This window comes from Pseudomonas palleroniana (genome assembly GCF_022836895.1).
In the GTDB taxonomy this organism is placed as follows: domain Bacteria; phylum Pseudomonadota; class Gammaproteobacteria; order Pseudomonadales; family Pseudomonadaceae; genus Aquipseudomonas; species Aquipseudomonas palleroniana.
The window spans coordinates 2,028,069-2,084,469 of sequence record NZ_CP092411.1 but is presented as its reverse complement, the minus strand read 5'-3'; the positions used below and the strand labels follow the sequence as shown (position 1 = coordinate 2,084,469).

The 56,401-nt window shown below is 61.1% G+C and carries 56 protein-coding genes (1 of these 56 running past the window's edge); 10 read left to right on the top strand and 46 right to left on the bottom strand.

Translation table 11 applies throughout. The annotated features are described in order from the left end of the window. The 3 genes from MJP36_RS09540 to MJP36_RS09530 all read right to left on the bottom strand — a co-directional run. Positions 1–309, bottom strand: the beginning of a protein-coding gene (locus MJP36_RS09540) for a substrate-binding periplasmic protein (RefSeq protein WP_104996182.1). The gene continues 507 nt to the left of window position 1, outside the view; only the first 309 of its 816 coding nucleotides appear in the window; its start codon is at positions 307–309; the stop codon falls past the left edge of the window. Positions 310–382: 73 nt separating this feature from the next. After that, a complete protein-coding gene (locus MJP36_RS09535; protein ID WP_161549541.1) occupies positions 383–1,312 on the bottom strand; it encodes an electron transfer flavoprotein subunit alpha/FixB family protein in 930 nt (309 codons plus the stop codon). Positions 1,313–1,314: 2 nt separating this feature from the next. Beyond that, a complete protein-coding gene (locus tag MJP36_RS09530) occupies positions 1,315–2,064 on the bottom strand; it encodes an electron transfer flavoprotein subunit beta/FixA family protein (protein WP_014719538.1) in 750 nt (249 codons plus the stop codon). Positions 2,065–2,570: 506 nt separating this feature from the next. On the opposite strand from MJP36_RS09530, the gene MJP36_RS09525 reads away from it, so the two are divergent. Further along, entirely contained in the window at positions 2,571–4,235 is a 1,665-nt protein-coding gene (locus MJP36_RS09525) for an electron transfer flavoprotein-ubiquinone oxidoreductase (protein ID WP_060756274.1), read from the top strand. 48 nt (positions 4,236–4,283) lie between these two features. Here the strand turns inward: MJP36_RS09525 and glyA are convergent, their stop codons facing one another. The 5 genes from glyA to MJP36_RS09500 all read right to left on the bottom strand — a co-directional run bounded on the left by glyA (position 4,284) and on the right by MJP36_RS09500 (position 9,711). Then, positions 4,284–5,522 carry a serine hydroxymethyltransferase gene (gene glyA / locus MJP36_RS09520; RefSeq protein ID WP_244385231.1) on the bottom strand — a complete coding sequence of 413 codons (1,239 nt, stop codon included), beginning with the start codon at positions 5,520–5,522 and terminating at the stop codon, positions 4,284–4,286. A gap of 11 nt (positions 5,523–5,533) precedes the next feature. After that, positions 5,534–6,787 carry a threonine synthase gene (gene thrC, locus MJP36_RS09515; RefSeq protein WP_244385230.1) on the bottom strand — a complete coding sequence of 418 codons (1,254 nt, stop codon included), beginning with the start codon at positions 6,785–6,787 and terminating at the stop codon, positions 5,534–5,536. 88 nt (positions 6,788–6,875) lie between these two features. Continuing rightward, entirely contained in the window at positions 6,876–7,307 is a 432-nt protein-coding gene (locus MJP36_RS09510) for a Rid family detoxifying hydrolase (protein WP_123714259.1), read from the bottom strand. Between the two features lie 29 nt (positions 7,308–7,336). After that, a complete protein-coding gene (locus MJP36_RS09505; RefSeq protein ID WP_244385229.1) occupies positions 7,337–8,509 on the bottom strand; it encodes an NAD(P)/FAD-dependent oxidoreductase in 1,173 nt (390 codons plus the stop codon). Continuing rightward, a complete protein-coding gene (locus MJP36_RS09500) occupies positions 8,506–9,711 on the bottom strand; it encodes a benzoate/H(+) symporter BenE family transporter (protein ID WP_090369137.1) in 1,206 nt (401 codons plus the stop codon). The genes MJP36_RS09505 and MJP36_RS09500 overlap by 4 nt, the downstream gene beginning before the upstream one ends. Positions 9,712–10,061: 350 nt before the next feature. On the opposite strand from MJP36_RS09500, the gene MJP36_RS09495 reads away from it, so the two are divergent. Then, the gene (locus MJP36_RS09495; protein ID WP_244385228.1) at positions 10,062–11,450 is read left to right on the top strand and encodes an aminotransferase-like domain-containing protein; all 1,389 of its coding nucleotides are present in this window, start codon (positions 10,062–10,064) and stop codon (positions 11,448–11,450) included. On the opposite strand, the gene MJP36_RS09490 is transcribed toward MJP36_RS09495, so the two are convergent. Then, positions 11,447–12,340 carry an AraC family transcriptional regulator gene (locus MJP36_RS09490; protein WP_060756281.1) on the bottom strand — a complete coding sequence of 298 codons (894 nt, stop codon included), beginning with the start codon at positions 12,338–12,340 and terminating at the stop codon, positions 11,447–11,449. The genes MJP36_RS09495 and MJP36_RS09490 overlap by 4 nt on opposite strands. Positions 12,341–12,520: 180 nt before the next feature. Between MJP36_RS09490 and MJP36_RS09485 the strand changes: the two genes are divergently transcribed. Next, positions 12,521–13,573 carry an NAD(P)-dependent alcohol dehydrogenase gene (locus MJP36_RS09485; RefSeq protein WP_090369133.1) on the top strand — a complete coding sequence of 351 codons (1,053 nt, stop codon included), beginning with the start codon at positions 12,521–12,523 and terminating at the stop codon, positions 13,571–13,573. On the opposite strand, the gene MJP36_RS09480 is transcribed toward MJP36_RS09485, so the two are convergent. From MJP36_RS09480 to MJP36_RS09455, 6 genes are all read right to left on the bottom strand, one after another. After that, the gene (locus MJP36_RS09480; RefSeq protein WP_060756283.1) at positions 13,574–14,377 is read right to left on the bottom strand and encodes an IclR family transcriptional regulator; all 804 of its coding nucleotides are present in this window, start codon (positions 14,375–14,377) and stop codon (positions 13,574–13,576) included. An 81-nt stretch (positions 14,378–14,458) separates the two neighbouring features. After that, positions 14,459–15,424, bottom strand: a complete 966-nt coding sequence (araH, locus tag MJP36_RS09475; RefSeq protein ID WP_060756340.1) for an L-arabinose ABC transporter permease AraH — start codon at positions 15,422–15,424, stop codon at positions 14,459–14,461. A 17-nt stretch (positions 15,425–15,441) separates the two neighbouring features. Then, entirely contained in the window at positions 15,442–16,941 is a 1,500-nt protein-coding gene (gene araG, locus MJP36_RS09470; RefSeq protein ID WP_244385614.1) for an L-arabinose ABC transporter ATP-binding protein AraG, read from the bottom strand. After that, entirely contained in the window at positions 16,938–17,918 is a 981-nt protein-coding gene (locus MJP36_RS09465; protein WP_244385227.1) for a substrate-binding domain-containing protein, read from the bottom strand. The genes araG and MJP36_RS09465 overlap by 4 nt, the downstream gene beginning before the upstream one ends. 32 nt (positions 17,919–17,950) lie before the next feature. Continuing rightward, a complete protein-coding gene (locus MJP36_RS09460; RefSeq protein ID WP_161549535.1) occupies positions 17,951–18,772 on the bottom strand; it encodes an SDR family oxidoreductase in 822 nt (273 codons plus the stop codon). A gap of 344 nt (positions 18,773–19,116) precedes the next feature. Then, positions 19,117–19,596 (bottom strand): GNAT family N-acetyltransferase, encoded by a 480-nt coding sequence (locus MJP36_RS09455; protein ID WP_060756287.1) that lies wholly within the window; start codon positions 19,594–19,596, stop codon positions 19,117–19,119. Positions 19,597–19,784: 188 nt separating this feature from the next. Here MJP36_RS09455 and MJP36_RS09450 point away from each other — a divergent pair, with 188 nt between their 5' ends. From MJP36_RS09450 to MJP36_RS09440, 3 genes are read left to right on the top strand one after another with little or no spacing between them, the layout of a single operon-like run. Beyond that, positions 19,785–20,117, top strand: coding sequence for a hypothetical protein (locus tag MJP36_RS09450; protein WP_060756288.1), 333 nt, complete (start codon positions 19,785–19,787; stop codon positions 20,115–20,117). A 49-nt stretch (positions 20,118–20,166) separates the two neighbouring features. Then, the gene (locus MJP36_RS09445) at positions 20,167–20,433 is read left to right on the top strand and encodes a hypothetical protein (RefSeq protein WP_161549534.1); all 267 of its coding nucleotides are present in this window, start codon (positions 20,167–20,169) and stop codon (positions 20,431–20,433) included. A 50-nt stretch (positions 20,434–20,483) separates the two neighbouring features. Further along, positions 20,484–20,864 carry a Rho termination factor N-terminal domain-containing protein gene (locus tag MJP36_RS09440; protein WP_161549533.1) on the top strand — a complete coding sequence of 127 codons (381 nt, stop codon included), beginning with the start codon at positions 20,484–20,486 and terminating at the stop codon, positions 20,862–20,864. 52 nt (positions 20,865–20,916) lie between these two features. Here the strand turns inward: MJP36_RS09440 and MJP36_RS09435 are convergent, their stop codons facing one another. The 20 genes from MJP36_RS09435 to MJP36_RS09340 all read right to left on the bottom strand — a co-directional run bounded on the left by MJP36_RS09435 (position 20,917) and on the right by MJP36_RS09340 (position 38,528). Next, the gene (locus tag MJP36_RS09435; protein ID WP_244385226.1) at positions 20,917–21,834 is read right to left on the bottom strand and encodes a PfkB family carbohydrate kinase; all 918 of its coding nucleotides are present in this window, start codon (positions 21,832–21,834) and stop codon (positions 20,917–20,919) included. Then, the gene (locus MJP36_RS09430) at positions 21,827–23,296 is read right to left on the bottom strand and encodes a purine-cytosine permease family protein (protein WP_060756292.1); all 1,470 of its coding nucleotides are present in this window, start codon (positions 23,294–23,296) and stop codon (positions 21,827–21,829) included. The genes MJP36_RS09435 and MJP36_RS09430 overlap by 8 nt, the downstream gene beginning before the upstream one ends. A gap of 82 nt (positions 23,297–23,378) precedes the next feature. After that, positions 23,379–24,380 (bottom strand): ADP-ribosylglycohydrolase family protein, encoded by a 1,002-nt coding sequence (locus MJP36_RS09425; protein WP_244385225.1) that lies wholly within the window; start codon positions 24,378–24,380, stop codon positions 23,379–23,381. Continuing rightward, a complete protein-coding gene (locus tag MJP36_RS09420) occupies positions 24,377–25,090 on the bottom strand; it encodes a GntR family transcriptional regulator (RefSeq protein ID WP_090369118.1) in 714 nt (237 codons plus the stop codon). The genes MJP36_RS09425 and MJP36_RS09420 overlap by 4 nt, the downstream gene beginning before the upstream one ends. A 70-nt stretch (positions 25,091–25,160) precedes the next feature. Further along, entirely contained in the window at positions 25,161–25,721 is a 561-nt protein-coding gene (locus MJP36_RS09415; RefSeq protein ID WP_104994590.1) for a DUF1285 domain-containing protein, read from the bottom strand. 15 nt (positions 25,722–25,736) lie between these two features. Beyond that, entirely contained in the window at positions 25,737–26,342 is a 606-nt protein-coding gene (locus MJP36_RS09410; RefSeq protein WP_060756296.1) for a DUF4823 domain-containing protein, read from the bottom strand. Between the two features lie 220 nt (positions 26,343–26,562). Continuing rightward, positions 26,563–27,531 (bottom strand): GTP 3',8-cyclase MoaA, encoded by a 969-nt coding sequence (locus MJP36_RS09405; protein WP_090369113.1) that lies wholly within the window; start codon positions 27,529–27,531, stop codon positions 26,563–26,565. Positions 27,532–27,645: 114 nt separating this feature from the next. Then, positions 27,646–28,287, bottom strand: coding sequence for a TetR/AcrR family transcriptional regulator (locus tag MJP36_RS09400; RefSeq protein WP_090369111.1), 642 nt, complete (start codon positions 28,285–28,287; stop codon positions 27,646–27,648). A 443-nt stretch (positions 28,288–28,730) separates the two neighbouring features. After that, on the bottom strand, positions 28,731–29,516 hold the full coding sequence (locus MJP36_RS09395) for a TatD family hydrolase (RefSeq protein ID WP_244385224.1): 786 nt from the start codon (positions 29,514–29,516) through the stop codon (positions 28,731–28,733). 63 nt (positions 29,517–29,579) lie between these two features. Further along, entirely contained in the window at positions 29,580–30,569 is a 990-nt protein-coding gene (locus tag MJP36_RS09390; RefSeq protein ID WP_104994591.1) for a DNA polymerase III subunit delta', read from the bottom strand. Continuing rightward, positions 30,562–31,194, bottom strand: a complete 633-nt coding sequence (tmk, locus tag MJP36_RS09385; RefSeq protein WP_244385223.1) for a dTMP kinase — start codon at positions 31,192–31,194, stop codon at positions 30,562–30,564. Before tmk ends, MJP36_RS09390 begins: the two co-directional genes overlap by 8 nt. Before the next feature lie 19 nt (positions 31,195–31,213). Then, positions 31,214–32,335 carry an endolytic transglycosylase MltG gene (gene mltG, locus MJP36_RS09380; protein WP_060756302.1) on the bottom strand — a complete coding sequence of 374 codons (1,122 nt, stop codon included), beginning with the start codon at positions 32,333–32,335 and terminating at the stop codon, positions 31,214–31,216. A gap of 1 nt (position 32,336) precedes the next feature. After that, complete coding sequence (gene pabC / locus MJP36_RS09375; protein ID WP_244385222.1) at positions 32,337–33,152, bottom strand: aminodeoxychorismate lyase; 816 nt, start codon at positions 33,150–33,152, stop codon at positions 32,337–32,339. Beyond that, positions 33,152–34,396, bottom strand: coding sequence for a beta-ketoacyl-ACP synthase II (gene fabF / locus MJP36_RS09370; RefSeq protein ID WP_060756304.1), 1,245 nt, complete (start codon positions 34,394–34,396; stop codon positions 33,152–33,154). Before fabF ends, pabC begins: the two co-directional genes overlap by 1 nt. Before the next feature lie 128 nt (positions 34,397–34,524). Then, complete coding sequence (acpP, locus tag MJP36_RS09365) at positions 34,525–34,761, bottom strand: acyl carrier protein (RefSeq protein WP_007987170.1); 237 nt, start codon at positions 34,759–34,761, stop codon at positions 34,525–34,527. Between the two features lie 191 nt (positions 34,762–34,952). After that, on the bottom strand, positions 34,953–35,696 hold the full coding sequence (gene fabG, locus MJP36_RS09360; RefSeq protein WP_060756305.1) for a 3-oxoacyl-ACP reductase FabG: 744 nt from the start codon (positions 35,694–35,696) through the stop codon (positions 34,953–34,955). A 24-nt stretch (positions 35,697–35,720) separates the two neighbouring features. After that, entirely contained in the window at positions 35,721–36,659 is a 939-nt protein-coding gene (gene fabD, locus MJP36_RS09355; RefSeq protein ID WP_060756306.1) for an ACP S-malonyltransferase, read from the bottom strand. Between the two features lie 127 nt (positions 36,660–36,786). After that, positions 36,787–37,797, bottom strand: coding sequence for a phosphate acyltransferase PlsX (plsX, locus tag MJP36_RS09350; protein ID WP_090369099.1), 1,011 nt, complete (start codon positions 37,795–37,797; stop codon positions 36,787–36,789). Between the two features lie 4 nt (positions 37,798–37,801). Then, positions 37,802–37,984: a 50S ribosomal protein L32 gene (gene rpmF, locus MJP36_RS09345; protein ID WP_003179396.1), complete on the bottom strand. Its 183-nt coding sequence runs from the start codon at positions 37,982–37,984 to the stop codon at positions 37,802–37,804. A 13-nt stretch (positions 37,985–37,997) separates the two neighbouring features. Further along, entirely contained in the window at positions 37,998–38,528 is a 531-nt protein-coding gene (locus MJP36_RS09340) for a YceD family protein (RefSeq protein WP_060756308.1), read from the bottom strand. Between the two features lie 105 nt (positions 38,529–38,633). Here MJP36_RS09340 and MJP36_RS09335 point away from each other — a divergent pair, with 105 nt between their 5' ends. Further along, entirely contained in the window at positions 38,634–39,212 is a 579-nt protein-coding gene (locus tag MJP36_RS09335) for a Maf family protein (RefSeq protein WP_244385221.1), read from the top strand. 132 nt (positions 39,213–39,344) lie between these two features. Here the strand turns inward: MJP36_RS09335 and MJP36_RS09330 are convergent, their stop codons facing one another. Genes MJP36_RS09330 through rluC form a run of 3 tightly spaced genes read right to left on the bottom strand, consistent with a single transcriptional unit; the run spans position 39,345 to position 41,958 of the window. Beyond that, on the bottom strand, positions 39,345–40,328 hold the full coding sequence (locus MJP36_RS09330; RefSeq protein WP_244385220.1) for a S49 family peptidase: 984 nt from the start codon (positions 40,326–40,328) through the stop codon (positions 39,345–39,347). Positions 40,329–40,349: 21 nt separating this feature from the next. Then, the gene (locus MJP36_RS09325; RefSeq protein WP_244385219.1) at positions 40,350–41,012 is read right to left on the bottom strand and encodes an HAD-IA family hydrolase; all 663 of its coding nucleotides are present in this window, start codon (positions 41,010–41,012) and stop codon (positions 40,350–40,352) included. After that, the gene (rluC, locus tag MJP36_RS09320) at positions 40,999–41,958 is read right to left on the bottom strand and encodes a 23S rRNA pseudouridine(955/2504/2580) synthase RluC (protein WP_060756312.1); all 960 of its coding nucleotides are present in this window, start codon (positions 41,956–41,958) and stop codon (positions 40,999–41,001) included. Before rluC ends, MJP36_RS09325 begins: the two co-directional genes overlap by 14 nt. A 759-nt stretch (positions 41,959–42,717) precedes the next feature. On the opposite strand from rluC, the gene rne reads away from it, so the two are divergent. Next, positions 42,718–45,894, top strand: a complete 3,177-nt coding sequence (rne, locus tag MJP36_RS09315) for a ribonuclease E (RefSeq protein WP_482082804.1) — start codon at positions 42,718–42,720, stop codon at positions 45,892–45,894. Positions 45,895–46,153: 259 nt separating this feature from the next. Here the strand turns inward: rne and MJP36_RS09310 are convergent, their stop codons facing one another. The 3 genes from MJP36_RS09310 to MJP36_RS09300 all read right to left on the bottom strand — a co-directional run bounded on the left by MJP36_RS09310 (position 46,154) and on the right by MJP36_RS09300 (position 49,204). After that, positions 46,154–46,744, bottom strand: coding sequence for a nucleotidyltransferase family protein (locus tag MJP36_RS09310; protein WP_090369090.1), 591 nt, complete (start codon positions 46,742–46,744; stop codon positions 46,154–46,156). Then, on the bottom strand, positions 46,741–47,727 hold the full coding sequence (locus tag MJP36_RS09305; RefSeq protein ID WP_244385217.1) for an XdhC family protein: 987 nt from the start codon (positions 47,725–47,727) through the stop codon (positions 46,741–46,743). Before MJP36_RS09305 ends, MJP36_RS09310 begins: the two co-directional genes overlap by 4 nt. Positions 47,728–47,872: 145 nt before the next feature. After that, a complete protein-coding gene (locus MJP36_RS09300) occupies positions 47,873–49,204 on the bottom strand; it encodes a dicarboxylate/amino acid:cation symporter (protein ID WP_244385216.1) in 1,332 nt (443 codons plus the stop codon). Positions 49,205–49,544: 340 nt separating this feature from the next. Between MJP36_RS09300 and MJP36_RS09295 the strand changes: the two genes are divergently transcribed. Further along, positions 49,545–50,543, top strand: a complete 999-nt coding sequence (locus MJP36_RS09295; protein WP_060756318.1) for an AraC family transcriptional regulator — start codon at positions 49,545–49,547, stop codon at positions 50,541–50,543. A gap of 117 nt (positions 50,544–50,660) precedes the next feature. Here MJP36_RS09295 and MJP36_RS09290 read toward each other — a convergent pair whose 3' ends face one another. Genes MJP36_RS09290 through MJP36_RS09280 form a run of 3 tightly spaced genes read right to left on the bottom strand, consistent with a single transcriptional unit; the run spans position 50,661 to position 53,008 of the window. Then, positions 50,661–52,007, bottom strand: coding sequence for an ATP-binding protein (locus MJP36_RS09290; protein WP_060756319.1), 1,347 nt, complete (start codon positions 52,005–52,007; stop codon positions 50,661–50,663). Beyond that, complete coding sequence (locus MJP36_RS09285; RefSeq protein WP_060756320.1) at positions 52,004–52,681, bottom strand: response regulator transcription factor; 678 nt, start codon at positions 52,679–52,681, stop codon at positions 52,004–52,006. The genes MJP36_RS09290 and MJP36_RS09285 overlap by 4 nt, the downstream gene beginning before the upstream one ends. 18 nt (positions 52,682–52,699) lie before the next feature. Further along, complete coding sequence (locus MJP36_RS09280) at positions 52,700–53,008, bottom strand: hypothetical protein (RefSeq protein ID WP_060756321.1); 309 nt, start codon at positions 53,006–53,008, stop codon at positions 52,700–52,702. Positions 53,009–53,144: 136 nt separating this feature from the next. On the opposite strand from MJP36_RS09280, the gene MJP36_RS09275 reads away from it, so the two are divergent. Beyond that, a complete protein-coding gene (locus MJP36_RS09275) occupies positions 53,145–53,861 on the top strand; it encodes a 4'-phosphopantetheinyl transferase family protein (protein WP_090369083.1) in 717 nt (238 codons plus the stop codon). Between the two features lie 46 nt (positions 53,862–53,907). Here MJP36_RS09275 and MJP36_RS09270 read toward each other — a convergent pair whose 3' ends face one another. Then, positions 53,908–55,518 carry an ATP-binding protein gene (locus MJP36_RS09270; RefSeq protein ID WP_244385215.1) on the bottom strand — a complete coding sequence of 537 codons (1,611 nt, stop codon included), beginning with the start codon at positions 55,516–55,518 and terminating at the stop codon, positions 53,908–53,910. After that, positions 55,515–56,240, bottom strand: coding sequence for a response regulator (locus MJP36_RS09265; RefSeq protein WP_244385214.1), 726 nt, complete (start codon positions 56,238–56,240; stop codon positions 55,515–55,517). Before MJP36_RS09265 ends, MJP36_RS09270 begins: the two co-directional genes overlap by 4 nt. Between the last annotated feature and the right edge of the window lie 161 nt (positions 56,241–56,401).

Genomic DNA, 56,401 nt, shown 5'->3' with positions numbered 1-56,401 from the left:
TTCCAACTCACCCAGGTTCAGCGGCGCATCGGCAAGCAGGTCCATGCGCCCGCTGCGCACCTCATCCAGGGCCAGGGAGCGTTTGCCGCCGTAGAGCAGGTCGATTTTCAGGCCAAGGTCCTTGCCGACTTGTTGCAGCACGTCGGCGGTGGCGCCGATCAGATGCGTCGGGTCCTGGGGATCGCGCCACAACAAGGGCGGTGCGTCCGGGCTGCCGGTAATCACCAGGCGCTCACACTTGCCGGCGGCCAGCGCCAGGCTTGGCAGCAGCGTGAGGCCCAGCAGTACCACCCAGGGGCGCAGTTGCATGGCGAAGCTCTCCGAATAGTCAAAAAAAAGCCCGGTCACAAGGACCGGGCTCTTTATAAGTGAAGCCGCTGGATTAGACCAGCTTCTCCAGCTCAGGCACTGCTTCGAACAAGTCCGCCACTAGGCCGTAATCAGCCACCTGGAAGATCGGGGCTTCTTCGTCCTTGTTGATCGCAACGATCACTTTGGAGTCTTTCATACCCGCCAAGTGCTGGATCGCACCGGAGATACCGACGGCGATGTACAGCTGCGGCGCAACGATCTTGCCGGTCTGGCCGACCTGCATGTCGTTGGGTACGAAACCTGCGTCGACAGCAGCGCGGGAAGCGCCGACCGCCGCGCCCAGCTTGTCGGCCAGGGCGTACAGGTGCTTGAAGTTGTCACCGTTCTGCATGCCACGGCCGCCCGAAACGACGATCTTGGCAGCGGTCAGCTCAGGACGGTCCGACTTGGCCAGCTCTTCGCCAACAAAGCCGGAAGTACCGGCGTCGTGGGCAGCGGCAACGGCTTCAATGGCAGCCGAGCCGCCTTCTGCGGCAACCGGGTCGAAACCGGTGGCACGCACGGTGATGACTTTGACCGAGGCGTTGGACTGTACGGTCGCGATAGCGTTACCGGCGTAGATCGGGCGCTTGAACGTGTCAGCGCTTTCTACCGAGATGATCTCGGAGATCTGGTCAACGTCCAGCTGCGCGGCAACGCGTGGCAGGATGTTTTTGCCGTTGGAGGTCGCGGCAGCCAGGATGTGGCTGTAGCCCTTGCCCAGTTCTGCAACCAGCGGAGCAACGTTTTCCGGCAGCTGATGCGCGTAGGCGGCATTGTCAGCGTTCAGGACTTTGCTCACGCCCGCGATTTTCGCGGCGGCTTCAGCTACGGCACCAGCGCCCTGGCCTGCAACCAGTACGTGGATATCACCACCGATTTTCGCAGCGGCAGCCACGGTGTTCAGAGTGGCCGGGGCCAGCACTTTGTTGTCGTGTTCAGCGATTACCAAGATAGTCATGATTAGATTACCTTCGCTTCGTTTTTCAGTTTCTCGACCAGTTCAGCCACCGACTTGACCTTGATGCCCGCGCTGCGTGCAGCCGGTGCTTCGACTTTGACAGTCTTGTTGGTGGAGGCGGTGGAAACGCCCAAAGCATCCGGAGTCAGCGTTTCAAGCGGCTTCTTCTTGGCTTTCATGATGTTTGGCAGCGACGCGTAGCGCGGCTCGTTCAAACGCAGGTCGGTAGTGACGATGGCCGGCAGTTTCAGGGAAACCGTCTGTGCACCGCCGTCGATCTCACGGGTGACCGCTACGCTGTCGCCGCTCACTTCGACTTTGGAGGCGAAGGTGCCCTGGCCGTAACCGGTCAGTGCAGCCAGCATCTGGCCAGTCTGGTTGTTGTCGCTGTCGATGGCCTGTTTGCCAAGGATCACCAGCTGAGGCTGTTCCTTGTCGACAACGGCTTTGAGCAACTTGGCAACGGCCAGGGAAGTCAGCTCTTCAGCGGACTCGACCAGGATGGCGCGGTCGGCGCCCAGTGCCAGGGCAGTACGCAACTGCTCTTGAGCAGTGGTCGGGCCGATGGAAACCACCACGATTTCAGTCGCCACGCCTTTCTCTTTCAGGCGCACGGCTTCTTCCACGGCGATTTCGCAGAAAGGGTTCATCGACATTTTGACGTTAGCGAGGTCGACGCCGGAATTGTCCGCCTTGACGCGAACTTTCACGTTGTAATCGACAACGCGTTTGACAGCTACAAGAACCTTCATGGATTCCTCGTTACTCTCCGGTGAAAAGAAAGTCGCCTAGGCGAACCTGGCGGTTGATGCTCATCGGCACACAAGGGCACCTCCAAAGACGGCAGAGATGGCACGACAATGGGATAGCGATGACCGTTCGTCAGTGGTGACCGGGAGGTCATTCTTTATCGCAGCGTGTAAACTGCGCGCCATCGCTGAGGCACGCTTCACCTTTCCTGCCTTTGGACGTGCTCTTGAAACCTGCAGTCTGCCTACGGTAAGCGCAAAACCGACCGTATATTGACCGGAACGCCTATTCTGGTCAATACGCCAAAGTAGCCTGTCATAAGCCGCGTTGCTTTGATTTACCTAGCTTCCAAGCAATTCAAACAAACGTTTGTATTGGACGCTGACAGTGGTCTATATATAATGCGCCACCTAGAGAGCAAGGTGGGTCAGGCCTAGGCGCCAGACGTCACCGAAACCTCCACCCATTAGAAAAAAAAGCCTGTTGAGCCTTGAGTAGGAGATAGCCTGTGGAACGCGAATACATGGAATTCGACGTGGTCATCGTCGGCGCCGGCCCGGCGGGCCTGTCTGCCGCCTGCCGACTGAAGCAGAAGGCCACCGAAGCCGGTAAAGAAATCAGCGTCTGCGTGGTCGAGAAAGGCTCCGAAGTCGGCGCCCACATCCTCTCCGGTGCCGTGTTCGAACCACGTGCCCTGAACGAACTGTTCCCGGACTGGAAGGAACTCGGTGCCCCGCTCAACACCCCCGTGGTGCGCGATGACATCTATGTACTGCGCAGCCCCGAAACCTCCACCAAGGTGCCCGACTTCTTTGTGCCCAAGACCATGCACAACGAAGGCAACTACATCATCTCCCTGGGCAACCTGTGCCGCTGGCTGGCCCAGCAGGCCGAGAACCTGGGCGTTGAAGTCTACCCAGGCTTCGCCGCCCAGGAAGCGCTGTTCGACGAAAATGGCGTGGTCCGCGGGATCATCACCGGCGACCTCGGCGTCGACCGCGAAGGCCATCCGAAAGAAGGCGTCTACACCCCAGGCATGGAACTGCGCGGCAAGTACACGCTGTTCGCCGAGGGTTGCCGTGGCCACATCGGCAAGCAACTGATCAAGCGCTTCAACCTGGACAGCGATGCCGACGCGCAGCACTACGGCATCGGCCTGAAGGAAATCTGGGAAATCGACCCAGCCAAGCATCAACCTGGCCTGGTGGTGCACACCGCCGGTTGGCCGCTGGACATCATGAGCGCCGAAAACACTGGCGGCTCGTTCCTCTATCACCTGGAGAACAACCAGGTGGTTGTCGGCCTTATTGTCGACCTGTCCTACAGCAACACCTTCCTGTCGCCCTTCGATGAATTCCAGCGCCTCAAGCACCACCCGGTGCTGGCCCAGTACCTCGAAGGCGGCAAGCGCATCAGCTACGGCGCCCGTGCCATCTGCAAAGGCGGCCTGAACTCGCTGCCGAAGATGGTCTTCAAAGGTGGCGCGCTGATCGGTTGCGACCTCGGCACCCTGAACTTCGCCAAGATCAAAGGCAGCCACACCGCGATGAAGTCCGGCATGCTCGCCGCCGACGCCGTGGCCGACCGTCTGTTCGCCGAATCCGAAGGCGGCGATGAACTGACCGCTTACGTCGACAGCTTCAAGTCCAGCTGGCTCTACGAAGAATTGTTCGCCAGCCGCAACTTCGGCCCGGCGATGCACAAGTTCGGCCCGATCCTCGGTGCCGGCTTCAACTGGTTCGACCAGAATATCCTCGGCGGCAAAATGCCGTTCACCCTGCACGACACCAAGCCGGACTACGCCTGCCTGAAGCTCGCCAAGGACAGCAAGAAGATCGACTACCCGAAACCCGACGGCAAACTGAGCTTCGACAAGCTGAGCTCGGTGTTCATCTCCGGTACCAACCACGAAGAAGAGCAACCGTGCCACTTGAAGCTCAAGGACCCGAGCATCCCGATCGGCACCAACCTGCCGCTCTACGATGAACCGGCGCAACGCTACTGCCCGGCGGGCGTGTATGAAGTGATCACCCAGGAAGACGGCGAGAAGCGCTTCCAGATCAACGCCCAGAACTGCGTGCACTGCAAGACCTGTGACATCAAGGACCCTTCGCAGAACATCACGTGGGTCACGCCGGAAGGCGCGGGTGGGCCGACTTACCCGAATATGTAAGCCAGCCGTATAAAAAAGCCAACGCCCTTCGGCGTTGGCTTTTTTGTATCAGCGCAACAAATACACCGGAAAACATTCACACAAATGCATCACCCGGCGCCGAGTCTTATCCAGCAGCGCCGCGTTATTGGGCTGCTCCAGCAAGTCAGCGATAAGGTTCGCCGCTTCGGCGCACTCCGCTTCGCCAAAACCACGAGTGGTCAGCGCCGGCGTGCCGATGCGAATGCCGCTGGTGACCGCCGGTTTCTGCGGGTCATCAGGGATCGCATTCTTGTTCAGTGTGATGTGGGCGCTCTCCAGCAACGCCTCGGCATCTTTGCCGGTGATGTTCATCGAGCGCAGATCGAGCAGGAACATATGGCAATCGGTGCCACCGGACACCACGCGCAAACCACGGCGCGTGAGAATGCCGGCCATGGTGCGGGCGTTGTCGATCACCCGTTGCTGGTAGTGCCTGAACCCATCGCTTAACGCCTCATTGAACGCCACGGCTTTGGCGGCGATGACATGCATCAGCGGCCCGCCCTGATAAACGGGAAAAATGGTCTTGTCGAGCAGCGCCGCGTATTGCGCCTTTGCCAGGATCAAGCCGCCGCGCGGACCACGCAAGGTCTTGTGGGTGGTGGAGGTGATGAAATCGGCGATACCGACGGGCGATGGGTACACCCCTGCCGCGATCAACCCGGCGTAGTGCGCCATATCCACCATCAAGTAGGCGCCGACTTCGTCGCAGATCTTGCGAAAACGCTGGAAATCGATGGTTCGCGAATAGGCAGAAGCCCCGGCGATGATCAACTTCGGTTTGTGTTCTCGGGCCAGCGCTTCCATCTCGGCGTAGTCGAGAGTCTCGGTTTCACGCTCCAGGCCGTAGGAAAACGCCCGGTAGAACTTGCCCGAAAAATTCACCGAGGCGCCGTGCGTCAAGTGACCGCCATGGGCCAGGGACATCCCCAGGATAGCGTCGCCCGGTTCAAGCACCGCCAGAAACACGGCCTGGTTCGCCTGGGACCCGGAGTGCGGCTGGACGTTGACGTACTCGCAATTGAACAGTTTGCGGGCGCGCTCTATGGCCAGGTTTTCGATCTCGTCGACAACGCCGCACCCGCCGTAATAGCGCCTGCCCGGATAGCCCTCGGCATACTTGTTGGTGAGCACCGAGCCCTGGGCCTGGAGCACTTCGTCGCTGACGTAGTTTTCTGACGCAATCAGTTCCAGGTGGGTTTCCTGACGGTTGCGCTCACGCTCGATCAAGCGGGCTACGGCGGGGTCAAAATTTTGCAGGCTCATGCTGTGATTCCTCAGGTGAACTCGTCGGCCAGTGCCGCAGGCACGGAATGCGACTGCACCCGTGACAGGTTTCTGGCCGAGTCGGATAGAAAAATGGAAGTGTCTTTCAAGCCGCTGCCGGTGATCAGGATCACGGCAGTTTGCGCAGTGCCGGGATTCTCCTCGGCATATTTGAGCAACCCGGCGAACGCGCTGGCGGCGCCCGCTTCGGGAAACACCCCGGTACTGGCGGCTAGCCGGGAAGCGGCGGCAACAATGCTCGGGTCACTGACGCAAATGAACTCACCCTCGCTGGCGGTTACCGCACGCAGGGCTTTGAGACGGTCGCGCGGCAGGGCTACGTTGATGCTGCTGGCCAGGCTGGTGGGGGGAATGCGTTCTACCTGCTGCATGGGCTGGCCACTGCGCCAGGCGCGGTACATGAAATTACTGTGCTCGGCCTGCACGCCGATCAGGCGTGGAATACGCTCAATCCAGCCCAACTGCAGCAAGTCGAAAAAACCCTTGTAGACCGAGCCGAGAATGCAGCCATTACCCACCGGCACGAACACCAGGTCCGGGACTTGCCAGTTGAGCTGTTCGCACAGCTCGAACGCTACGGTTTTCTTGCCTTCGCTCATGTACGAATTGATTCCGGTGGTGCGGTTGTACCAGCCGTGGGTTTCGCAGGCGTCAAGGCATTGCTCGAAGGCTTCGTCGTATTGGCCGTCCACCAGCACAATCTCGGCGCCGTAGCCTTGCATCTGCGCGAGCTTTTCCCGGGGTGCAGTCTTGGGCAGGTAAATCACATTGCGCAGGCCCAGGCTGGCGCTCATTCCGGCCAGGGCCGAAGCGGCGTTGCCGGTGCTTGCCACCGCGATGGTGCGTGCGCCGGATTGCATGGCGTGGGCCACAGCCAGGGCACTGGCGCGATCCTTCAGCGACCCGGTGGGCTGGCGGGATTCATCCTTGATAAAGACTTTGATTCGCGACCCCTTGCCGAGAAGTTCCGGGCGCGAATACAGCGGCGTGTTCCCCACCAGTAACGGCGGAATGAATTGCGTCGAACTCAACGGCATCAACCGGTCATAGCGCCACATGCCACGGGCATGATCGTGGGCCAGACGGCCCCTGGACCATTCGCGTTTGAGCGTCGGGTAGTCGTAAAGCGCATCGAGCGCCCCTTCAGTCTTGCAATGAGGGCAGTAATAGCTGACCTCATGCGGCTGGTAGCTGCGATCACACACCAGGCACTGCAACACATACTCTCTACACGAATGATTCATAGCCCCCTCCTGAAAGTATGACGTGCGGGTGGTTCCCGCCGAAGCCGGCCCCTTTGGGCCGGCGGGCACTTCACGGACGCAAGGTGTTTCAGACCACCATGATCGCGTCGATGGCAACCAGGGTGTTGCGTGCCAGGGCACTGGCGCCGGCAGTCGTACGGGCTGGATACGGTTTGGTGAAGTACTCCTCCATCACCCGGTTGAGCGTGGGAAATTCGCTCAGGTCAGTGATGAACGCCGTGACCTTGACCACATTCGCCAAGGTGCCACCCGCCGCTTCGGCCATTTGCTGCAAGTTGTCCAGGGTCTGGCGCAACTGGCCTTCGAAGTCCTTGGCCAGCACCTCATTGCTCAACGCCGAGACCGGGGTCTGCGCCGAGAGGTAAATGGTTTGCCCGTGGCTGACCTTGATACCCTGGGAATACGTCCCCAGTGGCAGCGGCGCCTTGTCAGTGAAAATCACGTTGTCTTCGCCCAGGAAAGGCTTGGCGACAGGCTGGAGCTGAGCATTTGTCTGCATGGTGACGTTCCTTGTTAAGCGGGTTGGGGTTAGTGCAAATCGGCAACCTGTGTGACGGCCAGGCCTGAAAAATCCTCGTCACGGCAACGGGACGGGGAAAAATGCTGGTAGTTGAGTTTCAGCGCCGCGAGGTCCGCCGGCATGGCGATGCCCAGCGCTGCGTGGCTGCACAACCGGGCAATGGCCGGCGCAGCCTGAATGCCGTAGCCACCCAGCGCGGCCAGCCAGATAAAGCTTTCTTGCTGCGGGTCTTGGCCGAGTACCGGGGAGCGGTCAGCGACAAAAGTGCGCAGGCCCGCCCACTTGTTGATGATCGAGCGTGGACGCAAACGCGTTGTGCTTTGCAGGCGGTCCATCGTGATGGCCAGATCCAGTTCTTCCGGCAACGCATCGCAGGGCAGCGAGGGGCTTTCATCACAGGGCGAAACGATCAGACGCCCGGCTTCGGGCTTGATGAAAATATCTTCGTCAATGGTGCCCAGGTAAGGCGTGTGGTGCACGTCACAGTGCGGGTCAACGGCCAGCACCGTGCGACGCAGCGGCCGCACACCGACCTTTTCCATACCGCAGCGCTCGGCGAGCTCATCGGCCCAGGCGCCGGCGGCGTTGACCACGACGGCCGCTTCCAACCGTTGGCCGTCAGCGGTATGCAGGGCCCAATGACCGTTACGATGTTCGCCGCGCACCACCTCGGCCTCACGCTTGATCACACCGCCGCGAGCTCGAAAGCCACCGAGGTAGGCGCCGTGAATGCCATGCACATCCAGATCGAAAGCGCTGGGTTCGTAGATACCGGCGCTCCAGACGCCTTCGGCCAGGTACGGCGCCAGCTCCAGCACCTGCTTATCGTCAAGGAGCCTGGCGCTCGGCACCTGCTCGAGCACGGCACGCAAACGCGCCGTCAGTGCCTCCACTCGCGTGGCCTGCGCCACGATCAACGCGCCGCGTGGCGACCATAACGGGTGTTCGGCCAGGCCTTCGGGCGGGCTCTCGAAAAAACGCCGGGAAGCACAGGTCAGCGAGCGGATCTGCTGGTTGCCATAGCTTTCCATGGAAATGGCCGCCGAGCGGCCGGTGGTGTGATAGGCCAACTGCTGTTCGCGCTCGAGCAGGCAGACACTGCCATGGGCCGCCAGCTCATACGCCGCAGACACCCCGGCGATGCCACCGCCCACCACAATAAAGTCATAACAGGCGCTCATGGTCGGCTGCCCTCGGCCAATGCGGCAGCTTTGCTTTCCCGGGTGTACGTCAACACGAAGTGCGCCACCAGGCCAAAAATCAGGCCCCAGAACGCTGCGGCCAGACCGAGGAAACTCATGCCCGACGCCGTCACCAAAAAGGTAATCAATGCCGCCTCCCGTTGTTTCTCGTCCGCCATGGCACCGGTGAGCCCGGCACTGATTGCACCGAACAGCGCCAGGCCGGCCAGCGACGCAATCAATTCTTTGGGCAGTGCGGAAAACACGGAGGCCAGGGTCGCGCCAAAGGTCCCCATCAGGATGTAGAACACCCCGCATGCGATCCCCGCGATGTAGCGTTTATCGCGGTTTTCATGGGCTTCGCGGCCGGTGCAGATAGCGGCGGTAATCGCAGCGAGGTTGAAGCCGTGGGAGCCGAACGGTGCCATCAGGACCGAACCGATGGCCGTGACCGAGATGATCGAACGCGCCGGGGTGTTGTAGCCCGAAGTGCGCAACACGGCCATGCCCGGCACGTATTGGCCGGTCAGTGTCACCAGCGCCAGCGGCAGGCCGATGTTGATGATCGCGTGCCAGTTCCACTCCGGCGCAATAAACACCGGATGTGCCACGGCGATGGTGATTGCACCGCTGTTGAGCTCGCCAAACGAGGCGGCTACGGCACACCCGATAATCAACACCGACAGAATGGCGTAGCGCGGCGAAAAGCGTTTGAACATCAAGTAGGCCGCGATCATCGACAGCACCAGCGCCGGCTGCAGCTTGATCGAGGTAAACAGTTCAGCGCCAAAGCGAAACAGAATGCCCGCCAGCATGGCGGCGGCGATCGCTTTGGGCAGTCGACTCATCAGCTTGTCGAACGCGCCGGACAAACCGACGAGCGCAATGATCACCGACGCCACCACGTACGCACCGATAGCCTGCGGCAGGGTCACAGTGGGCAGCATCGACACCAGCAGCGCCGCCCCCGGTGTTGACCATGCCGTAATGACCGGTACCCGCAGGCGCCAGCTCAGGAACAGACCGGTGATGCCGCTACCGATGGAAATCGCCCAGATCCATGAAGACACCACGTCATTGGGCAGGTGCGCTTCCTTGGCCGCCTGAAACACGATGATCAAGGGGCCGGCATACGAAATGATCACGGCGATGAAGCCCGCGATGACGGCTGACAGGGATAGATCCTTTCTGAGTGTGTCCATGATGTCTCGACTTGGCGCGGCGGAGTCGCGCAGTGATCAGTGGATTGATTGAGTCGATTGATTCGATTCGAGACGAGTGTATTTGAATGAATTGAATTGATTCAATAGGCAGCGAGGTTGTTACGAGATGTTTTTTTGCCGGCGGTCTTGATTTTCGCCCAATAAACATAATAACAAGTTGATTTAATTAGCTATTTTATTAAAAAAAAATATCACCCTTGCTGAATCCCCTGCGACTCAATCACGATATCAATCGACTCAATCCACAAATTAGCTCGATTTATCAGTTGTCTAACCTCCATGTGATATGCTCGGATATTCATCATTTCTACGATGGGCAGTGATCATTCATGTGGGTTCCCCAGCTAAGCGAGTTCAACCAGCCGATGTATTTGTCGATTGCCGATGCGTTGGCGCGCGATATCAATAACGGCGTGTTGAGCGAGGGTGACCGTCTTCCGACCTTGCGGGAGCTGGCCACGACGCTGAATGTCACACCGGGCACCATCAGCCGGGCCTATAGCGAAGCTCATCGGCGTAAGCTGGTGCAGGGGGAAGTGGGGCGCGGCACGTATGTGCTCAATCAAAAACAGCTGGAGCTGCCCGCCAGTAACAGCGCTGCAACACTGAACCTGGGTCAGTCCGAACTGCTCGATCTTTCGATCATCAAGCCCTCCAGCGAAACCCTGGAATACTGGCTGCGCGATGCACTCGTGGGTTTGGCCAAGAGCACCGATTTCGCCCGAGCCCTGGATTACGCGCCAGACGGCGGGCACCCGGCACACCGTGAGGCGGGGGCGCAGTGGCTGCGGCATTCGTTGCCCGACGCACAATGGCAGCAGGTGATCATCACCGCCGGCGCCCAGCACGGCTTGATGGTCGCAATGAGTGCCCTGACCAACGCCGGCGACTTGGTGCTGTGCGAAGAACTCTGCTATCCCGGCATCATTTCCCTGGCCCACGGCCTTGAACGCCGCCTGCGTGGCGTGCCGATGGACGATGAAGGGATCATTCCCGAGGCGTTGCGCGAGCTGTGCCAGCGCGAAAAACCCGCCATGCTGGTGTGCGTGGCGACCTGTCAGAACCCGACGGCGGCGATCATGTCGCAACGACGCCGGGCACAAATCGCGGCGCTGGCGGAGGAGTTCGACTTCATCATTCTCGACGATGACATCTATGGTTTCCTCGCCACCGACCCGTCAATCAAACCCCTGTCGGCGTTTGCCCCGGATCGCTCGGTGTACCTCACCAGCCTGTCGAAGTCAGTGATGCCCGCGCTGCGCATCGGCTATCTCTATAGCCCGCCAAAACTACTTTCACGCCTCACGTCGATGGTGCGCAGCAGCGTATGGATGCCATCGCCGCTGACCGCGCAACTGGCCAGCAATGTCATCACCGAAGGCCTGGACAAAAAACTGATGCGCATCCAGCGCAACGAAGCCGCCGGCAGGCAGGCGATTGCCCAGGAGATCTTCGCCAACTTCGAACTCAAGACCCAGCCGTACTCCTACCATGTCTGGCTGACACTGCCGGAGCCTTGGACCAGCGACGAATTCACCATGCTGGCGCGCGCCAATGGCGTGCTGGTACTCAGTGGTACGCAGTTCCAGGCCGAACGTTCCGGGGTCACGCGCAGCGTGCGACTGGTGCTGATGTCATCCACCAGCCAGGACGAACTGCGCTTTGCCCTGACCAAATTGGCCAGCCTGATCGAGTCCGACCCGCGACGTTATTACTAGGCCGCTCGCTCTTCGCCCGGATTGCGCAAAAAGTAGCGTTTGTATTCCCGGCTGAACTGCGACGTGCTCTGGTACCCCACACTGTGCGCCGCCTGCGCCACGCCCATGCCCTCCACCAACAGTAACTGCTGGGCCTTGAGCAAACGCAGACGCTTCAGATACTGCACCGGCGACAACAAGGTGCAGCGCTTGAAGTGCTCATGAAACGTCGACGCACTCATGTGCGCATAGCCCGCCAGGGTCTCGATATTCAGCGGCTCGGCGTAATGGGCATGCAGGTGATTGAGCGAGGTGGCAATCCGTGAAAACTGCCCCTGCTGTTCCACCAGTGCGCGCAGTACATCGGCCTGCGGCCCGCGCAACGCAGTGAACAATAACTCGCGCACCCGCGCCGGCCCCAGGATCCGGCTTTCCAGCGGATCGTGCAGGCACTCCAGCAGCCGCTCGACACATCCGCGCATGGCATCATCCAACACCACCGAACTCATCGACTCCAGCGTCTGCGCCGTCGGCGGCGGCCCGGCCTGAATGCCCATGGCCATGACCAACTCGCCCAGCACGACGCGGTCAATGCCCACCGTCACACCCAGCAGCGGCGCATCCGCAGCCATGGCGAACGTCTCGCACTCGAACGGCACCGGCATCGCCTGGATCAAGTAGTGCCCGGCGCCGTACTCCAACGTGCGCGGCCCAAGGTAGGCGACCTTGCTGCCTTGGGCGACGAACATCAGGCTCGGTTCATAGATCTGCGGCCCACGCGCCACATCACAACTGGCGCGCAGAAGCTGCACGCCAGGCAAATGAGTGGGCGAAAAACCGTCGCGGGGCGCCAGCCCCTCAATCAAGGCAACCAACGTCGCGTTGGCATCGAGATGGCGAGTCAACAACATGGCAAAAAACTTCGTGAACAAGGGATGAGAACATCATCGCAGGTCTGGCGGCCAATGAATCCAAACCGGGGGCACTCCCGGACGAATAGGCATGAGACTCGGAGCATTTGCCATGTTCGCTCCCAGGGTCGGCGCGCAGAATGCGCCACCTCCCTGTTCATTCCTTTTGCGAGGTTCACCATGTACACCGCCATCGGTTATGCCGCCCAGTCGGCCACCACTCCCCTCGCCCCCATGTCGTTCCAGCGCCGCAGCCCGCGCGCCGATGACGTGGCCATCGAGATTCTCTACTGCGGCGTCTGCCACTCCGACATCCACCAGGCCCGCAACGAATGGGGCATCGCCGTGTACCCGCTGATGCCGGGCCACGAGATCGTCGGCAAGGTCACCGCCATCGGCGCCAACGTCACCGCGCATAAAGTCGGCGACCTGGTCGGCGTGGGCTGCATGGTCGACTCGTGCCGCCACTGCGAGGCGTGCAAATCCGACCTGGAGCAATACTGCCTGGAAGGTCCGACCATGACCTATGCCACCCCGGACCGCGTAGACGGCAGCAACACCATGGGCGGCTACTCGGACAGCATCGTGGTCAGCGAGCACTTTGTGGTGAAGATCCCGGCCACGCTCGACCTGGCCAGCGCCGCGCCGATCCTCTGCGCCGGCATCACCACCTACTCGCCGCTCAAGCATTACGGCGTGAAGGCCGGCGATAAAGTCGGCGTGCTCGGCATGGGTGGCCTGGGCCATATGGGCATCAAGTTCGCCAAGGCCATGGGCGCTGAAGTGACCCTGTTTACCCGCTCGGCGAGCAAGGCCGAAGAAGGCCGTCGCCAGGGCGCCGATCACGTGATCGTGTCCACCGATGCCGAGCAGATGAAAGCCGCCGCCGGCAGCTTCGACTTCCTGCTCGACACCATCCCCGTGCAGCACGACCTGAACCCCTACCTCGACGTACTGCGCTTTGACGGCGTGCACATCCTGGTCGGCCTGATCGAGCCGGTGGACCCGCCAGTGAATGCGGCCAAGTTGGTGCTGGGGCGCAAGGTGCTGGCCGGTTCGTTGATCGGCGGCATTGCCGAAACCCAGGAAGTGCTGGATTTCTGCGCAGAGCACAACATCACGTGCGATATCGAAATGCTCGACATCCGCCAGATCAACGAGGCTTACACCCGCATGATCGCCGGTGATGTGAAGTACCGCTTTGTCATCGACATGGCGACCCTGAAAGCCTGATCAGGCTTTCGCGCCCAACTCCGCCGACAGCCGGGCTGCGACCTGTTTGACCACAGGGATCAGCTCGGCCATTTTTTCCAGCGGCATATAGGGCACGGTACTGGCGATGCTGATGCCGGCGACGATTCGCCGGCTGGCGTCGCGCACCGGGGCCGCCACACAACGGATCGACGGTTCGTTGTCTTCCAGATCGAACGCATACCCTCCCACCACATATTCCCGCATGCGCTGCTCGAACTGCGCCCAGGATTGCTCCGGATGTTGCGGCCATGCCTGGCTTTTACCACTGGCCGGCAAGCTGACTTCGTACAGGCGCTGCCACTCTTCTACGCTGTCATCCAACAGCAGCGCCTTGCCGATACCGGTACGCGCCAACGGCATGCGATGGCCGACCCGCGAGCGCATTTCCGGGCCATTGCGGCCGGGGTTCTTATGCAGGTAGAGCACGTCGTCGTATTCACGAATCGCCAGGTGGATGGTGTCTCCGGTCAGGGCCGACAGCTCGTCCAGATACGGCACGGCCAAGGTCACCAACGGCAACTCTTCGCGGGCCTGGAACCCCAGTTCAATCAACTTCGGCCCCAGCAGATAACCGACTTGCGGCACCACGCGCAGGTAACGCTCCTCCACCAGGCAACTGGCCAGGCGGTGGGTGGTACTGCGGGTGGTGCCAATGCGCTTGGCGATTTCCTTCAAGTCGCGCGCACCGGCCGCCACCGCCTGCACCACGCCCAGGCCACGCAGCAGGGTCTGGGTGCCGGTGGGGGCGGCGTCTTTGACGGGGGTGTGGGCGTTTTCCTGCATATCGGGCCTATGTGGTGGTACGAAAACGAGCGGCATTATGGCAAATACCGGGCGTCAATACAGTGCAGATCCAATGTGGGGTCAGCGTTGTTTCAGGCGGTCAATGATCACCGCCAGCAACAGGATCGAACCGCGGATCACGTATTGGTAGAACGTGTCGATGTTTTTCAGGTTCATCGCATTCTCGATGATCGCCAGAATCAACACCCCGGCAATCACATGCCGGATCATGCCGATACCGCCACTCAACGACACCCCGCCCAGCACGCAGGCGGAGATCACCGTCAGCTCGAACCCCTGGCCGATCATCGGTTGGCCCGAGGTCATGCGCGAGGCCAGGATCACCCCGGCCAGGGCGCCGATCAGACCGTGCACGGCAAAGATGATGATCTTGGTACGATCGACGTTCACCCCAGCCAGCAACGCCGCTTCCTGGTTGCCACCGATGGCCATGGTGTTGCGCCCGTAAGTGGTGTAGTTGAGCAGCCAGCCGAAGAACACAAAACACACCACGGTGATGATGATCGGCACCGGCACGCCCATCAATTGGCCGTTGCCGAACACGAAGAAGCCTTCATCCATCACCCCCACCGCCTTGCCGTTGGAGAAGATGTAGGCCAGGCCGCGCACGATCTGCATGGTCGCCAGCGTCGTGATCAACGCGTTGATGCGCAACTTGGCAATGACGATGCCATTGATCAGCCCGACGATCAGCCCCATCAACAAGGCCGCGCCGATGCCCAGCATCACGCTGTCGGTATCGCGCATGACGATGGCCGCGACCACTCCGGCGCAGGCGATCACTGAACCCACCGACAAGTCGAAGTGCCCCGACGCCAGGCAGAACAGCATGGTGCACGCCGCAATGCCCACGGTGGAAATCGCCAGGCCCAGGCCACGCATATTCAGGGGCGAGAGGAAGTTGTCGATAAACAGCGCACTGAGCACAAAGATGCCCAGCGCCGCCAACAGCATCACCCAGTCATCGAGGAACTTGCGCTGGTTGAAGCCCGGCCAGAAGCCTTTTGCAGTTTTTACTTCGGACATCATTCACCTCGCATTCTTCAAGCCCGCGAGCGCGGGAGAGCCAGTTGCAACAGCCGTGCTTCATCCGCCTGCTCGCGGGGCAATGCGCCGGTCAGGGCGCCTTCGCTCATCACCAGGATGCGGTCGCTGATGCCCATCACTTCCATCAAGTCGCTGGACACCACGATCACCGCAATACCGCTCGCCGCCAGGTTATGGATGATCTGGTAAATCTCCGACTTGGCGCCGATATCGATGCCGCGCGTGGGCTCATCCAGCAGCAGCACTTTCATCGGCATCGACAGCCAGCGGCCGAGAATGGCCTTCTGCTGGTTGCCGCCGGAGAGGTACAGGATTTTCTGCTCGGCATTCGGCGTCTTGACCTTCATCGCCTTGATCTGTTGGTCGGCGTTGCCTTTTTCCCAACCTTCGCGCAGTAACCAGCCAAACCTCGAATGCGCACCCCGGGCACTGATGTTGATGTTCTCGGCCACGCTGGACAGCGGGATGATGCCTTCCTTCTTGCGATCCTCCGGGCACAGCAACACCCCGGCGGTGATCGCGTCGCGAGGTGAATGCAATTGCAGTGTTTCCCCGCACAGCGCCAGGCGCCCGGCGCTACTGCGGGTCAAACCGCTGAGCAAGCGCAGCAGCTCGGTGCGCCCTGCCCCGACCAGCCCGAACAGGCCGAGGATCTCGCCCTGATGCACCTGGAAACTGACCGGCTCACGCAAGCCGGGGCCAAGCAGCTCATCGACCTTGAGCGCCACCTGGCCCTGCTCACGCGGGCGATAATCGTAGATGTCCTGGATGTCCCGCCCGACCATGCAGGTCACCAACTGGTCATGGGTCAGCGCCCGCATGTCATCAAACGTGCGCACGAAGCGGCCGTCCTTGAACACCGTCACCGCGTCGCAAATACGGAACACCTCTTCCATGCGGTGCGACACGTACAGCACCACTTTGCCCTCATCACGCAGGCGCGTGATGATCGCCATCAAGCGGTCGATCTCCCGCGCCGACAGGCTGCTGGTCGGCTCGTCGAAGGCAATCACATGGGCGCCACGGGACAATGCCTTGGCGATTTCCACCAGTTGGCGCTGGCCGAGCGACAGGCGTCCCAGCTTTTCGTCCGGGTCGATCTCATCGGCCAGACCCTTGAGGCACGCCAGCGCCTGCTTGCGCAGCTGGCCTCGATTGACCACGCCAAAGCGCGTCGGCAAATGCCCGAGGAACAGGTTCTCGGCCACGCTCATTTCCGGCACCAGGTGCAACTCCTGGTGGATCACCGCGACACCACTGGCAATGCTGTCGGCGGCGCATTTGAAGGCCATGGTCTGCTCGCCGATCTGCACCGTGCCGCTGCTGGGGATGTAGGCACCGCCCAATATTTTCAGCAGCGTCGACTTGCCTGCGCCGTTCTCGCCCATCAGCGCGTGGACCGTGTGCGGCCGTGCTTCAAAGCTGATCTGCGCCAGAGCCTTGACCCCGGGAAACTCCTTGCCGATGCCATTGAAGCGCAAGGCCGCGCCGGTCATTTCCACAGACCGATCTTGGTCAGTTCCTGCTGGAAGTTGGCGCGGGTGATCAGCGTCACTTCATCCATGGCCGTGTACTTTGCCGGTTCTTTACCCGTCGTGACCCACTCGTACATCGCCAGCGCCGTGTTGTAGCCCTCGATATGCGGGCTGGGCAGCATGGAACCGAAGAAGCCGCTGTCGGGCTTTTTCAACTCGCCAATGGCATCGGTGCCATTGATACCGATGCCGATCACGTTGGCCGCCTTGAAGCCGGCGCTTTCGGTGGCGCGCACGCCGCCGAGCACGGTGTTGTCGTTCATGCCGCCGATGATCAGGTTCTTCGCGCCGCTGGGCAGCTTGACCAGGGCCGAGTTGGTGGCGTCCATGCTGCCGGGAACGTCGAGCGTCTTGAGCGCGGCGGTGAGGATGTGGTCCTTGGGAATGCCCGCCTCTTCCAGGGATTTGATCGAACCGTCAGTGCGTTTCTTGCCGGTATCGAGTTCGTTATAGGTGTTGATGATCGCGTACGTCTCCTTCCAGTCCCAGCCGCGTTTTTTCGCTTCGGCGGCCATCGCGGCGCCCTGCTTCTGGCCCACTTCGAAGGCCGCCATGCCCAGGTACGGCACGTCTTCCATGAAGTTGCCCTTTGCATCGACAAAGCGATCATCCACGGCCATCACTTTCAAGCCATTGACCTTGGCCTTGCTGACGATAGCCGGGCCAAGCGACACATCCGGCGGGCAAATCACAAAGCCCTTGGCGCCGTTGGCGGCCAGGCTGTCGATGGCCGAGAGGGTTTTCTCGCCGTCCGGCACGGCAATCTTGATCACGGTAAAACCGTGCTCCTTGCCGGCCTTCTCGGCAAACGCCCATTCGGTCTGGAACCAGGGCTCTTCGGCCTGCTTGACCAAGAAGCCGATCTTCACTTCTTCGGCCGATACAAAGCCGCTGAAAGCGACGGCGAGCGCCAGCGTGCCGAGTGTTTTCTTAAGCATGAACCACCTCCTTCTTATTCTTGGGAAACGCTTTAGTCGTGGTACATCACAGAACGCCCGCCATCGATCATCAGGCAGGTCGCATTGATAAAGGGCGCTTCGTCAGTCGCCAGGAACAGCGCGGTCATCGCCACCTCGATGGGCTGGCCGATGCGCTTGGGCGGGTGCAGGTCGAAGGCGCGCTGGCGTTCGGCCTGGGGGTCGGGGAAACCGTTCCAGTAGTCGACGTTGAGTTGGGTTTCGATATAGCCCGGGGCGATGGCATTGACGCGGATGCCCTTGGGCGCATATTCGATGCCCAGCGCACGGGTCAGGCCGAGCAGGCCGTGTTTGGCCACAGGATAAGGAAAGCAACCGGGAATAATGTGGCTGGAATGGGTGGAGGCGATATTGATGATGTTGCCGATGCCCTGCTCGATCATGTGCGGCAACACGGCGCGACAACCGAACCAGGCACCGTCGAGGTCGATGGCGAAGCAGCGGCGCCAGTCCTCGTCGGTCATCTGCAGTGGGTCACGGAACACATTGACCCCGGCGCAGTTGACCAGCACATCGACGCGACCGAAACGCTCGATGGCCACATTGACCAGTGCCTGCCACTGCTCTTTGGAAGTGATATCGACCGGCTGCGCGACGATTTGCGCGCCACGCTCACGCCAGTGGGCGGCGACTTGCTCGACCTTTTCCGCCTGCACATCGGCAATGACCAACCGCGCCTGCTGGGCCTGGAAGCAGGCCACGATCGCCTCGCCAATGCCTTGGGCGGCCCCGGTGACGATCACCACTTTGTTGTTCAGGCGCTCGCCATAGGTAGGCTCGGGCACCGCAGGCAATGACAACGGTTGGGACTGCATCGCTTCACCTGTTTTATTTTTGGTAGTGAGTGCTGATGCAGGCGACTATAAACCCATCTTTCGAGACATCTCAATATATAAATTTACATCCCATATAGTGAGAAAAAATAAAAATAATGTGAGAGGAGGCAAGCCCTAATGCCAGTCAGTTAAAGCTTAACGCTGTCACTGTGGGAGGGGGCTTGCTCCCGATAGCGGTGTGTCAGTCACGGTTTCTGAACCTGACACACCGCTATCGGGAGCAAGTCGAATCGTCGCACCGCCCCTCCCACAATTTATCCATCGCTCGCTTTATCGCTTAACTGACAGGCATTAGGGCAAGCCCCCTCTCACATTAGGGCGGGTCAGCCCTGGGCGAAGTCGCGCAGAGCGTCGCCTTCCATGCGGTAGCGCACCCATTCTTCCTGCGGTTGGGCGCCGATGGATTTATAGAAGGCGATGGCCGGTTCGTTCCAGTCCAACACGCTCCACTCGAAACGCCCGCAACCGTTGTCGCAGGCGATCTTTGCCAGGTGGCGCAACAACTTCTTGCCGGCTCCGCCTCCGCGCTGTTCGGGATTGATGTACAGGTCTTCGAGGTACAGGCAGTTGCTGCCAAGCCAGGTGGAGTAGCTGAAGAAGAACACCGCAAAGCCGATCGGCAAGCCGTCGCGCAGGCACATCAAGCCATGGGCCGTGGCGCCCTCGCTGAACAGGCTGCGCTCGATATCCGCCACGCTGGCGATGACTTCATGCCGGGCCTTTTCGTATTCGGCAAGCTCGGTGATAAACGTCAGGATCTGCGCAGCATCGCTGGGCACGGCGGGGCGAATCTCGATGGTCATGGGCAGGCCTTGGACAATTTCAAAGCACACATACTAAGGGGCTTTGATGACTGATTGCAGGGCAATTGGCGGCCTGCCACACAAAATTTTACAGGTGCCCCGCTACCGCTCGTCGTCAGCAAGGCACGATCCACAAACCGGGGCGGACCAATAAGAGGTAAGGACATTAACTCTATGGAGACATCCCCATGAAGCATTCCAAGTTTGCCGCCCTTGCCCTCACCGGCCTGCTGTCTGCCACTGCGCTGAGCGCGTTTGCCGCGACCTCCTCCACAGGGCCGACCAACCCGGCCACCAGCGAATCGCAAAAATCCATGGGCACCGGCATGGACACCAACGGCGGCGCGATCATCGATAACGGCGCCGGTGCCGACCCACGTACCCAGGGCAACGATACCCAGCGCCAGGCGCCGCCTGCCGTGGGCAATGGCAAGATGGGCCCGGGTGTGAATGCCGAACCCAAAGTGAACAAAGGCGACGACAGCAATATTCCTGGCGCACCGAAACAGCCTGCGCCTTGACCCCGCGAGCATGACGAACACCCGATCATTCCCCAGTGAAGAGGTACACATGAACGTCGATAGAAACCTTGAGAAAGAAGTCCTCACCCGCCTGCTGCACGCTCACCCGAACGGTCTGGGCAAGGAGGTGCTGGATAACTACCGCGGCGAAAAGGAGGTGGCCAGTGTCCTGGCCTTCCTGCAGGAGCGCGGGTTTATCAAGGATGGGCATGTGACCACCGACGATGCCGGTGAATATTCGTTGAACCTGCCGATCAAGCTGACCGCTTCTGGCGTTGATGAAGCGCGCAAGCTCGACGGTAACCGCCCGCAGTAATTCATTTTGTCTGGTCTGGCCCCGCTGCCGGGGCCAGGAGGAGTATCGCAATGCCTCTTGGAAGCAAAGCCAAATACACCGCCGCACAAAAGCGTAAAGCCACGCGTATCGAGGAGAGTTATGAGCACAAGGGCCTGTCCAAGGAAGAGGCTGAAGCCCGCGCCTGGGCCACTGTGAACAAGCAGTCCGGCGGTGGCGAAAAGGCGGGCGGGTCGGGCCGGCGCAAGCCCTCTGCCCAGAAAGCCGAGGACCGGCATGAGTCGGCCAAGCGCGCCGCCGCCTCGCGTCAGGGGCACCCGCGCAGCAGCCGTGCTTCGCTGGAAACCCAGACCAAGGAGAGCTTGTTGAAGGAAGCGCGGGCCAAGGATATTCCTGGTCGGTCGAGCATGCGCAAGGATCAATTGATCGAAGCGCTGCGTAAAGCGGGCTGAGCGCAGTTCTAAAGCCGTTCCAAATAAGGGAGGGGCATGCCCCCTCCCCCATTTATTGCGCGACTAACGCGTCGACTTCAGCGGTGCCGGGAGACGTCGCCGGCCCCCAGCGCGTTACCGCCAATGCCGCCGCCGCATTCGCCCGTCGTGCCGCCGAAACAGGATTCAGGCCATTGGCCAAGCCGGCAATCAACACGCCCGCATGCGCATCCCCGGCGCCGTTACTGTCCACGGCCTGCACTTTAAAACCGGGCACCTGCTCCACTGCTCCCGAGCGCCCGACCCAGCATCCATTCGGCCCATCGCGTACCACCAGCAATGCTCCGGCAGGCAGGAGTCGGCTCAGCTGTGGCAATGCGCCTGCAATCTGCGGCGCACCGGTAAATGCCAGGGCTTCGGGACCATTGCTGGTCCAGATATCGATACGCGGCAACAGTGCACGCATCGGGGCCGAGTCTCGCGTCTTTACCAGCGGGCCAGGGTCAAACACCACCGTGATCGCCCGGGGCAGCGCCAGCAACCAGTCCACCAGCGGCTGCGCCTTGCCCTCCAGCAACAAGCTGTAGCCGCTGACGTACACGTAGTCGTCCAGCTGCGGTTGAACCCTGGCCAAGTCCTCGGCGCTCAATTCGCCCTCGACGCCGATATGGGAGATGAAGGTGCGCTCGGTGGTGGCTTCGGTCAGGCACACGCACAAACCGGTGTCCTTGCCCGCACTGGCCGCAAGGGCCATCTCAATGCCCTCGGCCTGCATCGCCGCACGGGCCAAGTCGCCAAAACGTCCGTCACCGTGTCGGCCCAGATAGACCGCCGCCATCCCATTACGTCGAGCGGCGGCCATGACATTGAAGCCACCACCGGTTTCAAAGCTGGCCGATTGCGCCAAGACATCGCCGCCCGTGGCCGGCAAGGTATCCAACGCCATGACCAGATCGACGATGACCTGGCCGGTGTGCAGCAATCTAGACATTGTGGTTCTCGACAAGTAACGCGGGGCGACGGTCGGCCGCGCCGCCCAGTACCGCATAGATCCCGCCGGCCACCAGGAAGGTGACGATCCAGCCCAGGCCGTTATGGCCCAGCCAGGAGTCGGACAACGGCCCGGCGAACCAGATGTTTTCGGCGGTGGTACCGATAGTGGTGAAGCTGAAGCCCAGCACAATCGCCACGGCCCAGGCGCCGAATGCACGCCACTCCACGCCACCGCGATACCAGTAGGCACTGCTTGGGCTCACGTCCAGCAAGTCTTTGGCGCTGTAGTAGTGACGATGGATCAAGTCCACCACGAAAATCCCGACCCACGCGGTAATCGGCACCGCCAGCAGCGAGATGAAGGTGATGAACGGGCCATAGAAACTGTCGGCGATCAGCATGAAGTAAATCGAGCCGGCGAAGATCGCCACGATGTCGACGATCACCGCATGCACGCGCTTGACCTTGAGGCCGAGGGTCAAGGTGGTGAGCCCGGCCGAGTACACCGAGAGGTTGTTCGACAGCAGCAGCCCGCCAAAGGCGGTGATCAGGTAGGGCACGGCCATCCAGGTCGGCAACATGTCGCGGATCGCAATGATCGGGTCGGTGGCCGAGGCCAGGTCATGATTACCCACCGACAACAGCCCCCCGAGAGTGATCAACAGCACCAGCGGAATCCCCGCGCCAAACGCGGCGGACGCCACCAGGCGCGCGGCCTTGACGCTGCGATGCTGGTAGCGCGACATGTCGGCCCCCGCGTTGGCCCAACCGATCCCGGTACCGGCGGCCATGGTGCCGACGCCGATGATCATCGCGCTCAGCGGTGCCGGCGTGGCATTGAATACCGCGCTCCAGTCGATGGTGGCACAGAGGAAGCCACCCACCAGAATGTTCAAGGCGCCAAACACGTAGGTGGCCCACTTCTGGATCACCAGCAACGTCGCATGCCCGAGGCCGGAAACCGACAAGGTCAGCAACACGAAAATCGCGATGAAGATCAAGGTCAGCACGGGTGCGCTTTTCGCTTCGACCGGCGACTGGAACAGGATCGAACACAACGACAGCAACACAAAGGCCGCCGTGGTGGTGTTGACGGTTTCCCAGCCCAGGCGCGACATCAGCGACACCACCGTAGGGCCGATATTGCCGCGCACGCCGAAGATGGCGCGGGACAAGGTCAGGCTGGGCGCCCGGCCACGACGCCCGGCGATCGAGATAATGCCCACGACCGCAAAGGAGCCGGCAGCGCCGAGGATGGCGACAATGATCGCCTGCCAGATGGACAAGCCACGGAACGCCACCAGGGTCGCCCCAAGCGGCAAGCCGAGGATGCTGATATTGGCCGCGAACCAGACCCAGAACAGTTGCAGCGGATGGCCGTTGCACTCGCTCTCAGGGACGGGCTCGATGCCGCGTGTTTCCAGTTGCCCGGCGCTCTGGCCGGAAGAAGTGCTGCTCATGGGGAGCTCCTGGTGCCGGTATTGTTATGGTTGTTTTATTCATGTGGGAGCAAGCCCCCTCCCACAGGTTTGCCTGCGGCGCTTAGCGCATGGCGAGCAAGGCTGTGACCAACGGCTGTAGATCCAGACGATTGACGACCTTCACCTGTTCGATCATCGCCTCAGGCCAACACTGCAGCCCCAGGCACGCGCCGAGCATGGCGCCGAGCATCGCGGCGATGGTGTCAGTGTCGCCGCCGAGGCTGGCGGCCAGGCACAGCGCTTCGAATGCGCTCATATCACCCACCGCCACTTGCTGGGCCAGGGCGAACGACACCACTACCGATTCCTGGGACGCCACGGAGGTGCCGATCAACTCATAAAGCAGGTCGGCGAACAGCGCCTTGTCGCCGCTGCCCACGCTCAAGGTGCGCGCCCAACTGATCCGCGTGGAAATGCGTCCGCCAGCCACCCAATAGCCATGGTCCTGCGCTTGTTGGGCGATCTGGACGCCGATGTTCAAGGCTTCACCCAGGTCCACGCCGTTGATGCCGGCCGACACCACCGCCGCCACCGACGCCGCACTGGAGATACCCAGCGTGGTGTTATGGGTGACCTGGCACGCCTGGATCACCGCCTGGATAAACTGCGCCGGGTCGCGGATGTCGGCGGCAATGCCCACCGGCGTAATACGCATGGCCGCACCATTGGTGGTGCCGTAGCGTCCGGACTCTTGCGGCGTGTGGCCGGCGAGGATCATCTCGATCGCGCGCTTGGTCGACGGGCCGAGCAAATCCTGGGAGCCCTTGGCGCGCATGGCTGCTTCCCAGTCGATCAGGCGTTGGGCGAGCACCTGGGGGTCGATCTTGCCCTGGCCTTCGACCAGTAACTCACCGACCAGGATCGCTTGCTCGGTGTCATCCGTAATCGAACCGGCCGGCATGTTCGGGGCGATAGGCTGGTCGGCGTGAGCGTCTTGCAGAGCGGTGATGGCACCAAATTGCATGCGCACTTGCTCTCGACTCAGGGACTGGGTGGGCATCCCCAAGGCATCGCCCAGGGCCAAGCCGTAGAAAGCGCCAAGCGCGCGGTCTTGCGGGCTCATTTCGACGCTCCAAACTGCAGGTGCAGACGAAAATGCAGAGGGTCCAGCCAGCTTTCGACATATTCCATGAAACGCTCGCGACGGTCGTAGGTAGTGCGTGCGGCTTTGAGAAACACGCAGCCGGCGGGTCGCCCGAGCAACTCGGCATCGTCGTCACTCAAGGCTTCGGCGCCGATCCATTGGTCTCCGTTGGCGCCTATGTAGCCAAAGGCTGCCAAGGTGATGGTCAGTGAGTTATCGATCAGGCCGACACTGGGCAAGCTTTCCAAACCACCGCAAGCGGGCATCAGCGAGCGCTCCAGGGACACCGCGACACCATCGGGGGTGCGGCGCAGGCGGTCGAGCGCAATGAACTGGTCGCTGCCGAAACGGCTGAGCAGGTCAGGACGGGTTACGGCTTCCAGGCGCAGGATATCGGTGGTCACCTGCGCGCCCGTATCGGCCAGGGCCTGGGCCCACCCGCTGCGTTGGTCGAGCGCCATGCCGTCAAAGGTGACGATGGAGCCGACACCGCTCTGAGTGGCGATGTAGTTGCGCCGCTTGAGTTCGGCCAGCGCTTCGCGCAGGGTGCCGCGGCTGACCGCGAACTCTTCGGCCAACTGGTGCTCGCCGGGGAGCAGGAAACCGTCGGCCATCACTCCAGCCTCGATCCGGCGGATGAGTTCGTCGACGACGCGTTTTTTCTTATCAAATCGAACATGTTTAATCATGTACAAATTGATAGCCGAAAGCGCCGGTTTCCCGCAAGCAAATTATTTCAGGGAGATGAAAAAACGCGCCTCAGGGTTCCAGGCCAATGGGGAAAAACTCCCCGCCGCTCCAGACTCCCAGCCAGTTCTGACCGTTGATCGGGCGGCTGACCGCCAGCTCGACCAATTGATAGAACGCGTTGCGATGCACGAGGGCCTCCAGGTTGGTACGTACCCGCAGATAGGGGGCCGGTTCCTGGGTGACCGGATCGATCACCACCCGCAACGGGTGGTCGAGGCCGGCGTCGATCTGCTCGTCGACATTGGTCGTAAAGCGCAGCACCTGGTCTTCGCCCTGCCCTTGCACCTCCAGGGTCAACGCGACAAACGGCGCGTCATCGACGCGGATGCCGACCTTTTCCACGGGCGTGACCAGAAAGTACTCGTCACCGTCACGGCGGATGATGTTGGAGAACAACTTGACCATCGGCTTACGCCCAATCGGCGTGCCCTGATAAAACCAGGTGCCGTCGCGGGCGATGCGCATGTCGATGTGGCCGCAGAAATCCGGATTCCACAGGTGCACTGGCGCCGGTCCCTTACCCTTGGGCAGTTGGGCCAACAGATCATTGGCCTTGGCGGAATCGGTCATCGGGTTCTCCTGCTCTTACTGATTGCTCATACCCAGCAAGCCTCGGGCGTACTGCGCCAGCGGGCGGGCAATCAGATCTTCTGGCTTGTTGTCGTGGAACGTCAGTAAACCGCCACGACTGCGAATGCGTGCAGTATCAATCAAATACTGGGTGCTGGTCTCGATCAACATGATCTGGATCACCCCGCTGTCCAGGCCCAGCCGGTCCAGGGCCTGCTGATCGGTCCACTCATCGGCGTTGCCGATACGGTCATCGGCTGCCGCAAAGCGGCAATACAACAGGTAATGCGCCCCTGCGGCCCGCGCCTCAGCCATGGCTTGTTCGAGCCCTTCCGGCTTGCGGGCGCGGCGCACCATGGGGAAATACTCGACGAAGCCATTGAAGGCTTCCTCGGCCACCACGTTGGGGCGCGGGTAGGCGCTGCCCGGCGGCACAAAGGCGCCCTGGGCGATAAAGACAAAGGAGTCCGGCTGTATGCGAACCGAGGCCGTACGGCGTGTATCACTGTGGTCCAGCAACCCGGCGTCGCTCATCTGATAACGGGTGCCTTCGGCCATATCGCTGACGGTCATGCAACCACTCAGCGTCAACGACGCCAGCAACAAAACCAGACTACGCATCCTAATCCTCCAGAAGCCGGTGACGGAAAACCGGCGAATGGGGGTCAGATGCAGGTTTTGCGCCATTTGGTAGCAACACATAACAAATGTGGGAGGGGGCTTGCTCCCGATGGACTGCGTAGCAGGCCCATTTTTGAGGCCGCTGCGCGGCCTATCGGGAGCAAGTCGAATCGTCGCACCGCCCCTCCCACATCGGGTGTTGGGTTGCCCTGGGGGTGGGTTAGCCGCCAATGATCTTCATGATTGTCGCGCCGCCGGAGAAGGCGACTTCCTGCTTGTCGCCCAGGGCTTTCATCAACAAGCCTTGCAGGGCCGGCAAAGCCTGGTGGCGCGGCTTGTCCAGCAGGTCACCGATGTAATGCCGGTTACTCGACGACAGGCAACCATGCAACCAACCGGTAGAGGACAGCCGCAGTCGCGAACACGTGCGGCAAAACGGTACGCTTTCATTGGCGATCACACCGAAGAAGCCTTTGCCCGGCACCTCATAACGCACCGCCGTAGCATCCACGGGGGCATCGGCCTGCAGATAGTCGTGATGTTCGCCGATCAGGCTGAGCAGTTGCTGCAGGCTGACAAATTGCTGCAGGAACGCGTTGGAGTCCTTGGCCAGGTGGCCCATGCGCATCAGCTCGATAAAGCGCAGCTCGTAGCCACGCTCCAGGCAGTAGTCGAGCAGCGGCATGACCTGGTCCAGGTTCTGCCCGCGCAGTGGCACCATGTTGACCTTGATCTTGATCCCGGCCGCACGGGCCTGGTCCATACCGGCGAGCACGCTGGCCAGGTCGCCGCCACGGGCAATGCCGCGAAAGGCGTCGGCGTCCAGGGTATCGAGGGAGACGTTGATGCGCCGGATACCGGCATCCAGCAACAGCGGCAGTTTGCGCGCGAGCAACTGGCCGTTGGTGGTCAGGCTGATGTCACTCAGGCCCATCTGCCCTACCGCGCCCATGAAGGCTTCCAGCTTGGGGCTGACCAACGGCTCGCCGCCGGTGATACGCAGGCGGTCGATGCCCGCCGCTTCGATCAGGTAGGCTACGCCACGCGCCATCGCCTCAGCCGAGAGTTCATCCTGGGCAGCCACCAATCGCTTGCCATTGGGCACGCAATAGGTACACGCATAATTGCAGGCTGAAGTCAGGCTGATCCGCAAATTGCGAAACCGCCTGCCTTGACGATCAACGATCATGGATCACTCCGGCAGAGGATAATGTGGGCGCGCTAGAAGCTGACTCAATAATCAGCTTTTAGCAAGATCCCTGCCTGAGTATATTCCCGGGATACCGCGCCAGGCAGAAAATCATCAGGGTGCGGGCGGCAGGTCCGTCGAGTGTTTGCGCTTGTTGCCCATGCGCACGCCGATGTCCATCAGGAACTGGAAAAAGCCTTCCTGATCTTCCAGCACATTACTCCAGAACGGCGAGTGGTACAGCGCCACGGCGCCGTGCACCAACGCCCAGGCGGCGCAGTAGTGGAAATAGGGCGGCACATCTTCAAGCTTGCCTTCGCTGATGCGGCCCTTGATCAGCAAGGTCAGGCGTTCGAAGTTCGAGGCACGGATCTTGTGCAGCTCCTCGACCATTTCCGGCACCTGATGCCCCTTGACCACCTTTTCTTCCAGGCGATCGAACAGGCGATAACGCTGCGGGTCGCGCATGCGGAACTCGAAGTAGGCCCGGGACAGGGCTTCCTTGTCCTTGTCCACGTCGGCCGAGTGCAACAGCTCGTTCAAGTCGCGCTCGTAGTCGAGCATCAGGCGCAGGTAAATCTCGGCCTTGGACTTGAAGTGCTTGTAGATGGTGCCTTTGCCGATACCCACGGCATCCGCAATCATCTCGACGGTGACGCTGTCTTCACCTTGTTCGAGGAACAGCTTGAGTGCGGTGTCGAGAATTTCCTGCTCGCGGCGGCGAAACTCACGGACCTTACGGGGTTCTTTTTGCATGAGGAAAAGGTCTGCAGAGTGAATAGGTGAAGGGTTGCGCAGGGCCAGGGATACCTGGCGATACGATTTACCCGGTTCGAGGGATTATCCCGACTGAACGGTCGTTGGGCAACGCCTATGTGAACCCGCTCCGCACTTAACTTTCAGCACGCCAACGTTTTTACCGATATCAGTCAGAAATAATACGCAACACCTGCACCTGCCCATCAACCCAATGAGAACTCAAGGGAAGCGCGTGTATTCCAAATCTGTTTAAAAAACGATCAGATCCGACTGGACTGAATAGGATAGTGATCAATACTTCAACTGTCGGCGTGGCATCTCCCCCAAGTGGCGCGTCGACCCGGGTACCGACGGACTGCGTACCCTTGTTTACTCCTAATGGTCTTAGCCCGGATTCACCCCCCAGAACCCGGGTTTTTTTTGCCTGCCGTTTAAGCCTCTTACACAGCGACGTGAGCCAACGGAAACAGGCGCCGGAAATTCTCGGTGGTCTGTTCGGCAAAATGCTCGTAGGACTCGCCCCGCAGCATCGCCAGATAATCCGCCACGTCGCGCACATATTCCGGCAGGTTCGGTTTGCCACGATGAGGAATCGGCGCCAGGTACGGCGAATCGGTCTCCACCAGCAAGCGGTCGGCCGGCACTTGGCGCGCCACGTCACGCAAAGCGTCAGCATTGCGGAAGGTGACGATGCCTGACAGGGAGATGTAGAAACCCAGGTCCAGAGCGGCCTTGGCCATGTCCCAGTCTTCAGTGAAGCAATGCAGCACACCCGCCTGGGGCAGTGCGGCTTCGCGCAGCAAGGCCAGGGTGTCGGCGCGGGCGCCACGGGTATGGACAATCACCGGCTTGGCGGTTTGCCGGGCGGCTTGCAGGTGCAGGCGGAACGACGCTTGCTGCAATTCGGCCGCTTCAGGCTCGTAGTGGTAATCCAGCCCGGTCTCGCCGATGGCCACCACGCGCGGGTGGTTGAGTTCACTCAGCAACCAATCGAGGGCCGGCGCTTCGCCGGGCTTGAGGTCGAGCGGGTGAATACCCACCGAGCAATCCACATCGGCGTAACGCTCGGCCAGGGCCTTGACGTCGGCGGCGTTCTCGGCGCTGACGCCAATACACAGGAAGTGCCCTACCCCGCGCTGGCGCGCCGCTTCAAGGGCAGCGTCAAGGGAGCCGCCGTGCTGGGCAAGGTCGAGTCGATCAAGATGGCAATGGGAGTCTACGAGCATAGGAAGTTACAACTTGAGTCACGATAAGTGTCTGGCCAACGATACACCCGTCAGCCACGGAAATTAACGACGGCCGAGCAGACCGGCCCATTGCACCAGCAGTGCTTCGAGCAACAGCACACGGTTGAGGTTGGCCTTGCCGAGGACCTTCTGGCGCTGAGCGAGAATCCAGTCCTGGATATTCAGTACCTTGTCCTGTGCACTTTTCTGCGCGAGGTACTGCACAACTTTGCGCATATCGGGCAGCCCCAGGCCGCTTTCATCCTGGGTCAACTGGTAGCGCAGGATCAGGCTCGACCAGTCGCAGAACCAGTCGAACAGCAGCAGCAGGGGAACATCCTTCCAGGCGCTTTCAGCCAGCTGGGTGGCCGAGAGTTCCTGCTTGAGCAGTTTCTTCACCCCATCGACCACCAGCGCCCGCTGCTCACGCACGCCCTGGGCCTGCAGCTTGACGGCGGCCAAAGGGGAACCGGCGGCCAGGGTCAACAGCTCGACTCGCTCATCCGCGGAACAGTCCGGCAGTGCCTGCGCCAGCCACTCAAGGCTCATCGCCTCACTCGGCAATGGGCATGCCTGCTGCACGCAACGACTACGAATGGTCGGCAACAAGCGGCTGGACTGATGGCTGACCAACAGAAGTACCGTATCGCCGGACGGTTCTTCCAGGCTCTTGAGCAAGGCGTTGGCAGCATTGATGTTCATGGCCTCCACCGGCTCGATCAAGACCACCTTGCGCCCGCCCATCTGTGCGGTCTGCACCACGAAGCTGACGAGGTCGCGCACCTGGTCGACCTTGATCGCCTTGTCGGCCTCCTCGGGTTCCAGCAGGTAGTTATCCGGGTGGCTGCCTGCCTTGAGCAACAGGCAGGACTTGCATACGCCGCAGGCGTCCAGGTTGACCGGTTGCTGGCACAACAGGCTCGCCATCAAACGCTCGGCCAGATCACGCTTGCCGATACCTGCCGGCCCGTGCAGCAGGTAGGCGTGGGCGTGCTGGGCACGACCGGCCAATTGCTGCCAGAGGCTATCCTGCCAGGGGTAGGCTTCAGCCACGGGTGCGCTCCAGCAATGCAGGCAACAGCGCATCGATGGCGTGTTGCACTTGAGTCAGGGGCTGCGCCGCGTCCAGCAAATAGTAACGCGCAGGCTCGGCGGCGGCGCGCTTGAGGAACGCCGTGCGCACGGCATCAAAAAAGGTGCGGCCTTCCAGTTCGAAACGGTCCAGGCGACCACGGGCACTGGCCCGCGCCAGGCCGACTTCAACCGGCAGGTCGAACACCAGGGTCAGGTCAGGGCGCAAATCGCCTTGCACGAACGTTTCCAACGTGGCGATACGCTCCACCGACAAACCCCGGCCGCCGCCCTGATAGGCATAGGTGGAGTCGGTGAAACGGTCGCAGATCACCACGGCACCGCGTGCCAGCGCCGGGCGAATCACTTCGGCCAGGTGCTGGGCACGGGCGGCGAATACCAGCAATAGCTCGGTGTCCGGGTTCATCTGTTCTTCACCCGGCACCAACAACACTTCACGAATGCGCTCGGCCAGCGGCGTGCCCCCTGGCTCACGGGTCAGCACAACCTCGATGCCCTCTGCGCGCAGCCGTTCGGCCAGGTAATCGCGATTGGTGCTTTTGCCGGCACCTTCCGGGCCTTCCAGGGTAATAAACAAGCCAGTCACAGGCAGTCCTTAGTCAGAGTCATTGCAGGCTTTGCGGCGCGGCAGTGTCCGGCGCGGGCTCAGTGGGCGCATCGGCCGGTGGCGTTGTGTCTTGCGGCGGCTTGACCACCGGCGCCGGGCTGGAGCGATAGTCGGCACGGCGCTTGAGTTGAAACTCACGCACGGCCGCATTATGCGCATCCAGGTCATCGGAAAAAATATGGCTGCCATCGCCACGCGCAACAAAATACAGGCTGCTACCCGGCACCGGGTTCAACGCCGCGTGGATGGCCTCGCGGCCGACCATGGCGATCGGCGTCGGCGGCAGGCCGGCGACCATGTAGGTGTTGTACGGGTTGGCCTCCTTGAGATGCGCCCGCGTCAGCTTGCCGGTGTAGCGTTCGCCCAGGCCATAGATCACCGTCGGGTCGGTCTGCAGCAGCATGCCCATCTTCATGCGCCGCACGAACACCCCGGCAATCTGCCCCCGCTCCTCCGGCACCCCGGTCTCTTTCTCCACCAGCGAGGCCATGATCAGCGCTTGATAGGGATCGGTGTAAGGTGCATCGGCAGCCCGCTTGCTCCACTCCTGGGCGAGTACATCGTCCAGGCGGTTGTAGGCTTTTTTCAGGAATTCGACGTCGGTCATGCCGCGCACGAAGCGATAGGTGTCCGGGAAGAAGCGCCCTTCTGGAAACACGTCCGGGTGGCCGAGTTTTTCCATCACTTCCTTGTCGCTCAGGCCGGACAGGGTCTGCACAATTTTTTCGTGCTTGGCCAACGCCGCACGCACCTGGCGGAAATTCCAGCCTTCGACCAGCGTCAGGCTGTATTGCACCACTTCGCCACGCTGCCATAGACCGATCAAGCCTTCAGCAGTCAGGCCAGGGGTCATGCGGTATTCGCCGCTGTGCAGTGGCTGGCCGTCAAGGTTGAAACGCCAGTACAGGCGCAGCCAGAAGGCACCGTCAAGCACACCCTCGGCCTCCAGGCGATTGAAGGTGCCCGTCGGGGTTGCCCCGGCCGGTACATCCAGCAATTGCTCCTGGCTCAGCTTCAGGGGTTGTTTCAGGGCAGAATCGAGCTTCCAGGCCGAAAAGCCCAGCACAATGCCTGCCGAGACCAAGCCTATCAGCAGCAATAAAAGCAGTTTTCGTATCAACTCAAATATCCAATAGTGCGCGAACAATGCCCTGCAGTTTACGGGTGAGCGGCCCAACCGACCAGCTCATCGCAGCGCAGCCACGCACCGGCCAAATGCCATAAACGCTGTTGCACACAAACACTTCGTCAGCCTGCCGCAACTGCTCCAGGCTGATGTCGGCCACGGTAACAGGGAGGCCCAGTACCTGCGCCTGGGCCAAAACCTCAGCACGCATGACCCCGGCAACCCCGCAACGATTCAGATCAGCGGTCAGCAACCCGCCGTCGCATACCAGGAACAGGTTGCTGAACACGCCTTCGATCACGCGACCGGACATATCCAGCATCAAACCTTCGGCATGCTCGGCGTCCTGCCACTCGGCGCGAGCGATCACCTGCTCCAGGCGATTGAGGTGCTTGAGCCCTGCCAGTAATGGCTGTTCGGCCAAGCGGGTGGCGCACGGAAACAGGCGGACACCTTCAAGTCCATGGGCCGGGGGATAGGATGCGGGCGGACTGCCCTGCAAGATACGGCGCACGGGAGCGCCAGGGTTGATGCCGTAACCGCGCAGGCTGTCGCCGCGGGTAAGGATCAACTTGAGAACGCCGTCGCCGAGGGCGGCGGCATACGCCAGCACTTCGCTGCGGATCAGTGACTGATCCGCAACCAGCGCCAACCGCCTGCACCCCTCATCCAGGCGTTGCAGGTGGCGGTCGAGCAACACAGGCTGCCCGGCCCTGACGGCGATGGTCTCGAACAGCCCGTCGCCATACGCCAGGCCGCGATCTTTCAGAGGCACGCTGCCCGCTGGCTGACCGTCGACCCAGCTGTGCATCACTCGGCGAACCGGCGGAACACCAGGGAACCGTTGGTACCACCAAAACCGAACGAGTTGGAGATCGCCACATCGATCGGCATGGGCTGCGCTTCGTGGGGCACGAAGTTCAGGTCGCAACCTTCGTCCGGCTCATCGAGGTTGATGGTCGGCGGCGCGACCTGATCCTTGATGGCCATTACGCTGAAGATCGCCTCAACCGCGCCCGCCGCACCCAACAGGTGGCCGGTCATGGACTTGGTCGAGCTGACTGCCAGCTTGTAGGCGTGTTCGCCAAACACCGACTTGATCGCCTCGGCTTCCGCCAGGTCACCCGTCGGAGTCGAAGTGCCATGGGCATTGATGTACTGCACCTGGTTGGCATTGACCTTCGCGTCACGCAGGGCATTGGCGATGCAGCGGGCAGCACCGGCACCGTCGGACGGTGGCGAGGTCATGTGGTAGGCGTCACCGCTCATGCCGAAGCCGATCAGCTCGGCATAGATGGTGGCACCGCGCGCCTTGGCGTGCTCCAGCTCTTCCAGTACCAGGGCACCGGCGCCGTCGGACAGTACGAAACCGTCACGGCCCTTGTCCCACGGACGGCTGGCACGGGTCGGTTCGTCATTGCGGGTCGACAGTGCGCGAGACGCGCCAAAGCCGCCCATGCCCAGGCCGCAGGCCGCCATTTCGGCGCCGCCGGCGATCATCACGTCGGCTTCGTCATAGGCGATGTTGCGCGCCGCCATGCCGATGCAGTGCGTGCCGGTGGTGCACGCCGTGGCGATGGCGTAGTTAGGCCCCTGTGCCCCCAGATGGATGGACAGGAAACCGGAAATCATATTGATGATCGAGCCCGGCACGAAGAACGGTGAAATTCGACGAGGGCCGGAATCGTGCAATGTGCGGCTGGTTTCTTCGATATTGGTCAAACCGCCAATACCCGACCCCATGGCCACGCCGATGCGGTCACGGTTGGCGTCGGTGACTTCCAGGCCGGCGTTACGCACTGCCTGAAAACCGGCTGCCAGGCCGTATTGAATGAACAGGTCGAGCTTGCGGGATTCCTTGACCGAGAGGTACTCCTCGACATTGAAACCCTTTACCGAGCCGCCAAAACGGGTGGAATAGGCAGAAAGGTCCGTGTGTTCGATCAGACCAATACCACTGCGGCCAGCCAGAATGCCCTGCCAACTGCTCGGCACATCCGTGCCCAGTGGCGACAACATACCCATACCGGTGACTACGACGCGTCTACGCGACACAGCACTCTCCTTTTTCTAATGACGACACTTTTGCTTCATCGCTTACTTTTCATCAGAGCTAAAGAAAAAACCGCACGCCGTTACAGCAGTGCGGTTTTTCCCTGACAGCAAGCGACGACTACAAACTATTACGCCTGGTGGGCAGTAACGTAGTCGATAGCAGCTTGAACAGTAGTGATTTTTTCAGCTTCTTCGTCCGGGATTTCGGTCTCGAATTCCTCTTCCAGAGCCATCACCAGCTCAACGGTGTCAAGGGAATCGGCACCCAGGTCTTCTACGAAGGAAGCAGTGTTGACCACTTCTTCTTCCTTAACGCCCAGTTGCTCGGCGACGATTTTCTTGACGCGCTCTTCGATGGTGCTCATACCTTGTTTAACTCCTAATGGACAAATTCAGGCAGCTGGCCAGTGGGTAAGTGTATAGAAAGCCATTTCAGCTTTTCAACTGAAAGCTTCACCCTGTACCCAGTCGGCCACCTGCCTATAAATTAAGTTGCAGCTTTATAACGGATTTTAGACAGCTCGTATGACATTTTTTTGAAGCGATCCGTCACAATTTAACTCATGTACATCCCGCCGTTCACCGGGATTGTAGCCCCAGTCACGTATGCCGCACCGTCGGATGCCAGGAAAGAGACCACATTCGCGATCTCTTGAGCCTGGCCCAGACGGCCCAGCGGAATCTGCGTCAGCAAGGCTTCACGCTGCGCCTCAGGCAGTTCACGGGTCATATCGGTGTCGATGAACCCAGGGGCCACCGAGTTGACCGTAATCGACCGCGAACCGACCTCACGCGCCAGTGCACGGCTGAAACCTTCCAGGCCGGCCTTGGCGGAGGCATAGTTTACTTGGCCTGCGTTGCCCATGGCACCCACTACGGAGCCAATATTGATAATTCGGCCCCAACGCGCCTTGGTCATGCCGCGCAAAACGCCCTTGGACAAGCGAAACAGACTGTTCAAGTTGGTGTCGACCACGTCGTACCACTCGTCGTCTTTCATGCGCATCATCAGGTTGTCGCGGGTGATGCCGGCGTTGTTTACCAGGATCGACGGAGCGCCGAACTGTGCAGTGATTTCAGCCAGTACGGCAGCCACGGACTCATCGCTGGTCACGTTCAGCTCAAGGCCAGTGCCCTGAACGCCGTTTTCCTTCAGGGTCGCGGCGATACGCTCGGCGCCCGAAGCGGAAGTGGCGGTGCCGATCACGACCGCGCCCTGACGGCCCAATTCCAGGGCGATCGCCTGGCCAATGCCACGGCTTGCGCCGGTGACCAGTGCAACTTTACCTTGCAGACTCATGCAGGCTTCTCCTAAGTGTGGGGATCAGGCCAGTGCCGCGCGCGCGGCAGCGAAGGCATCCGGGGTATTCAGGTTGGCAGTCGACACGCCGTCGGCACAGCGCTTGTTGAGGCCGGCCAGGACTTTGCCCGGGCCACACTCGACCAACTCGGTGGCGCCGTTGGCAGCCAGAGCCTGGACCGATTCAACCCAACGCACAGGCTTATAGAGCTGCTCCAGCAGGTCGCGCTTGAGGGTGCCGAGGTCGGCAGCCACGGCGGCGCTGACGTTCTGTACCAACGGAATCTGCGGCGCCTGCCAGTCGATCGCATTGATGGACTCGGCAAAACGCTCGGCGGCCGGGCGCATCAGCTCGCAGTGGGACGGCACGCTCACCGGCAAGGGTAGCGCACGCTTGGCGCCACGGGCCTTGCAACCTTCGATGGCGCGCTCAACGGCAGCCTTGGCGCCGGCGATCACCACCTGGCCCGGGGAGTTGAAGTTGACCGCACTGACCACTTCGCCCTGGGCGGCTTCGGCGCAAGCCTCGATCACCACAGCATCGTCCAGGCCCAGGATCGCGGCCATGCCGCCCTGCCCGGCCGGAACGGCTTCTTGCATCAACTGCCCCCGACGCTCGACCAACTTGACCGCTTCGGCCAGGGTCAAGCTGCCCGCGGCAACCAATGCACTGTATTCACCCAGGCTGTGGCCGGCAACGAATGCCGGGCGCGCGCCACCTTCTGCCAACCACAAGCGCCACAGGGCGATCGAAGCGGTCAGGATGGCCGGCTGGGTTTTGTCGGTTTGATTGAGTTGCTCTTCCGGCCCTTGCTGGGTCAGTGCCCACAGGTCGTAACCCAGGGCATCGGAAGCTTCCTTGAAGGTTTCCAGAACCAGCGGATATTGCGCGCCCAGCTCGGCCAACATGCCGAGGGACTGCGAACCCTGCCCTGGAAAGACGAATGCGAGGGATGTAGACATGTAACAAGCCCCTAATGATCTGGTCGTCAAAAAATGGTCGCTCCTACGGTGGGAGCGAACGAAACTGACAGATTGGATGGTCAATTGAACTGGCCGGTCACATTTAAGCATTCCCGGGCCGATTCGCCTAAGACAACAAATCCTCAAGCCGGCCGTGCAAACGCTGCGGCAGGTTTTCCTGGATTTCGATCACCGCACGCGCAATCGCACTTTGAAAGCCTTCCACCCCCGCCGAGCCATGGCTTTTCACCACGATGCCCTGCAAACCGAGAAAGCTGGCGCCATTGTGCCGTGCCGGGGCCAGGTCAGCCTGCAAGCGGCGCATCAACGGCAATGCCAGGGCGCCGACCACACGCGACGCCAGGTTTCGCCTGAACAACGCTTCAATACGCGCGGCGATCATGGTCGCCAGGCCTTCGCTGGATTTAAGCAGGATATTGCCAACAAACCCATCGCATACCACCACATCCGCTTCGCCCCGGTACAAACCATCACCTTCGACAAAGCCGATGTAATTCAAGCCCCGCGCGCCCTGCAGCAACGTAGCCGCCAACTTGACCTGCTGGTTGCCCTTGATGTCTTCGGTGCCAATGTTCAGCAGGGCCACCCGCGGCCGGGCCACGCCCAGCGCTTCGGCGGCCACCGCGCCCATCACGGCGAACTGGAACAGGTGCTCGGCGCTGCAATCGACGTTCGCGCCCAGGTCCAGCAACTGGCAATAGCCCTTCTGCGTCGGAATTGCCGCCACCATCGCCGGCCGATCAATACCGGGCAGCGTCTTGAGCACATACCGCGACAACGCCATCAAGGCCCCGGTGTTCCCCGCACTGACACAGGCTTGCACCTTGCCATCGCGTAACAGCTCCAGGGCCACCCGCATCGAGGAATCAGGTTTGCCACGCAAGGCGGTCGCAGGCTTTTCATCCATTCCGATGGTTTCGCTGGCCGGCGTAATCGTCAGGCGCGCGCGATCCACTGCCGGATGGCCAGCAATCAGTTCTTCAAGTAAGGAGGGTTGACCGACGAGGGTCAGGTGCAGCGAGGGCGTAGCAGACAGGCTGGCAATGCAAGCCTGAACAATGCTGCGGGGACCGAAGTCCCCGCCCATTGCGTCAATCGCGATGACTTGAGCAGACAAGTGATTACTCGTCAGCGCCCTTGTCGATCACTTTACGGCCACGGTAAACGCCTTCTGGCGATACGTGGTGACGCAGGTGAACTTCACCGGTGGTCTTTTCTACGGACAGGGTGCTTGCCTCGAGAGCGTCGTGCGAACGGCGCATGTCACGGGCGGAGCGGGATTTTTTGTTCTGCTGAACAGCCATAATTGATTAACTCCTAAACGTTTGGGTCACGCTTTAACTGCGCCAATACACTGAACGGGTTGGACCGCGTTACCTCGTCCTCGCTCGGTTCGGGCTCGTCATCGAGGCCCGCCGGCTGCTGGCATTCTTCCGGATGATGAGCAGGCACAATGGGCAAGGCGAGCAAAAGCTCCTCCTCGATCAGTGCATGCAGATCCAAAGGATCTTCGCCCAGTTCCAGCACGTCATAACCTTTCGGCAACGACTGGGTATTCGCACCCTCCTTCACCACAGCATAACTGCACTCGCTGTGGATCGGCAGGGTGACCAGCTCAAGACAACGCTGGCAAACCATTTTGACTTCGGTGTCGATAAAACTGTGGATTACCACAGCCTTACGCTCATCTCGTTCAAAAACGAATTTGGCCTGCACCGTACCGACACTGTCGGAAAGCGGGTCGCAGAGTCTCTCCAAATCGGCCAGCGGCAATTCACCTTGAAGGGAAGTGCCACGATCTGCCAATTTGCGCGGGTCAACGTGAGGTGGAATCGGGTCATTCAACATAGGCGCAGCATTATAGGGATGCACCCAGCCATGTCAAAGGAAATTCAGCCCTGTGCGTCAGCCGGTCGCCCCGCTAGAATCGGCGACTGCCTTGAGGAGACGTCCATGCTGCCTTTATTACTCGCATCCAGCTCGGTTTATCGCCGGGAATTGCTGAGCCGACTGCACCTGCCGTTCATCTGCAGCTCGCCGGATATCGACGAAACCCCTCACGCAAATGAGTCCGCCGTGGCGCTGGTCAAGCGCCTGGCCGAAGACAAGGCCCGCGCCCTCGCCACTACCCACACAGGGCACCTGATCATCGGTTCGGACCAGGTAGCCGCGCTTGACGGCCAGATCATCGGCAAACCGCACACCTTCGAGAAGGCTCGCGAACAGTTGCTGGCGGCCAGCGGCAAGCGCGTCAGCTTCCTCACCGGCCTGGCGCTGCTCAACAGCCAAACCGGGCAGTGCCAGGTGGATTGCGTGCCGTTTACCGTGCACATGCGTGTCCTGGACGCGGAGCGCATCGAACGCTACCTGCGGATCGAGCAGCCGTATGATTGCGCAGGCAGCTTCAAAGCCGAGGGTTTGGGCGTGAGTTTGTTTCAGAGCACAGAAGGGCCGGATGCGACGAGCTTAGTGGGCCTGCCGCTGATCCGACTGGTGGACATGCTGCTGGCCGAAGGCGTACAGACCCCCTGACAACACCACAAAACCACTGTGGGAGGGGGCTTGCTCCCGATTGCAGTGGGTCAGCTACAAATAAAGTGACTGATACACCGCTATCGGGAGCAAGCCCCCTCCCACATTTTAAGCTGCATACACCTGGAGGTATCAGCGCAAAGTCGGGCCCTGGAAGCCCATATACAAGGCCAGCTTCTCCGCCACACTGGCACCGAGCTTCTTGGAGAACCGATCGAACGGCGATTCTTCAACCGTGAAATCTACCAACTCCTTCTCGCCGACCACATCCCGCGCCACCGAACTGGCACTGCCCAACCCATCGATCAAGCCCAGCGGCAATGCCTGCTCGCCAGACCACACCAACCCGGAGAACAGCTCCGGATGGTCTTTATCCTTCAGGCGATCACCACGCCCCTGCTTCACACTGGCAATGAACTGACGATGAGTGGTGTCGAGCACGCCCTGCCAGAACTGGGTTTCGTCAGCTTTTTGCGGTTGAAATGGGTCCAGAAACGCTTTGTGCTCGCCCGAGGTATAGGTGCGACGCTCCACCCCCAGCTTCTCCATGGTGCCGACAAAGCCGTAACCGGCAGCCGTCACACCAATGGAGCCGACCAGACTGGCCTTATCGGCGTAGATCTGATCAGCGGCGCTGGCGATGTAATAAGCACCCGAGGCACCCAGGTCGGCGATCACTGCGTACAGCTTGGTATCCGGATGCAGCGTGCGCAGGCGGCGAATCTCGTCATACACGTAGCCTGATTGCACAGGGCTGCCACCTGGGCTGTTGATGCGCAGGATCACGGCCTTGACCTTGGGATCTTCGAACGCAGCGCGCAGGCTGCTGACAATGTTGTCGGCGCTGGCCGACTCCTTGTCGGCTATTACCCCGCGCACTTCGATCAGCGCAGTGTAGTGACCGCCACGGGTAGCGCTCTTTTCCACGTCCATCAAAGGACTGAACAGCGCCAGCATGGCGAGTAGGTAAACAAAGGTCAGCAATTTGAAGAAAATCCCCCAACGTCTTGAACGACGCTGCTCCTGGACACTGGCCAGCAGCGTCTTCTCCAACAGCTTCCAGCTTTTATCGTCGCTGCTTTCGGCCTTTTCGGGCGCTTTCCACTCGTCACTCATGCCATCAACCCCAGCAAAGACTTATCGGGCCTGACCGAGCCAGGCCTGCAATTCAGAAAAATGATCAATCATCAGCCTCGGCTCGTAGGGCTGCAAGGCCTCGGCCGACTGGGCACCATAGCTGACGGCCACACTGTCCATCCCGGCATTGCGCGCCATCATCAAGTCGAAGGAAGCATCCCCCACCATCAACGCCTGGCGCGGCGCCACACCACAGTGAGCCAGGATCTGCTCCAGCATCAGAGGGTGAGGCTTGCTGGCAGTTTCATCCGCAGCGCGGGTGATATCGAAATAATCCTCAAAGCCATGGGCCTTGAGCACACGATCGAGCCCGCGCCGTGCCTTGCCGGTCGCCACGGCGAGGTGATAGCCCTCGGCGCGAAAGGTCTCGAGGGATTGCCGCACGCCATCAAATAGCGGCGAAGGCTGCGCCTCCAAGGCAATATAATGATCGGCATAGTGCTGGCGAAACGCGATCAGCTCTTGATCGTCGATCTCCGGATACAACGTGCGTATCGCTTCAGGCAAGCCCAGGCCGATGATGCCCTTGACCGCCGAGTCGCTGCACAGCGCGAAGCCGGAGCGGGTCGAGGCCATGTGCATGGACTCGACAATGCGGCCAATGGAGTCAGCCAGCGTGCCATCCCAATCAAAGATCAGCAGCTTGTAGTCAGGGTGCGGCACTCAAACGCTCCACGGTCTGGGCCCACATCTCGTCGACCGGCGCCTGCAGCTTCAGCTCGCCACCGTCCGGCAGCGGCACGGTCAGCATGTAGGCGTGCAGGAACAGGCGCTTGCCGCCCAGGTCGCGGATTTCCTTGGAGAAATCTTCGTCCCCGTACTTGGTGTCACCCGCAATACAGTGGCCCGCGTGCAAGGTATGCACGCGAATCTGGTGGGTACGCCCGGTCACCGGCTTGGCCTCGACCATGGTGGCGAAGTCGCCGAAACGGCGCAGCACCTTGAACAGAGTCAGCGCCTCCTTGCCCTCCTCGTCCACTTCGACCATCCGTTCGCCAGAGCGCAGATTGCTCTTCTGCAACGGCGCCCGGACGCTCTTGAGGGAGCTGGCCCAGTGACCGCGCACCAGCGCCATATAGCGTTTGTCCACACCGTCACCCCGCAGGGCGGTGTGCAAGTGACGCAACATGCTGCGTTTCTTGGCGATCATCAGCAGGCCGGAGGTGTCACGGTCCAGGCGATGAACCAGTTCCAGCTCCTTGGCATCCGGGCGCAACTGACGAAAGGCTTCGATGACCCCGAAATTCAGGCCGCTGCCACCGTGGACCGCAATGCCACACGGCTTGTTGATCACGATCAGCTTGTTGTCTTCGAAGACAATCGAGGCTTCCAGGCGCTGCAACAAACCCTGGGCCAACGGCACAGGTTCGTCACGCTCCGGCACGCGAACCGGCGGCACACGGACGATATCGCCCGCCTGCAGCTTGTACTCGGGCTTGATCCGGCCCTTGTTCACGCGCACTTCACCTTTTCGCAAGATGCGGTAAATCAAGGTCTTGGGCACGCCTTTGAGCCTGGCCAGGAGAAAATTGTCGATGCGTTGGCCGGCATATTCCGGCGAGACCTCAAGCAGCTGGACGCTGGGGGTCTGGGGGGCGGTAGTCGTCATGGCGGCGATGATAACAATTTTTTATGGAATTGAAGCACTTAATCATTACTGCTATAGTCGCGAACGCCGCCAAAAGCGGCCTGGCCAGAGGACTTGCGGCAAACTGCCGGCCCTGACCATCGCAATTCATCAGGACGCGAGGCCGTCCTACGGGGCTTTCGCCACGTTGGAAGACTCGGGATTGTAACAAGCGCAGGTGACATGAGGCCTGAAGCGAGTGCAGAAAGCAGAGTGAATACTCGCGTTTTGCGCCGATATTTACGGCCAGTTCACAAAGTGCAGTCAGTCTTGAGCCAGACCATGGCGAATGCTTCGGAAATAACGCCTGTTAAGAGCTGAGTGAGAGCGCAATCGCCCACACCCAGTCCTGTTTAGCCATGAGCGTGAACTCCCCATTGGAGAACACGGTAAATGCCAACCCGCTGCGGATTCTGCGCGCGGCAGCACCCGAATTATCAGGGATACGTGTAGGGTGGAGATGCACAACCGTCGGACCGTGTAGCACTAGGCTTATATTTAGACGCTTCATCTCGTCCACAGTCGCCGGTTGATTCCTCCTCCTGACCTTAGCTTTTGTTGAAGTGGTGCCTTTGTCACCACCGCTAACAAGCAGGACGCGTCCGTCGCGATACCGGCCCAATTGGCTGGTGTTTGCTGGACACTGGAGTGGCCAACCACTCTTGACGCACCTGACACCGACCGTGAGAAGTCGTGTGTGCCGAACGCCGTTTCCGGCAGCCCGGAAACCGACGGTACAACATGAAAAGAATGCTGATTAACGCAACTCAACCCGAAGAGTTGCGTGTTGCACTGGTAGATGGCCAACGCCTCTACGACCTGGACATCGAATCCGGTGCACGCGAGCAAAAGAAGGCCAACATCTATAAAGGCCGTATTACTCGCATCGAACCAAGCCTTGAGGCTGCCTTTGTCGACTTCGGCTCCGAGCGCCACGGCTTCCTGCCCCTCAAGGAAATCTCCCGCGAATACTTCAAGAAAGCTCCTGAAGGCCGCGTGAACATCAAGGACGTCCTGAGCGAAGGCCAGGAAGTCATCGTCCAGGTCGAGAAAGAAGAACGTGGCAACAAGGGCGCCGCCCTGACCACCTTCATCAGCCTGGCCGGCCGTTACCTGGTCCTGATGCCGAACAACCCACGTGCCGGCGGCATTTCCCGTCGCATCGAAGGCGAAGAGCGCAACGAACTGCGTGAAGCGCTGAACGGCCTGATCGCCCCGGCCGACATGGGCCTGATCGTGCGCACTGCCGGCCTGGGCCGCAGCAGCGAAGAAATGCAGTGGGACCTCGACTACCTGCTGCAACTGTGGACCGCCATCAAAGAAGCGTCCCTGGATCGTTCCGCGCCGTTCCTGATCTACCAGGAAAGCAACGTGATCATCCGCGCCATCCGCGATTACCTGCGCCAGGACATCGGCGAAGTGCTGATCGACAGCGTTGAAGCCCAGGACGAAGCCCTGACCTTCATCCGCCAGGTGATGCCGCAGTACGCCAGCAAGATCAAGCTGTACGAAGACAGCGTGCCGCTGTTCAACCGTTTCCAGATCGAAAGCCAGATCGAGACCGCCTTCCAGCGCGTGGTCGAACTGCCTTCCGGCGGCTCCATCGTGATCGACCCGACCGAAGCCCTGGTGTCCATCGACATCAACTCGGCGCGTGCCACGAAAGGTAGCGACATCGAAGAAACCGCCCTGCAGACCAACCTGGAAGCGGCTGAAGAAATCGCCCGCCAGTTGCGCCTGCGTGATATCGGCGGCCTGATCGTGATCGACTTCATCGACATGACCCCCGCCAAGAACCAGCGCGCCGTGGAAGAGAAAGTCCGCGAATGCCTGGAAGCTGACCGCGCCCGCGTACAGGTCGGCCGCATCTCGCGCTTCGGCCTGCTGGAAATGTCCCGTCAGCGCCTGCGTCCGTCCCTGGGCGAAAGCAGCGGCATCGTCTGCCCGCGCTGCAACGGCACCGGCATCATCCGTGACGTTGAATCGCTGTCCCTGGCGATCCTGCGCCTGATCGAAGAAGAAGCCCTGAAAGACCGCACCGCCGAAGTCCGCGCCCAGGTGCCGATCCCGGTCGCCGCATTCCTGCTCAATGAAAAACGCAACTCGATCACCAAGATCGAACTGCGCACCCGTGCCCGTATCGTGATCCTGCCGAACGATCACCTGGAAACGCCGCACTTCGAAGTGCAGCGCCTGCGTGACGACAGCCCGGAAGCCCACAACAACCAGTCCAGCTACGAAATCGCGGCTGCCGCTGCCGAAGTGGAAGAAGTCCAGCCGGCTGCCGCGACGCGCACCCTGGTTCGCCAGGAAGCCGCCGTGAAGACTGCGCCGGCGCGTGCCAATGCACCGGTCCCGACTGAAGCGGCTGCCCCGGTTGCTGCTCCAGCCGCCCTGCCTGAGCCGAGCCTGTTCAAAGGCCTGGTGAAATCGCTGGTCAGCCTGTTCGCCACCAAGGAAGAGCCTGCTGCTCCGGTTGTGGTTGAAAAACCGGCCACCGAACGTCCGGCGCGCAACGAAGAACGTCGCAACGGCCGCCAGCAGAGCCGTAACCGCAACGGTCGTCGCGATGAAGAGCGCAAGCCACGCGAAGAACGTGCACCGCGTGAAGAACGCGCGCCACGTGAAGAGCGTGCACCTCGCGAAGCCCGTGAAGAAACCCCGACCGTAGCCCGCGAAGAACGCGCACCGCGTGAAGAGCGTGCACCGCGCACGCCACGTGCACCGCGTGAAGATCGCAAGCCACGTGGCGAGCGTGAAGAACGCGTGCGTGAACTGCGCGAACCGCTGGACGCAGCGCCAGCCGCTGCCGCTGCCGTTGCCGGTGCTGCGGTCGTCGCCGAAGAGCGCCCGGCTCGCCAGCCACGTGAAGAGCGTGCGCCTCGTGAGGAGCGCCAACCACGCCCACCGCGTGAAGAGCGTCAACCGCGTGCCGAACAAGCCGCTGCCGCCAGCGAAGAAGAAGTCCTGAACGGCGAAGAGCAACTGCAGGAAGACGGCCAGGACAACGCCGAAGGCGATCGCCCACGCCGCCGCTCCCGTGGCCAGCGTCGTCGCAGCAACCGTCGTGAGCGTCAACGCGATGCCAATGGCAATGTGATCGAAGGCTCGGAAGAAGCCGGCGAGAACGCCGAAGCCGCTACCAGCGAGCCGACGGGCGCCGAACTGGCTGCCGGCCTGGCCGTGACTGCCGCGGTTGCCAGCTCGGTCATCAGCGCACCTGCTGAAGCCCAGGCTCACGAACAGGCTGAACGCGCAACTGCTGCTGCTGAAGAAACTGCGGTTGTAGAAGCACCTGCTGCCCAGACCCCAGTGGTTGAAGCGCCGGTTGTTGAAGCACCTGTTGTTGAAACCCCAGTCGTAGAAGCACCAGTAGTCGAAGCCACTACCCCAATCGAAGCGCCGGTTGTTCCGGAAGTGGAAGTTGCCCAGGCTCCTGAAGCCCAGCCAGAAGCAGAAGTGGCGGCTGTTGAGCCGACACCTGTAGCTGAGCCTGAGCCAGTGGTCGAAGCTGCTGTTGAAGCTCCGGTTGTCGAAGCGGCTCCAGAAGTACGAGAAGTTCGCGAAGAACAGACCGCCTTCCAATGGACTGCCGAGCCAGCCGCTCCGGTTGAAGCGCCAACGCCTGCCCCTGCGGTAGAAGAAGTGTCGGAACCGGTTGCCGAAGTCGTGGCTGCCGAGCCAGCCCCAGTGGTTCAGCCTGCTCCGGTCGTAGAACCTGCAGCAGTAGTTGAGGCGCCGGTAGCTGCCGAAGTGGCCGCCCCTGCGGTTGAAGCCGCACCGGTCAGCGCCCTGACCGAAAACGGCCGTGCACCGAACGATCCACGTGAAGTGCGCCGTCGTCGCAAGGAAGCTGAAGCCGCAGCTGCTGCTGCCGCAGCACAGGAAGCAGAGCACGAGAGCAAACCTCTCGCCTGATTCCAGCCGCCACAAGAAAGCCCCGCCTGAGTGATCAGGCGGGGCTTTTTTATGTGATCTGTCCCGTCCTGAATAAGGCTTAACGCGGTCATTGTGGGAGGGGGCTTGCTCCCGATGGACTGCGTAGCAGGCCCATTTTTGAGGCCGCTGCGCGGCCTATCGGGAGCAAGTCGAATCGTCGCACCGCCCCTCCCACAGGTTATTCATCGTCTGCTCTATCGCTTAACTGACAGGCATTAGAGCTTGCCCCCTCCCACACTCAGATCGGCTTGAAGTTCAAGGATTGCGGAACATCGACATCCCAGAGCACACCCGGGTCTTCAACCGCCACTTCGCTGACCAACGCGTGCGCAAACAATGATCGTCCTCCACGATCACCGGTCAATGCCATCAGCTCAAGCCCAAATGCCTGGTCAAACGCTACAGGATGCCCATACCGCCCATCCTGCACCGGCACACGGATACCGCCCGCCTCCAGCCCCTCGATCACCCGCTCAATGCTCGAGGGCCGAATAAACGGCATATCTCCCAGCACCACCAGCCAGCCATCCGCCGCACCGCTGGCCGCGACCGCCGCGGCAATGCTGTCGCCCATGCCCGCCGATTCCAGCAACACGACTTTGCAACCCTGCGCCTCGGCCAACCGAATGACCTCCAGGCGCTCCGGCGAGGTCACCACCCAACGCTCAACGAGCGTCGCCGGCAGGTTCACCAGCACCTGCTCGAGTACCGGCCGCGTCACGCCATCCAATCCGCTGCAATCGGCCAGCAGCTTGTCCTGGTCGGCACCGGCTTCGGCACGGAAACGACTGCCCTGCCCTGCCGCCAGTACAATCGCCGTCACCGTCACTCGGCGACCACCGGCAGCGGCTTTTTCTGCATCGGCGCAACACCGTTCTTGATTGCGACGACTTCAGCCATCAGCGACAAGGCAATTTCAGCAGGCGTGTGGCTACCGATATGCAAGCCGATCGGTCCATGCAAGCGCGCAATCGCCTCGGCCGTCAGCCCGAGCGCCGCCAGGGTTTCCCGGCGCTTCTGGGTATTGACCCGCGAGCCCAGCGCGCCGACGTAGAAGGCATCGGAATTCAATGCCGTCAGCAACGCCATATCATCCAGGCGGGGGTCGTGGGTCAGGCAGACGATGGCTGTGCGCTCGTCGGTCTGAATGTTCAGTACCGCCTCATCCGGCATGCCCGGCACAAACCGACCATGCTGTTCTTCCCAGCCGTAGACGAACTCTTCACGCGGGTCGCAGACCAACACTTCGAAATCCAGCAAGCGCGCCATTTGGGCCACGTAGCGCGACAACTGCCCGGCACCGATCAACAGCAGGCGCCAGCGCGGGCCATAGATGGCGCGCAGGCGCTCCCCGTCAAATGTCACCACATCCGTCTTGCTTGCGCTGCCGAGGGTCACAGTACCCGTGGCCAGATCCAGCTCCCGGGCGACAATCTGATGGTCCTCACAACGCGCCAGCAGCTGTGCAACCCATTGCCAGTCGCCTACCCGTTCTTCGGTCAGGCGCAACGTGCCACCGCACGGCAGGCCGAAGCGCGCCGCCTCATCGCGGGTGACCCCGTATGTCACCAACTGCACGGGCGGGCCGTCTTCCGGCAGGCGACCATCCTGCAGGCGCGCAATCAGATCATCCTCAATGCAACCGCCAGACACCGAGCCGATCACGACCCCGTCGCCCCGCAATGCCAACATCGCCCCGGGCGGACGCGGTGCACTGCCCCAGGTCTGGACCACGCTGTACAACACCACCCGCTGCCCGGCGCGACGCCATTCGAGCACACTGCGCAGGACATTCAGATCCACGCTATCCATCCAACCTCCTGCCGGCCTTACAACGATTACTCACCCAATCACTGTAAAGCAAAAGCCTCCAGAGTGACCGGCCACAAACGCAAACGCCCCGAAACAGTCGGGGCGTTTGTGGAGGGCTTCGGCGTCAGTTCACGCCAGCAGCGAGTTACTTGATGACAGGAGCAGGGCCTTCGGCCACACCCAGGTCATCTTCCGGACGGGTATCGGAGATACCGGTTCCACCGGACGCCAGCTCGCTCCGCAGCTTGTCGGTGTCCAGCTCCTTGACCCACTTGGCGACAACGATAGTGGCAACGGCGTTACCGACCAGGTTGGTCAGGGCGCGCGCTTCGGACATGAAGCGGTCGATACCCAGGATCAGTGCCAGGCCGGCAACCGGCAGGTGGCCGACGGCCGACAGAGTAGCAGCCAGTACGATAAAGCCCGAACCGGTCACGCCCGCAGCGCCTTTGGAGGACAGCAACAGCACCAGCAGCAGGGTGATCTGGTGGGTGATATCCATGTGGGTGTCAGTCGCCTGGGCGATGAACACGGCAGCCATGGTCAGGTAGATCGAAGTACCGTCGAGGTTGAAGGAGTAGCCGGTGGGGATCACCAGGCCGACTACGGATTTCTTCGCGCCCAGGCGCTCCATCTTGATCAGCATGCGTGGCAGCGCGGATTCGGAAGAGGAAGTGCCCAGTACGATCAGCAGTTCTTCACGGATATAGCGCACCAGCTTCAACACGCTGAAACCGTGGGCGCGGCAGATGGCACCCAGCACCACCACCACGAACAGGACGCAGGTGATGTAGAAGCAGATCATCAGCTGACCCAGTTGCACCAGGGAACCTACACCGTAGGCACCGATGGTGAATGCCATGGCACCCAGGGCACCAATTGGCGCGAGCTTCATGATCATGTTGATGATGTTGAACATGACGTGGGCGAAGCGATCGATGAAGTCCAGCACCGGCTTGCCGTAGGCACCCAGGCGATGCAGGGCAAAACCGAAGATCACCGAGAACATCAGCACTTGCAGGATGTCACCGTTGGCAAAGGCGCCGACGATGGTGTTCGGAATCACATTGAGGATAAAGCCAACCACGCTCTGGTCTGCACCGGCAGTCACGTAGGCCGCGACTTTCGAGGCGTCCAGGGTAGCCACGTCGATGTGCATGCCGGCACCCGGTTGCACAACGTTGACCACGACCAGGCCGATCAGCAGGGCGATGGTGGAAACGATTTCGAAGTACAGCAGCGCGTAGCCGCCGGTTTTGCCGACCGATTTCATGCTTTGCATGCCAGCGATACCGCTGACAACGGTGCAGAAGATGATCGGGGCGATGACCATTTTGATCAGCTTGATAAAGCCGTCACCCAGTGGCTTGAGCGCCACGCCGGTCTGCGGGTAGAAATGACCGAGCAAAATACCGATAACGATTGCAACGATCACCTGGAAATACAGGGATTTGTACAGTGGCTGACGAGTCGTCATTGCAAAGTTCCTCAATCGTCCCGTGTAGCAAATATCCGCCATTGCCCACGACACTTGAATTGCGAACCCTCCTGCACTGGAGGGATTTGTTGTTTGCGAGGCTGGTAGGACCAGGCCTGCGCTGCCATCTCTTATCGCAAACGCCGTGCCACTTTCTGCAAATCCGCTGAAGGCCTTTAGACATCAGGCCTGGGCGCGCTCAACCTTCCTTCACGCGCCCTGAACAAGTGGCGGGTTTCCGCCATGTAGCCAAATCCCGTCCTACAATTTGGCGGATATCCGCCTTGTCGCACCACCCAGTGATGGCTAACATCCGCCACTCCATGGACGAGGCCCTCACATGCGTGAACGCACCATCGCCAGTCACTACGCCCGAGCGGCCCTGGTCGGTGCCCGTCGGGCGGGCTATGACTACTCGGCCCTGCTGCAACAGGTGGGCATTACCCCTGAGTTGCTGACCGAGCCCCGCGCCCGCATTGCGCCTGAACAATTTACCCGGCTGTTGCAGATGCTCTGGCTGGAGCTCGACGACGAGTACCTGGGGTTCGCTGAAGGTTCGAGTAAACGCGGCACCTTCGCCATGATGTGCCACGCGCTGATTCACTGCCGCACCCTGGAGAAGGCTCTGGAACGCGGTTTATTATTTTATAGCTTATTCCCACAGGGTCCGCGCTGGCATCTGACAAGAGAAGGCGACATGGCTCGTCTGAGCCTGGATGACTCACAGCTGTGGGACCCGGATCACTTCCTGAGCGAATGCCTGCTGGTGATCTGGCATCGCCTGGGCAGTTGGTTGATCGGCCAGCGAATCCGGTTGCATCAGGCGACGTTCCACTACCCGATGCCGGCCCATGCAGGCGAATATGACTTGCTCTTCCCCTGCCCTCAGGTATTCAACGCACCGAGCAGTAGCCTGGTATTCCCCTGCCGCTATTTGAGCCTGCCCTTGCTGCAGGACGAACGTACGCTCAAGCATTTTCTGCAGCGCTCGCCCGCAGACTTGCTGTCACGACCGGACGAAGGCGACAGCTTGAGCAGCCAATTACGCCGCTTGTTAAGCCGTGACCGCACGCCTTGGCCGGACCTGGAGGCCGTGGCGCAGCACCTGCACATCAGCCCGCAGACCCTGCGCCGACACCTGCGCGAGGAAGGCACCAGTTTCCAGGCACTCAAAGATGAATTGCGGCGAGACATCGCCATTTATCACTTGGGGCGGGCCAATCTGTCGCTGCAGGAAATCGCCGAGCAGTTGGGGTTCTCCGAACCGTCGGCGTTTCATCGGGCGTTCAAGAAGTGGACGGGGCTCACGCCAGGCGCCTACCGGGCGCAGGAAAATTAAGGTGGCGCCAGTACTGACGCCATCGGGAGCAAGCCCCCTCCTACCCTTGAATGTGTTCACAAATCAAAATGTGGGAGGGGGCTTGCCCCCGATGAGGCCAGTTCGGCCACCAAAAAATCACACAGCCGGGAAGTGAATCTTGAACGCCGCGCCGCCCAACGCCGAATCACCCAAAGTCAGGCGTGCGCCATAACTTTCGATAATGTCCTTGACCACCGCCAGCCCAATGCCCTGCCCCGGATGCTGACGGTCCAGCCGTTCGCCCCTTTGCAGAATCCGTGCGCGCTGATCCGGTGGCACACCGGGGCCATCGTCCTCGATACACAGCTCAGTGCCGGCAAGATTTTCTACCAGGCTGATACGCACTTCGCTCAGGCACAGGCGATAGGCGTTTTCCAGCAGGTTGCCGAGCATTTCGAGCAGGGCGCCTTTCTCGATGGGCACATAACCCTCGTCCGGCAAGTCGAAGGACACGGTAACGCGCTTGTCGCGGTACACCTTGCCCAGTGTGTCGCAGAGGCTTTGCAGCACCGGCGCAAGATGCACCTGGTGGCGCACCAGGCCACTTTTGCGCAGGCTGGCACGTTGCAGCTGGTAGCCGATCTGCTGGCTCATACGTTCAATCTGCGATTGTAGAACCATGGCCTGACCACGTTCTTCGGGACGCTGCGCCATGTCTTCACTCACGCCCTGCAATACCGCCAGCGGGGTTTTCAGGCTGTGGGCGAGGTCGTCGAGGGAATCGCGATAGCGGGTACGCTGCTCACGCTCGCTGTGCAGCAACCGATTGAGGGAGCCGGTGAGGCGCAACAGTTCGCGTGGGTGTTCTTCGGTGAGGCTTTCGCGCGTGCCACTTTCAATCTGGTCCAGCTCCTGGCTCAGGCGTCGCAGGGCTTGCAGCCCCCACGTCAAGCCCAGCCAGAGCAAGGTCAACAGCACCAGCAAGGCCGCGCCGAAGCCCAGGTAGAGGTTTTCCCGCAGCCCCTCAAGGGTCAGTTGATATTCGCGTACCGGTTGCAACGCGACGATGCTGAACGCGGCACTTTTGCCTCCCAGCAGCTTGACCTCGACGTCATACACGAAGAACTCCTGGCCACCGGCTTCGCGGATACGCGCAAATTCGTTGCCACGCCCATCGTAACGCGGCCGGTAGTTGATGTTTTCTTCCTGGGTTGCCCGCGACCGCCACACCAGATGGCCTTCGCGGTCATAGATATAGCCCAGCAGCCGGCTGTCGGTGAGGTTGAAACGCTCATCGGGCAACTGCGCGGGCATCAGCAAGCGGTTGTTTTCGACGCGTGCCGCAGAAATCAGGGTGGTCACATCCGACGCCAGGCGCTGCTCGATGGAGTCCTGCAACGCCAAGCTGAAAGCGCCTTGCATGGCGGGCAACAAGCCCAACATAAACAGCACGGCCAGGGTCGCGGCCGCCAGCATCAAGCGCACACGTAGCGAGCGAATCAACGGCAGCGCTCATTGAACAGGTAACCCAAGCCACGCACGGTATCGATCGGCTTGAACCCCGCCGGGCCTTCCAGCTTGCGACGCAGGCGGCCCACCAACACTTCGATAACGTTCGGATCACGCTCGTCATCATCGGGATAGAGCTGCTCCATCAGGCGATCCTTGGCGACCACCTGCTGATGGTGGCGCATCAAGTACTCGAGAATACGGTACTCATAAGCGGTCAACGCCAAGGGTTGCTCATCCAGGGAAGCCTGTTTGCGGTTGAGGTCCAGCAACAGCGGCCCCGCCACGATCGTGGACTGGGTGAAACCACTGGAGCGGCGCAACAGGGCATTCATGCGCGCCTCCAGTTCTTCGAACTGGAATGGCTTGACCACATAGTCGTCGGCACCGGCGGCCAAGCCTTCGACCTTGTCCTGCCAGTTGCCCCGGGCCGTGAGGATCAGGATCGGGAAACTCTTGGCCTGGGTGCGCAATTGGCGGATCAGGTCCAGACCGCCCATGCCGGGCAGGCCGAGGTCGATGATGGCCAGGTCGTGATTGAACTGGCCAGTCTGGTACAAGGCTTCTTCGGCATTGGCCACGGCTTCGACCACATGCCCACTGTCGGTCAGGCGGGTCAACAGGTGATGACGCAACAGCGCCTCATCTTCCACCACCAGCAATTTCATAAGGCTCTCCAAGGCGATTCAACTGTCCGACAGAGGGATATCATAGCGGCCCTGCAGGTCTTGCGGGCGCAGTTTAATGCCATTGTATTGGCCCGTCAGGTGTTCGTAGCCGGTGCGGTAACCCGGCTGCGGGGCAGTCTGCCCCAGCGACTGGCCCCACGGCGCAGCCTGGCTGCCTGCGTCGTCGAAACTGACACGGTGGATCAGGTTGCCGGACTTCTTGGTTTTCTCGCCGCCGAACGCGGCAAAGGAGCCGTCCGCAGCCTGCACTCCGGCAGTGGCGCTGAGCATGGTTAAGGCCAACAGCAGCTGTTTGATCGCAGTCATGGGGTTACCTCTACGCATTTGGCTATGGGTGCCAGACTACGCAGGCGCCCCTGAACTCCCCCTGAACGGGCTCTGAACCGCACCTGAACCGTTGCGGGCTATCCACTGACGTGCCAACTGAAGCAAAATACCGCCCATGACGCCCCTACCCGCTTGCTGCACCCCGCTCGATGCACATTGGCCCCTACCCGAACCCTTGCCGGATACGGTGTTTCTCAGCACCCGCTTCGACCCCACCTTATTAAAGGCCGGCGACTTCCAGCGCAGCGCCGTGCCGCCACCGGCTAGCATCCAGCGCTCGGTGGCCAAGCGCCAGGCCGAGTTCCTTGCCGGCCGGCTGTGTGCGCGTACGGCGTTGCAACAACTGGATCAGCTCGATTGCGTCCCGGCCATCGGCGAAGACCGTGCGCCGGTGTGGCCAGGGCATATCAGCGGCTCCATCACCCACAGCACCGGACATGCCGCCGCCATCGTCGGGTACAAGGCGCAATGGCGTGGGCTGGGGATGGACCTGGAGAACCTGCTGAGCCTGGAGCGGGCCGAGCGCCTGGCCGGGGAAATTCTCACCGCCGATGAACTGCAACGCATGGCCGCCCTGCCGCGTGAGCAGATCGCCCGGTTGGTGACGCTGACGTTCTCGCTCAAGGAAAGCCTGTTCAAGGCGCTCTACCCGATTGTGCAGCAGCGTTTCTACTTTGAGCATGCCGAGGTGCTGGAGTGGTCCGAAGCCGGCCATGTGCGCTTGCGCCTGCTGACGGACCTGTCGGCCGAGTGGTGCCACGGCAAGGTATTGGAGGGGCAGTATGCGGTGGATGGGGATCAGTTATTGAGCCTGGTGGCTATCGGCGCTTGATAGGGCGCTATCGGGAGCAAGCCCCCTCCCACAGGAGATCGCGGTTTCAGGATTTCTCCTGATCCCTGGGCCAACTCAGACTGAAGCATGCCCCGCCCAGGTTGTTGCTCTTGCTGATCAAGGCGCGCCCGCCGTGCCAATAGATGATCCGCCGTACGATCGATAAACCCAGGCCGTGCCCACCCGAGGCCCGGGTGCGACTGTCATCCAGGCGCAGAAAGGGTGTGAAGATCCGCTCCCATGCACTTTCCGGCACGCCCGGGCCGTCATCTTCCACATCGATACGGCAGCGCACCTGCCCCACCTGATAGCTGATCAACACTCGGCCCTGAGCATGGCGCATGGCATTGCTCACCAGGTTCTGCAAAGCCCGATGCAGGTAACGCGGTTCGGCGTCGACCCAAGCGTCGTCCCAATGCGCCGAGGACAGGCAGGCCCCCCGACTCACGCTGATCTGCGGGCGCAGTGGCGACAATTCGCCGATGACCTGATCGAGCAACGCGCTGAGGTCGATCCGCTGGAAACTCAGTTGCGGCGCACCTTGCTCCAGGCGTGCATAGGTGAGCATTTCGTCCACCAGGCCATCGAGGTCCTGGATATCACTGTCCATTCCGTCCACGTACTTGCGCCGCGCCTCGGGGGTGGCGGCGTCACCGATCATCTCCAGGCCAAAGCGCAGGCGCGCCACCGGGGTACGTAGTTCGTGGGACACCGCGCGCACCAGTTCGCGCTGGATCGCCAGCAACTGCTGCAGATGCTCGGCCATGCCATTGAAGGCTGCCGCCAGACGCCCGACCGAGTCCGCCCCGCGGGCCGGCACACGCACCTCCAGGCTGCCTTTGGCAATACGCGTGGCCGCCGCTTCCAGCCCGCGCAGGCGCTGCTCGAGCTGGCGCACCAGGAAATACACGATCAAGCCGATCAGGGTCAGGCTGACCAACGCGATCAGGATCAGCCACTGCGCCGGGTAAGGGTTCATTTGATACAGCGGGCCGAGTTCCAGGACCCATGGCGTACCGACCATACCGGCGAACACGCGAATCGAATCACCGCCTTTACCCAGCGCCATCACCGTATCGCCTTCCGACACACGACGGCGCTGATCCTCATCCATATCAGCCTGATCGAGGGTCATCAGGTGCATTTCGAAGCCAAAGCCCTTGGCTTCCTTTAGGTCGGCCAAACGCTGCGGCTGCTCCGCCACCGGGTAACGCACCAGTTCATCGGCCAACAGGTAGATCGTTGCACGCGCCAGCTGCTCGCTGATCTGCTGCACTTCGCCGGTCAGCACCAACGACTCTTTCTCACTGACCAAACGCAGTACCCGCGCGGCATGCGGCCCGGTCTGCTGCACCAGGACCTGGCCGCGTTGCAGGCGATTGCGCTGGGCAAGGTCCAGCTGCGCATCGCTGAGGCTGCGCAGTTCCAGGGGGATGCCCAACAAACGCTCCCACACCGCCAGGGCACGCTGACGCTCGATGGCGCTCATGGGTTGCAGGTTGTCCCCCATCAACGCGAAGGTGCCGTGGGCCAGGCGCTCGCGGTATTGCCCGCTGCGCACCTCGTTGAGCAGGTGCAGCGCCAGCACGCTCAGCAGCGCCACCAGAATCAGCGCCGCACACATGCCGCCGTAGATGCGCAGGAAGATCGAGTTCACAGCGGCATATCGGCAGCGGCTTCGGGGACGAACAGGTAGCCTTTGCTGCGGATGGTCTTGATCAGCCGTGGGTGGATCGGGTCGTCGCCTATTTTCGGGCGAATACGCGAGATACGCACATCAATGGAGCGGTCCTGGCCGTCGTAGCCGATGCCGCGCAGGGCAATGAAGATTTCTTCGCGGGACAAGATACGCCCGGCATTCGCCACCAGCAGCCATAAAAGGTCGAACTCGGCACTGGTCAGTTCGATGCCGCCGTCATGCAGCCAGGCTTCGCGCAGGGCGTTGTCCACGACCAAGGGACCAAACTGCAAGCGACGCTGGTTCTCCACAACGCCGGCTTCCGTCGGCTCGCTGCGCCGCAGCAGGGCTTGAATGCGCGCCAGCAGCAAGCGTGGGCGCACGGGTTTGCACACATAGTCATCCGCCCCCAAGTCCAGTCCCTGCACCTGATCCATGTCATCGGTACGGGCGGTCAGCATCAGGATCACCCCGTCGTAGCGCGCACGCACCTTGCGACAGATACTCAAGCCGTCTTCGCCGGGCAGCATCAAGTCGAGGATCACCAGGTCCGGCTGTTCGTCGATAATACGCGCCGCAGCCCGGGCGCCATGGCCCTCCACCGACACCTGCAGGCCGTTGCTCTGCAGGTAATCACGGGTCAACTCGGCCAATCGCTCGTCGTCCTCGACAATCAGTATTTGCCAGGCCTCTTGCTCCACGGGTGATCCTCGTCGCGATAGAGAGTCGTTATGACAATGCGGCCGGATAGGGGAGCAAGCGTGTCTATCTCCCACATGCTTCTCTCACATGCTTCTCCCACATGCTGATCTTCGCCGGCCACACCTTATTTGTAATGTTCAGAGGGCATAACAGAGGCCGA

Excerpts from the sequence above, each read along its gene's own strand:
- acpP (WP_007987170.1), bottom strand. The coding sequence starts at position 34,761 with ATGAGCACCATCGAAGAGCGCGTCAAGAAAATCGTCGCCGAGCAACTG.
- MJP36_RS09455 (WP_060756287.1), bottom strand. The coding sequence starts at position 19,596 with ATGACCATCGAGATTCGCCCCGCCGTGCCCAGCGATGCTGCGCAGATC.
- MJP36_RS09485 (WP_090369133.1), top strand. The coding sequence starts at position 12,521 with ATGTACACCGCCATCGGTTATGCCGCCCAGTCGGCCACCACTCCCCTC.
- MJP36_RS09285 (WP_060756320.1), bottom strand. The coding sequence starts at position 52,681 with ATGAAATTGCTGGTGGTGGAAGATGAGGCGCTGTTGCGTCATCACCTG.
- MJP36_RS09425 (WP_244385225.1), bottom strand. The coding sequence starts at position 24,380 with ATGAGCCCGCAAGACCGCGCGCTTGGCGCTTTCTACGGCTTGGCCCTG.
- fabG (WP_060756305.1), bottom strand. The coding sequence starts at position 35,696 with ATGAGTCTGCAAGGTAAAGTTGCACTGGTCACCGGCGCAAGCCGTGGC.
- MJP36_RS09490 (WP_060756281.1), bottom strand. The coding sequence starts at position 12,340 with ATGTTGTTGACTCGCCATCTCGATGCCAACGCGACGTTGGTTGCCTTG.
- MJP36_RS09450 (WP_060756288.1), top strand. The coding sequence starts at position 19,785 with ATGAAGCATTCCAAGTTTGCCGCCCTTGCCCTCACCGGCCTGCTGTCT.
- MJP36_RS09340 (WP_060756308.1), bottom strand. The coding sequence starts at position 38,528 with ATGTTGAATGACCCGATTCCACCTCACGTTGACCCGCGCAAATTGGCA.
- MJP36_RS09335 (WP_244385221.1), top strand. The coding sequence starts at position 38,634 with ATGCTGCCTTTATTACTCGCATCCAGCTCGGTTTATCGCCGGGAATTG.
- MJP36_RS09330 (WP_244385220.1), bottom strand. The coding sequence starts at position 40,328 with ATGAGTGACGAGTGGAAAGCGCCCGAAAAGGCCGAAAGCAGCGACGAT.
- MJP36_RS09480 (WP_060756283.1), bottom strand. The coding sequence starts at position 14,377 with ATGCAGGAAAACGCCCACACCCCCGTCAAAGACGCCGCCCCCACCGGC.
- MJP36_RS09415 (WP_104994590.1), bottom strand. The coding sequence starts at position 25,721 with ATGACCGATTCCGCCAAGGCCAATGATCTGTTGGCCCAACTGCCCAAG.
- MJP36_RS09300 (WP_244385216.1), bottom strand. The coding sequence starts at position 49,204 with ATGACGACTCGTCAGCCACTGTACAAATCCCTGTATTTCCAGGTGATC.
- MJP36_RS09510 (WP_123714259.1), bottom strand. The coding sequence starts at position 7,307 with ATGCAGACAAATGCTCAGCTCCAGCCTGTCGCCAAGCCTTTCCTGGGC.
- araG (WP_244385614.1), bottom strand. The coding sequence starts at position 16,941 with ATGACCGGCGCGGCCTTGCGCTTCAATGGCATCGGCAAGGAGTTTCCC.
- MJP36_RS09530 (WP_014719538.1), bottom strand. The coding sequence starts at position 2,064 with ATGAAGGTTCTTGTAGCTGTCAAACGCGTTGTCGATTACAACGTGAAA.
- MJP36_RS09535 (WP_161549541.1), bottom strand. The coding sequence starts at position 1,312 with ATGACTATCTTGGTAATCGCTGAACACGACAACAAAGTGCTGGCCCCG.
- MJP36_RS09445 (WP_161549534.1), top strand. The coding sequence starts at position 20,167 with ATGAACGTCGATAGAAACCTTGAGAAAGAAGTCCTCACCCGCCTGCTG.
- MJP36_RS09275 (WP_090369083.1), top strand. The coding sequence starts at position 53,145 with ATGACGCCCCTACCCGCTTGCTGCACCCCGCTCGATGCACATTGGCCC.
- MJP36_RS09420 (WP_090369118.1), bottom strand. The coding sequence starts at position 25,090 with ATGATTAAACATGTTCGATTTGATAAGAAAAAACGCGTCGTCGACGAA.
- fabD (WP_060756306.1), bottom strand. The coding sequence starts at position 36,659 with ATGTCTACATCCCTCGCATTCGTCTTTCCAGGGCAGGGTTCGCAGTCC.
- MJP36_RS09405 (WP_090369113.1), bottom strand. The coding sequence starts at position 27,531 with ATGATCGTTGATCGTCAAGGCAGGCGGTTTCGCAATTTGCGGATCAGC.
- rluC (WP_060756312.1), bottom strand. The coding sequence starts at position 41,958 with ATGACGACTACCGCCCCCCAGACCCCCAGCGTCCAGCTGCTTGAGGTC.
- MJP36_RS09295 (WP_060756318.1), top strand. The coding sequence starts at position 49,545 with ATGCGTGAACGCACCATCGCCAGTCACTACGCCCGAGCGGCCCTGGTC.
- MJP36_RS09305 (WP_244385217.1), bottom strand. The coding sequence starts at position 47,727 with ATGGATAGCGTGGATCTGAATGTCCTGCGCAGTGTGCTCGAATGGCGT.
- MJP36_RS09400 (WP_090369111.1), bottom strand. The coding sequence starts at position 28,287 with ATGCAAAAAGAACCCCGTAAGGTCCGTGAGTTTCGCCGCCGCGAGCAG.
- MJP36_RS09500 (WP_090369137.1), bottom strand. The coding sequence starts at position 9,711 with ATGGACACACTCAGAAAGGATCTATCCCTGTCAGCCGTCATCGCGGGC.
- thrC (WP_244385230.1), bottom strand. The coding sequence starts at position 6,787 with ATGAATCATTCGTGTAGAGAGTATGTGTTGCAGTGCCTGGTGTGTGAT.
- MJP36_RS09440 (WP_161549533.1), top strand. The coding sequence starts at position 20,484 with ATGCCTCTTGGAAGCAAAGCCAAATACACCGCCGCACAAAAGCGTAAA.
- MJP36_RS09505 (WP_244385229.1), bottom strand. The coding sequence starts at position 8,509 with ATGAGCGCCTGTTATGACTTTATTGTGGTGGGCGGTGGCATCGCCGGG.
- MJP36_RS09460 (WP_161549535.1), bottom strand. The coding sequence starts at position 18,772 with ATGCAGTCCCAACCGTTGTCATTGCCTGCGGTGCCCGAGCCTACCTAT.
- MJP36_RS09395 (WP_244385224.1), bottom strand. The coding sequence starts at position 29,516 with ATGCTCGTAGACTCCCATTGCCATCTTGATCGACTCGACCTTGCCCAG.
- MJP36_RS09410 (WP_060756296.1), bottom strand. The coding sequence starts at position 26,342 with ATGCGTAGTCTGGTTTTGTTGCTGGCGTCGTTGACGCTGAGTGGTTGC.
- MJP36_RS09435 (WP_244385226.1), bottom strand. The coding sequence starts at position 21,834 with ATGTCTAGATTGCTGCACACCGGCCAGGTCATCGTCGATCTGGTCATG.
- MJP36_RS09280 (WP_060756321.1), bottom strand. The coding sequence starts at position 53,008 with ATGACTGCGATCAAACAGCTGCTGTTGGCCTTAACCATGCTCAGCGCC.
- pabC (WP_244385222.1), bottom strand. The coding sequence starts at position 33,152 with ATGCACAGCTGGGTCGACGGTCAGCCAGCGGGCAGCGTGCCTCTGAAA.
- araH (WP_060756340.1), bottom strand. The coding sequence starts at position 15,424 with ATGTCCGAAGTAAAAACTGCAAAAGGCTTCTGGCCGGGCTTCAACCAG.
- MJP36_RS09430 (WP_060756292.1), bottom strand. The coding sequence starts at position 23,296 with ATGAGCAGCACTTCTTCCGGCCAGAGCGCCGGGCAACTGGAAACACGC.
- MJP36_RS09465 (WP_244385227.1), bottom strand. The coding sequence starts at position 17,918 with ATGCTTAAGAAAACACTCGGCACGCTGGCGCTCGCCGTCGCTTTCAGC.
- rpmF (WP_003179396.1), bottom strand. The coding sequence starts at position 37,984 with ATGGCTGTTCAGCAGAACAAAAAATCCCGCTCCGCCCGTGACATGCGC.
- glyA (WP_244385231.1), bottom strand. The coding sequence starts at position 5,522 with ATGAGCCTGCAAAATTTTGACCCCGCCGTAGCCCGCTTGATCGAGCGT.
- MJP36_RS09495 (WP_244385228.1), top strand. The coding sequence starts at position 10,062 with ATGTGGGTTCCCCAGCTAAGCGAGTTCAACCAGCCGATGTATTTGTCG.
- rne (WP_482082804.1), top strand. The coding sequence starts at position 42,718 with ATGAAAAGAATGCTGATTAACGCAACTCAACCCGAAGAGTTGCGTGTT.